General features: G+C 72.4%; 50 protein-coding genes and 2 pseudogenes (1 of these 52 running past the window's edge). 23 read left to right on the top strand and 29 right to left on the bottom strand.

Translation table 11 applies throughout. The features are described from left to right. Positions 1-193: 193 nt before the first annotated feature. The 7 genes from AB0M28_RS07180 to eccB form a co-directional block, all read right to left on the bottom strand. Positions 194-496: a WXG100 family type VII secretion target gene (locus tag AB0M28_RS07180; RefSeq protein WP_365399103.1), complete on the bottom strand. Its 303-nt coding sequence runs from the start codon at positions 494-496 to the stop codon at positions 194-196. Between the two features lie 35 nt (positions 497-531). Next, positions 532-888, bottom strand: a complete 357-nt coding sequence (locus AB0M28_RS07185; RefSeq protein ID WP_365399105.1) for a WXG100 family type VII secretion target — start codon at positions 886-888, stop codon at positions 532-534. Positions 889-967: 79 nt separating this feature from the next. Next, a complete protein-coding gene (locus tag AB0M28_RS07190; protein ID WP_365399108.1) occupies positions 968-2182 on the bottom strand; it encodes a S8 family serine peptidase in 1215 nt (404 codons plus the stop codon). A gap of 39 nt (positions 2183-2221) precedes the next feature. After that, entirely contained in the window at positions 2222-3913 is a 1692-nt protein-coding gene (locus AB0M28_RS07195; protein WP_365399111.1) for a hypothetical protein, read from the bottom strand. A gap of 17 nt (positions 3914-3930) precedes the next feature. Next, positions 3931-4347 carry a hypothetical protein gene (locus AB0M28_RS07200; protein ID WP_365399115.1) on the bottom strand — a complete coding sequence of 139 codons (417 nt, stop codon included), beginning with the start codon at positions 4345-4347 and terminating at the stop codon, positions 3931-3933. Between the two features lie 279 nt (positions 4348-4626). Further along, the gene (gene mycP / locus AB0M28_RS07205) at positions 4627-5874 is read right to left on the bottom strand and encodes a type VII secretion-associated serine protease mycosin (protein ID WP_365399118.1); all 1248 of its coding nucleotides are present in this window, start codon (positions 5872-5874) and stop codon (positions 4627-4629) included. Positions 5875-5890: 16 nt separating this feature from the next. Further along, positions 5891-7429 (bottom strand): type VII secretion protein EccB, encoded by a 1539-nt coding sequence (gene eccB, locus AB0M28_RS07210; protein WP_365399121.1) that lies wholly within the window; start codon positions 7427-7429, stop codon positions 5891-5893. A gap of 336 nt (positions 7430-7765) precedes the next feature. On the opposite strand from eccB, the gene eccE reads away from it, so the two are divergent. The 3 genes from eccE to AB0M28_RS07225 all read left to right on the top strand — a co-directional run bounded on the left by eccE (position 7766) and on the right by AB0M28_RS07225 (position 12823). Beyond that, positions 7766-9061, top strand: coding sequence for a type VII secretion protein EccE (gene eccE / locus AB0M28_RS07215; RefSeq protein WP_365399123.1), 1296 nt, complete (start codon positions 7766-7768; stop codon positions 9059-9061). Next, positions 9061-9780 (top strand): hypothetical protein, encoded by a 720-nt coding sequence (locus AB0M28_RS07220; protein WP_365399126.1) that lies wholly within the window; start codon positions 9061-9063, stop codon positions 9778-9780. Before eccE ends, AB0M28_RS07220 begins: the two co-directional genes overlap by 1 nt. Before the next feature lie 181 nt (positions 9781-9961). Beyond that, positions 9962-12823 carry an SCO5717 family growth-regulating ATPase gene (locus tag AB0M28_RS07225; RefSeq protein WP_365399129.1) on the top strand — a complete coding sequence of 954 codons (2862 nt, stop codon included), beginning with the start codon at positions 9962-9964 and terminating at the stop codon, positions 12821-12823. A gap of 48 nt (positions 12824-12871) precedes the next feature. On the opposite strand, the gene AB0M28_RS07230 is transcribed toward AB0M28_RS07225, so the two are convergent. The 7 genes and pseudogenes from AB0M28_RS07230 to AB0M28_RS07260 form a co-directional block, all read right to left on the bottom strand. Continuing rightward, positions 12872-13912 carry an ABC transporter ATP-binding protein gene (locus AB0M28_RS07230; protein WP_365399132.1) on the bottom strand — a complete coding sequence of 347 codons (1041 nt, stop codon included), beginning with the start codon at positions 13910-13912 and terminating at the stop codon, positions 12872-12874. Further along, entirely contained in the window at positions 13909-14904 is a 996-nt protein-coding gene (locus AB0M28_RS07235; protein WP_365399135.1) for an ABC transporter ATP-binding protein, read from the bottom strand. The genes AB0M28_RS07230 and AB0M28_RS07235 overlap by 4 nt, the downstream gene beginning before the upstream one ends. Positions 14905-14920: 16 nt before the next feature. Further along, on the bottom strand, positions 14921-15862 hold the full coding sequence (locus AB0M28_RS07240; RefSeq protein WP_365399368.1) for an ABC transporter permease: 942 nt from the start codon (positions 15860-15862) through the stop codon (positions 14921-14923). Beyond that, complete coding sequence (locus AB0M28_RS07245; protein WP_365399137.1) at positions 15859-16812, bottom strand: ABC transporter permease; 954 nt, start codon at positions 16810-16812, stop codon at positions 15859-15861. The genes AB0M28_RS07240 and AB0M28_RS07245 overlap by 4 nt, the downstream gene beginning before the upstream one ends. Positions 16813-16846: 34 nt before the next feature. Further along, positions 16847-17947 (bottom strand): annotated as a pseudogene (locus AB0M28_RS07250) (MFS transporter); the annotation flags it as partial. 120 nt (positions 17948-18067) lie between these two features. After that, complete coding sequence (locus AB0M28_RS07255) at positions 18068-19627, bottom strand: glycosyl hydrolase 53 family protein (RefSeq protein WP_365399140.1); 1560 nt, start codon at positions 19625-19627, stop codon at positions 18068-18070. Between the two features lie 160 nt (positions 19628-19787). Beyond that, the gene (locus AB0M28_RS07260; RefSeq protein ID WP_365399142.1) at positions 19788-21812 is read right to left on the bottom strand and encodes a beta-galactosidase; all 2025 of its coding nucleotides are present in this window, start codon (positions 21810-21812) and stop codon (positions 19788-19790) included. A 207-nt stretch (positions 21813-22019) separates the two neighbouring features. Here AB0M28_RS07260 and AB0M28_RS07265 point away from each other — a divergent pair, with 207 nt between their 5' ends. The 13 genes from AB0M28_RS07265 (at position 22020) to AB0M28_RS07325 (ending at position 36217) form a co-directional block, all read left to right on the top strand. Then, on the top strand, positions 22020-23324 hold the full coding sequence (locus tag AB0M28_RS07265) for an extracellular solute-binding protein (protein ID WP_365399145.1): 1305 nt from the start codon (positions 22020-22022) through the stop codon (positions 23322-23324). Beyond that, positions 23321-24244, top strand: coding sequence for a sugar ABC transporter permease (locus AB0M28_RS07270; RefSeq protein WP_365399148.1), 924 nt, complete (start codon positions 23321-23323; stop codon positions 24242-24244). Before AB0M28_RS07265 ends, AB0M28_RS07270 begins: the two co-directional genes overlap by 4 nt. Continuing rightward, positions 24241-25161 (top strand): carbohydrate ABC transporter permease, encoded by a 921-nt coding sequence (locus AB0M28_RS07275; RefSeq protein WP_365399151.1) that lies wholly within the window; start codon positions 24241-24243, stop codon positions 25159-25161. The genes AB0M28_RS07270 and AB0M28_RS07275 overlap by 4 nt, the downstream gene beginning before the upstream one ends. Before the next feature lie 35 nt (positions 25162-25196). Next, positions 25197-26243, top strand: coding sequence for a LacI family DNA-binding transcriptional regulator (locus AB0M28_RS07280; RefSeq protein ID WP_365399153.1), 1047 nt, complete (start codon positions 25197-25199; stop codon positions 26241-26243). Between the two features lie 163 nt (positions 26244-26406). Next, positions 26407-27075, top strand: a complete 669-nt coding sequence (locus AB0M28_RS07285; RefSeq protein WP_365399156.1) for a hypothetical protein — start codon at positions 26407-26409, stop codon at positions 27073-27075. Positions 27076-27218: 143 nt separating this feature from the next. Beyond that, complete coding sequence (locus AB0M28_RS07290) at positions 27219-27617, top strand: hypothetical protein (protein WP_365399159.1); 399 nt, start codon at positions 27219-27221, stop codon at positions 27615-27617. 195 nt (positions 27618-27812) lie between these two features. Then, a complete protein-coding gene (locus AB0M28_RS07295) occupies positions 27813-28973 on the top strand; it encodes a mandelate racemase/muconate lactonizing enzyme family protein (protein ID WP_365399161.1) in 1161 nt (386 codons plus the stop codon). Positions 28974-28993: 20 nt separating this feature from the next. Further along, positions 28994-29983 carry an alcohol dehydrogenase catalytic domain-containing protein gene (locus AB0M28_RS07300; protein ID WP_365399371.1) on the top strand — a complete coding sequence of 330 codons (990 nt, stop codon included), beginning with the start codon at positions 28994-28996 and terminating at the stop codon, positions 29981-29983. 128 nt (positions 29984-30111) lie between these two features. After that, a complete protein-coding gene (locus AB0M28_RS07305) occupies positions 30112-31071 on the top strand; it encodes a hypothetical protein (protein ID WP_365399164.1) in 960 nt (319 codons plus the stop codon). A 7-nt stretch (positions 31072-31078) separates the two neighbouring features. After that, positions 31079-32200 carry a multiple monosaccharide ABC transporter substrate-binding protein gene (chvE, locus tag AB0M28_RS07310; protein ID WP_365399167.1) on the top strand — a complete coding sequence of 374 codons (1122 nt, stop codon included), beginning with the start codon at positions 31079-31081 and terminating at the stop codon, positions 32198-32200. A 32-nt stretch (positions 32201-32232) separates the two neighbouring features. Continuing rightward, positions 32233-33753 (top strand): multiple monosaccharide ABC transporter ATP-binding protein, encoded by a 1521-nt coding sequence (gene mmsA / locus AB0M28_RS07315; protein WP_365399374.1) that lies wholly within the window; start codon positions 32233-32235, stop codon positions 33751-33753. Then, a complete protein-coding gene (gene mmsB / locus AB0M28_RS07320; RefSeq protein WP_365399170.1) occupies positions 33750-34988 on the top strand; it encodes a multiple monosaccharide ABC transporter permease in 1239 nt (412 codons plus the stop codon). Before mmsA ends, mmsB begins: the two co-directional genes overlap by 4 nt. A 74-nt stretch (positions 34989-35062) precedes the next feature. Beyond that, the gene (locus AB0M28_RS07325) at positions 35063-36217 is read left to right on the top strand and encodes an aldose epimerase family protein (protein WP_365399173.1); all 1155 of its coding nucleotides are present in this window, start codon (positions 35063-35065) and stop codon (positions 36215-36217) included. Positions 36218-36282: 65 nt separating this feature from the next. Here the strand turns inward: AB0M28_RS07325 and AB0M28_RS07330 are convergent, their stop codons facing one another. From AB0M28_RS07330 to AB0M28_RS07355, 6 genes are all read right to left on the bottom strand, one after another. Beyond that, positions 36283-37122 (bottom strand): SMP-30/gluconolactonase/LRE family protein, encoded by an 840-nt coding sequence (locus tag AB0M28_RS07330; RefSeq protein ID WP_365399176.1) that lies wholly within the window; start codon positions 37120-37122, stop codon positions 36283-36285. Then, positions 37119-37892 (bottom strand): IclR family transcriptional regulator, encoded by a 774-nt coding sequence (locus AB0M28_RS07335; RefSeq protein WP_365399179.1) that lies wholly within the window; start codon positions 37890-37892, stop codon positions 37119-37121. Before AB0M28_RS07335 ends, AB0M28_RS07330 begins: the two co-directional genes overlap by 4 nt. Before the next feature lie 119 nt (positions 37893-38011). Then, positions 38012-38416, bottom strand: coding sequence for a GNAT family N-acetyltransferase (locus AB0M28_RS07340; protein WP_365399182.1), 405 nt, complete (start codon positions 38414-38416; stop codon positions 38012-38014). Positions 38417-38446: 30 nt separating this feature from the next. Beyond that, on the bottom strand, positions 38447-39562 hold the full coding sequence (locus AB0M28_RS07345) for an acyl-CoA dehydrogenase family protein (protein ID WP_365399185.1): 1116 nt from the start codon (positions 39560-39562) through the stop codon (positions 38447-38449). Next, positions 39559-40746 (bottom strand): acyl-CoA dehydrogenase family protein, encoded by a 1188-nt coding sequence (locus AB0M28_RS07350; RefSeq protein WP_365399377.1) that lies wholly within the window; start codon positions 40744-40746, stop codon positions 39559-39561. The genes AB0M28_RS07345 and AB0M28_RS07350 overlap by 4 nt, the downstream gene beginning before the upstream one ends. Before the next feature lie 28 nt (positions 40747-40774). After that, positions 40775-41758, bottom strand: a complete 984-nt coding sequence (locus AB0M28_RS07355) for an NADPH:quinone oxidoreductase family protein (protein WP_365399188.1) — start codon at positions 41756-41758, stop codon at positions 40775-40777. Positions 41759-41948: 190 nt separating this feature from the next. Between AB0M28_RS07355 and AB0M28_RS07360 the strand changes: the two genes are divergently transcribed. From AB0M28_RS07360 to AB0M28_RS07375, 4 genes are all read left to right on the top strand, one after another. Next, complete coding sequence (locus AB0M28_RS07360; RefSeq protein ID WP_365399191.1) at positions 41949-42968, top strand: LCP family protein; 1020 nt, start codon at positions 41949-41951, stop codon at positions 42966-42968. A 203-nt stretch (positions 42969-43171) separates the two neighbouring features. Continuing rightward, positions 43172-43366, top strand: coding sequence for a hypothetical protein (locus AB0M28_RS07365; RefSeq protein WP_365399193.1), 195 nt, complete (start codon positions 43172-43174; stop codon positions 43364-43366). A 41-nt stretch (positions 43367-43407) separates the two neighbouring features. After that, positions 43408-44913 carry a hypothetical protein gene (locus tag AB0M28_RS07370; RefSeq protein ID WP_365399196.1) on the top strand — a complete coding sequence of 502 codons (1506 nt, stop codon included), beginning with the start codon at positions 43408-43410 and terminating at the stop codon, positions 44911-44913. A gap of 114 nt (positions 44914-45027) precedes the next feature. After that, positions 45028-45222, top strand: coding sequence for a hypothetical protein (locus tag AB0M28_RS07375; protein ID WP_365399198.1), 195 nt, complete (start codon positions 45028-45030; stop codon positions 45220-45222). A 72-nt stretch (positions 45223-45294) separates the two neighbouring features. On the opposite strand, the gene AB0M28_RS07380 is transcribed toward AB0M28_RS07375, so the two are convergent. The 7 genes from AB0M28_RS07380 to AB0M28_RS07410 all read right to left on the bottom strand — a co-directional run bounded on the left by AB0M28_RS07380 (position 45295) and on the right by AB0M28_RS07410 (position 51115). After that, positions 45295-45459 carry a hypothetical protein gene (locus AB0M28_RS07380; RefSeq protein ID WP_365399201.1) on the bottom strand — a complete coding sequence of 55 codons (165 nt, stop codon included), beginning with the start codon at positions 45457-45459 and terminating at the stop codon, positions 45295-45297. Between the two features lie 93 nt (positions 45460-45552). Then, positions 45553-46503 (bottom strand): cytochrome c oxidase assembly protein, encoded by a 951-nt coding sequence (locus AB0M28_RS07385; protein ID WP_365399204.1) that lies wholly within the window; start codon positions 46501-46503, stop codon positions 45553-45555. Positions 46504-46608: 105 nt separating this feature from the next. After that, on the bottom strand, positions 46609-47634 hold the full coding sequence (locus tag AB0M28_RS07390; protein WP_365399206.1) for a 6-phosphofructokinase: 1026 nt from the start codon (positions 47632-47634) through the stop codon (positions 46609-46611). 173 nt (positions 47635-47807) lie between these two features. Next, a complete protein-coding gene (locus AB0M28_RS07395) occupies positions 47808-48536 on the bottom strand; it encodes a glutamine amidotransferase (RefSeq protein ID WP_365399209.1) in 729 nt (242 codons plus the stop codon). 37 nt (positions 48537-48573) lie between these two features. Continuing rightward, positions 48574-49812 carry a MurT ligase domain-containing protein gene (locus AB0M28_RS07400; RefSeq protein WP_365399212.1) on the bottom strand — a complete coding sequence of 413 codons (1239 nt, stop codon included), beginning with the start codon at positions 49810-49812 and terminating at the stop codon, positions 48574-48576. Positions 49813-49949: 137 nt separating this feature from the next. After that, complete coding sequence (gene def / locus AB0M28_RS07405) at positions 49950-50474, bottom strand: peptide deformylase (protein WP_365399215.1); 525 nt, start codon at positions 50472-50474, stop codon at positions 49950-49952. Beyond that, a complete protein-coding gene (locus tag AB0M28_RS07410) occupies positions 50471-51115 on the bottom strand; it encodes a TetR family transcriptional regulator (RefSeq protein ID WP_365399218.1) in 645 nt (214 codons plus the stop codon). Before AB0M28_RS07410 ends, def begins: the two co-directional genes overlap by 4 nt. 144 nt (positions 51116-51259) lie before the next feature. Between AB0M28_RS07410 and AB0M28_RS07415 the strand changes: the two genes are divergently transcribed. Further along, the gene (locus tag AB0M28_RS07415) at positions 51260-52483 is read left to right on the top strand and encodes an acyl-CoA dehydrogenase family protein (protein WP_365399221.1); all 1224 of its coding nucleotides are present in this window, start codon (positions 51260-51262) and stop codon (positions 52481-52483) included. Between the two features lie 16 nt (positions 52484-52499). Here AB0M28_RS07415 and glgX read toward each other — a convergent pair whose 3' ends face one another. After that, on the bottom strand, positions 52500-54638 hold the full coding sequence (gene glgX / locus AB0M28_RS07420) for a glycogen debranching protein GlgX (protein WP_365399224.1): 2139 nt from the start codon (positions 54636-54638) through the stop codon (positions 52500-52502). 4 nt (positions 54639-54642) lie between these two features. Continuing rightward, positions 54643-55224, bottom strand: a complete 582-nt coding sequence (locus tag AB0M28_RS07425; protein WP_365399227.1) for a pep a2 — start codon at positions 55222-55224, stop codon at positions 54643-54645. Positions 55225-55522: 298 nt separating this feature from the next. On the opposite strand from AB0M28_RS07425, the pseudogene AB0M28_RS07430 reads away from it, so the two are divergent. Further along, positions 55523-55705: pseudogene (locus tag AB0M28_RS07430) on the top strand (DUF5133 domain-containing protein); the annotation flags it as partial. 114 nt (positions 55706-55819) lie between these two features. Continuing rightward, a protein-coding gene (locus tag AB0M28_RS07435) for an alpha-1,4-glucan--maltose-1-phosphate maltosyltransferase (RefSeq protein WP_365399380.1) crosses the window boundary here: on the top strand, positions 55820-57107 show its 5' portion. It continues 749 nt past the right edge of the window; 1288 of the gene's 2037 nt are visible here — the first part of the coding sequence; the start codon lies at positions 55820-55822; its stop codon lies beyond the right edge, outside the window.

Consider the following 57107-nt stretch of genomic DNA (forward strand, 5'->3'; position numbering starts at 1 on the left):
CCCCGGATTCCGGGGCGGCCCTCAGCCGTCGTGTGGGGCGGGGCCGCCGGGTGGCGGTCCTGCCTGCTCGCGCTGCTTGCGCTGCTTGCGCTGCTTGCGCTGCCCGCGCTGTTCGCGCTGCTTTCGCGCACGCCAAGGGGCGGGCACCCACCGCATGTGCCCGCCCCTTGCTCGCCGTACTGCGATCAGCTGGTCAGCCGCCGAAGAGGCCCGCGGCCCGCTTGTCGGTGGACGCGTAGTTGGAGCCCGCGGTGTCGACCGCGGCGGAGATCTGCTGCAGCGCCGACTGGACCTGCGCGGCGTTCTGGTCCCAGACCGCCTGGACGGCGTCGTAGGACTGCTTCGCCTCGCCCTCCCAGCTCGCCGCCACGGTGCGGACGGCCGCCTTGATCTCCTCGAGGTCGGACATGAGCTCCTGCGACTGACGGCGGATCTCGTTCGACGCCTGCGAGAGGCTCGCATATGTGACGACGAGCTCGCCCGGCACGTTGGACATGGTTCCTCCTGGTCAGTTGAAGTCTGTGGGGCGGATCAGAGCGCGTTGAGACCGGAACCGGCGGCGGCACCGCCGGCGGCCCCAGCGCCCATGCCCACGTCCACGCCCGTGAGGGTCGAGCTGACCTCGTCCTCGTTGTTGGCGCCGAGCACGCGGGTCTGGTGGATGGCCTCCTGGTACTGGGCGAGGATCCGGTTCAGCGTGTTCATCGCCTGGTTGATCTCGAGCTGCTTCTGGTTGAAGGCCCCGGCGCCGATACCCTTCCACTGGCCTTCGAGCGAGTCGATGACCGACTGGAGGGTCTGGACCTTCTTGTTCAGTCGCTGGGACTTCTCGTTGAGGTCCTGCTCGAGCCGAAGGATTCCTTCATCGCTTAGCCGCTGGTCGGCCATGGTTTCCCCTCTTGGTTGGTTGTCGAGCCCGCGGTTGCGGCCCAACGTGTTCGATGGTCTTCTCGCGGGGGTCAGCCGCTCACGTGGTCCGTCTGCGGGTCATGGCGTACACCCCGCCGCCGACGGCACCCAGGGCGAGGACGGCGACGCCGAGGATCGTCCACAGCGCTCCGTTGCCGTCGTCGTCGGACGCCTCGGCGCCCGCGGCCTCGGTGGCGGTCGCCTTCTCGTCGTCGGCGGCGGGCTCGTCGGCCTGCTCGCTGGGCGCGGCGCTCTGGTCGCTCGCGGGCGCGAGCGGGTTCTGGCCGGGGGCACCGGGGTCGCCCTGGCCTTCGAGCAGGTTCAGCCGGGGGCGGACGGCGCCCCAGCCGATGTACTCGCTGCGGACCTTCTTGTCGTCGGAGCGGCCCGCCGTGTCGATGAGCACGCGCAGGACCTGGTTCGCCGTCCAGTCCGGGTGCTCGGCCCAGACCAGGGCGGCGGAGGCGGAAGCGAGGGCGGTGGCACCACTGGTGCCCTGCTCGGAGCAGTAGCGGCTGAGGGACTTGTCGCAGTAGTACGGGGTCTCTGTGCCGGGCGCCGCGAGGTCGACCGACTTCCCGTAGCCCGAGAACTTCGCGTGCTCGCCGGTCTTGTCGACCGCGCCGACGCCGACGACCTCGGTGAGACCGGCCGGGTAGGCGGTCTTGTTCGCGCCGTCGCCGTCGTTGCCGGTACCGGCGAAGACCAGCTTGCCCTTGCTCACGGCGTACTTGACGGCATCCTCGGTGAAACCGTCGTACACCGTGCCGGCCACGGACATGTTGATGATCTGGGCGTCGGAGTCCGCGGCGGCGCGGATCGCCTTCGCCATCACCTGGGGATCCACCCATTCCTCGGCGGCTTCCCCGAGTTCGACCCGGACCGGCAGGATCTTCGCGCCGGGGGCCAGACCCTGGATCTTGCCGTTCTTGCCCGAACCGGCGATCAGTTCGGCCATCGTCGTGCCGTGGCCGTCGTAGTCCGTACGGGCGTCGCCCGCCAGCTTGGTGATGTCCTTGCCGGCCACGACCCGGCCCTGCAGCGCGGGCGTGTCTCCCACGCCGGTGTCGATGACGGCGACCGTGACGCCCTCGCCCGTGCTGGCCTCCCACATCTTGTCGGCCTGCATGGCGTCGAGGTACCACTGCTGCGATCGGGCGTCCTGAGCCGAGGCGACGGGTGCCAGCCCTATGAACGAGGCGCCCCAGACACCCGCGGCGGCGACCGCGGCGGCTGTCTGCCACCGCCGCGTACGCAGCCCAGTGCGCCTCATCCCCATACGTGCTGCCGTCATCGCTCGGTTTTCCGCCCTCTACTCGACTACTCCGGGGCCGTTCTCGCCCTGCCCCGCCGTCCAGGTCTCTTCGTCCTCGACCAGATAGTCCGGCCGCTCCGACTCGTTCGTCTCCGGCTCGTGGTCCTCCGGCCCGCGCCCGGCAAGCCCGGCCCCGCCGCGGGTGAAGCCGCGCTGGCCGCGGCCTACCAGGCCCCGTCCCTCGGCTGCACCGCCACGGGCCGCGCCCGAACGCGCCCCACCACGCCCACTGGAGACGCCTTCCCCACCGACAACGGTTCCACGAGGCACACGCGAACCTCCGGCACCAGGCCTGGCCCCGCCGATGGTCCCGCGACCCACGCCACTGGCCGCCCGGCCGCCGCCCGGACCACCGGACTGGCCCACGACCCCGGGACGCCCGGGAACGCCACCGCGCCCCTGCGGCAGCCCACGGCCGCCGGCCTGCGCGGTCGGTCCGACCGGACCGGGCCGGCCCACGGCGCCGGGGCGGCCGCCCGTCGGGGCGGTCGGTCCCATGCCCGGTCGGCCGCCGGGCCCCAGCGGGGAGGTGCCGGAGCGGCCCACCGTCGGCGTACGGCCGTAAGGCCCGGCGCCACTACGGGAGGTGGGACCGTAACCCGACTGCGGGCCGGTGCGCGGACCGGACCCGGGGGGCATTCCCCCGCGCGGGCCCGCGCTGGGCGCCGGCATGTATCCCGGAGGCCCACCGGTAGGAGCCGTCGGAGCAGGACCAGGACCCACCGGCCCCGGGGACACCGGGGCGGGTCCGGTCGGCGCCGGACCGGTGGGCGCGGTCGGGACGATGACGCTGTCCAGATCCGTGCCGACCGGCCGGGTGGGAGACGGGTTGGTCGGGTCGTGGCCCGGGATGAGCCCCGGGTCGGTGTCCCTGCCCGTCGGCCCCGTGGGAGAGGTCGTCACGCCGTCGTCGCTTCCCTGCCTGTCGGCGGGCGCGATGCTGGTGCGGTCGGTGGACGTGGAGTTGGAATCGCTGCTGCTGTCCCGGCCGTCACCGATCTTGTCGTAGTTCGGCTGCGGAACCGCCGCATCGATCGGCTGGAAGACCGGCGGCTCCATCGCGCCCAGCGTCGACGACGTCACCTGGTAGTACGACGCCAGCTTGTTCATCTGGACGATCGCCTCCTGCCGGCGCGCGTTCTTCTCCGCGCGGTCGGCGGCGACGACCTCCTGGTACGCCTCGGGGTCCGACTTCTTGTCGGCGGTGGACCAGGACGTCGACTGGGCCGTGTAGTTGTCCGGCATGGCGGACTTGACCTCGGTGAGGCCCTCGCCCGCCGTCTTGATCTGCGTGCCGGCCGCCGCGGCGTACTCGCCCAGGGAGAGCGTCTTGTTGGCGAAGTCGTCGCTCCAGACGCGGAAGGACTCGCCCGCCGCGCCGTCCCACTCGACATTGCCGATGTTGGACTTCAGCTCGTTGCCCGCGGTCTCGAACGCCTTGCCCGCGTTGAAGAGCTCGTCGCCGGCGGAGGTGAGCCTCGACGGGTCACCGCCCTGGGTGAAGGCGACCAGTTCCTCGAGCGAGTAGTTCTCGAAGTTGGTGCTGCCCAGCGAACCGTCGCCCGTGAAGAGCTTGTCGATCACCTGGAGGATGTCGATCAGCTGGCCCTGCGCCCCGCTGGGAGCCTGTTCGGGCAGCGGGACGTGCGGATCGTCGGGCATGGCCTTGTTGTCGGTGTTCTCTGCCATCGTGTGAAGTCCTCCCCCTAGAACGTGGCCTTGTCGTGGCCGTCCGCCGGGGGCTTGCCCGCGTCATGGGACTTCGCCTGCTCCTGGCGTTCGTAGACCTCGGTGTTGACCGAGTGGAAGCGCCGGCGCTCGTCCTCGTCCAGGTTCTGGTAGCCGTGCTCCGCGCCGCGCAGGGCGATGCCGAGGGCGTCGAGCAGCCGGTCCGCGACGTCCGCCATCTGCGTCAGGCGCAGCTGGACCGCGGTGTACTGGGCCGAGAGCGCCTCGGCCTCGGCGAACTTGGGACCCGAGTGCAGGGCGTGTGACTCGACCCGCTGGTCCGCAACGACCTGGGGCGCCGCCTTGGAGTCCCGGAGAGTGCTCAGGATGCCCTGGACTCGATTCCGGAAGGTCTCCATGGTCTCGTAGCTGACCCTGAGGTTCCTCGCGGACATCCCCTCAATTGGCGCAAGCAAGGCTGCTCCTTCCCCGTTGCATCTCGTGGAGCCTGCTCGAACGCTACCGCACGTAAAACTCTAGTCACCGACCACGACAGTTCCAACCGTAAAGCCTATGGGTGACTTGTCAGGGTTGTGTCACGGTCGGTGGCCAACTCCGTCTCGGTAGCACCCCAGTTGCGACAGCGATCTTACGTGGCGCCACCGACACACGCGATGAGTACGGGTACTCATGGGGCGATCGTGACCGACTCCACACCGGCCGGGGCGCCGCCCTCACGACGCCGGGCCGCGCCGGCGCGCCCGGTCCCGGTACACCCGCGCCGTGCCCGCCGTCAGGGCCACCAGGACGCCGGCGGCCACCAGCGCGTAGGTGCCCAGCCGTTCGTTGCGCTGCTGCTCCGTCTCCCCCACCGGCAGGGCCGCCGGCACCGGGTACTCGGAGCGGGACAGCTCGAACCGGTCCGGGGCGGGCGCTTCGATCGGGGTGACGTCCTCCGTGAGGGCGCGGACCGGGTCGACGACGCCCCAGCCGACCAGGCGGTCCTTGCCGCGGATGGTGCGCTCCGCCGTCTGCTGGAGCTGCGCGACTATCTGCCGGGCCGTCCAGTCGTCGTGCTTCGCGCGCAGCAGGGCCGCGACCCCGGCGACGTACGGGGCGGAGAAGGAGGTGCCGTTGTCGCTGCAGTGGCCGCCCTTGGGCACGGTCGAGACCATGTCGACGCCCGGGGCGGCGATGCCGACGAAGTCGCCGGACTGGGAGAAGGCGGCGCGCTCGTTGTTGCGGTCGGAGGCCGCGACGGCGAGGACCCCGGCGTACGACGCGGGGTAGGTCTTCTTGACGTTGCCGCCCAGGCCGTCGTTGCCGGCCGAGGCGACCACCACGACGTCGCTGTCCAGGGCGTGGTTCACGGCCGCCTGCAGGGTCGAGCCGGGCAGCATGGCCTTCGCCGTGTCCTGGGAGATGTTGATGACGTCGGCCTTCGCGGTGTCCACCGCGTAGGTGATGGCCTGGGCGAGGGTGTCGGAGGTGCCGGTGCCGTTCTCGTCGTTCTGGATGATCGGGATGATCGTCGCGCCGGGGGCCAGGCCGACGAACCCCGTGTTGTCGGCGGGGCGGGCGGCGATGATCCCGGCGATCTTCGTGCCGTGGCCGACGTAGTCCGTGAGCCCCTTCTCGGAGCCGCGCGGCGTGCTCTGGGCGAGCCCGTCCTTCTTGGGCTTCTTCGGGATGAAGTTGGCGCCGAGGGTGCGGTCGACGGCGTCGCGCAGCTGCGGGTGGGTGGCGTCGACGCCGGTGTCGATGACGGCGACCCGGACGCCCTGGCCCTTGGTGCCCGCCGCCTTCCACATGTCCTCGAGGTTGACCCGCTGCAGCGACCAGGGGCGGCCCTTGTAGGGCTCGGCGGGGAACGTGCACTCGCCGGACTGTGCGGCCGCCTCGGGCACGGCGGGGCCGGCCACGGGCAGCACGGCGACGGCGGCCGCGGCGAGCGCGGCGGGCAGACGGACGGAGCGGGGCATCAGCGCTGCGCCTCCCTCACTGGTTCTGCGGCTGGCAGGCGTCGGCCGTCGACAGGCGCGGCCCGGTGGGCAGGAAGTCCGACCACTCCTCGGGGACGGGCGCGGCCTCGACCCCCTCGTAGTTCAGCCGTTTCTGCGCGGAGTTCTGTTCGCCGGCCGTCTCGCCCTTCTTACGGGCGGCGTCCGCCGTACCGAGGCCGCAGGCGTCCTCCTGGCCGTCCTCGTTGGACTGCAGGGCGTAGCGCAGGCCCTTGTCGGTGACGAGGAAGAAGCTGCCCGTGTCGGTGGAGGTGCCGGAGGACTGGCGGTAGAGCTGGCCGGTGCCGGGCGTGACGTACACGGAGGCGGAGCCGATGGCGAGCTGGGCGGGGAAGCGGGTGCCGGCCCAGGTGAAGAGGACGGCCCTGTTGCCGCCCGCGACGTCGCTGAGGACGTTGCAGATGGAGTTGCGGCTGCCGGGCTGGGTGGACGCCTCGTTGACCGGGTTCGCCTCGGCGGTGGGCCACTTCAGCGTGCCGCCGAAGGGCTCGTCGGACGGGGCGATGGCGCCCGTGCTGACCTGGACCGGCTTGCCGTCCTGGCCGAGGCTCTGGGCGGCGGCGGGGTTGTTCAGCAGCAGGTCCGCCATGAAGTCCGAGACGGGCGCGATGCGGTCGCGCAGGACGACGAAGAAGTCCTCGTCCGCACCGGAGTTCGCGGAGAGCACCATGCCGACGCGGCGGCGGTCCGCCTCCAGTCCGTCGGCGTCGACGTCCGCGGGCTGGGAGAGGCCCTCCACGTCGGGGAAGTAGATCTCGTCGCCGGGGTGCAGGGTCTTCAGCCACTCGTACGACACGCGCTGCGGCTTGGTTCCGGCGCCGACGATGGGCCTCAGGAGGGACTCCAGGGTCTCGCCCGCCCCCCGGAAGGGGTACTTGGTGCCCGTCGCGTCCACCAGATAGCGCTGGTCGTCCGGCCCCTGGACGTACAGGACGTCGCCGCCGGCCAGCTTCTCCTTGCCGCCGAGGCGGCCGGCCTCCCGGTCGTCGAGGACGAACGCGGCCTTCTGGACGGCGCGGCCGCTGTCCGTGGGGCGCTGGCAGACCGCCCAGCGCTTCTTCCGGCCGACCTCGTCCGCGCTGGGGAGGCGGTCGGGGGCGTTCTGGATGCCGAGCGTCGCGCCGCGCGGGAGATCGGACTTGTCGAGGATGTCCTCGTCGACGTCGACGATGTCCGCGCCCGGGGCGAGCAGGAGGCGGGCGGAGGCGAGGTTGAGGACCTCGTGCAACTGGGGCTTGCCGTTGGTCTTCAGGACGACGTAGAAGCTGCTGGAGCCGCCGGCGCGGATGATGTTCTGCTCCGCCGCGTCCCAGTCGCCGGGGGCCTTCGGCTTGAAGATGCCGATCGCGCCGAACACGGCCAGCACCACGACCGCCACGATCATGCCCGGCACGACGCCGCGGAGGGGCTTGGGCGCGCCCTCCTCGGTGCCCGTCGGGTTGGGCTGGAGAAACTGCCCCACCAGTCGCCGCTTCGCGAAGGTGTACGCGTTGAGTTCATCCCGCCGCGATGCCATGCAGCTCTCCCCGCATCCTCTGGCTGCCGCCCCTGTCACCGGTACGGCGGCTGTCGCCGGACCGGCCCCCTACTATGCCGCGTGTCGATCTCGCCCGGGCGGCCGGGTGGGTGTTCGTCCGTTACGTCCCCGGCAGTTCGGCCGGTATCGCGGCTGACGGTAACAGGGTCGGCTCGGCGGTGGGCAGCCGTCGGGGTGCGCGGGGCGCGGGAGCAGCGGGCGGGTGTCGGTGGGAGGGCCTACGATGCCGCGTATCGATCTCGTTCGGGGGCTTGGGTAGGGTAAGGGCGCTCCCGTGCGTGGCACGGGTGGAGCAGAGCGGAAGGGCAGGGGGTCATGGGGACCGCGACGACTGCGCGACAGTCCGACCGCGGCCGGGGGGCGGCTCCCCGGGGCGCGGGGACGGCGCCGGTTTCGCTGCGTACCGAGCCGCGCGCCTCACGGTTCGGACCGGTACAGCTCTCCCAGCTGGTCTTGCTCGAGCTGGGTGCGGCCGTGGTCGTGGGCGCGGCGGCGATCGACGAGAAGTACGTGGTGCCGGCCGCCGGAGTCGCGGTCGCGCTGGTGGTGTTCGCGCTGCTGCGCAGGCGGCAGCGGACCATACCGGACTGGTGGGCGACGATGTCCGCGTTCCGGGCCCGCCGCGACTTCGTGCCGCCGTTGCCGGAGCCCGGGGCCGATCCGGCGCTGACGCCGGCCGTGGAGGTCGTGCCGGGGCTCAAGTCGTACGCGTTCCTCGACCGTGACCGGCGTACCGTCGGCATGCTCGGCGACGGGACGTTCCTGACGGCGCTGGTGCGGGTGGAGGCCGGCGCGAGCGCGCTGCGGCCCGCGTTCGGCGCCCGCGCGCTGCCGCTGACGCTGCTCGAGGACGCGCTGGACGTCGACGGGATCGCCGTGGAGTCGGTGCAGGTCGTGCAGCACGTGCAGCCGGCGCCGGCGCCGCATCTGCCCGAGCAGGCCATCGCACGGCGCAGTTACGCCCCGCTGCAGGAGGCGACGCGCGCACCGGCGCTGCGACTGACCTGGGTGGCGGTGAAGTTCGACCCCGAGCTGTGCCGGGAGGCCGTCGAGGCCCGCGGCGGCGGGCTGGAGGGCGCGCAGAAGTGCCTGGTCCGCGCGGCGGACCACATCGCCAGCCGGATCACCGGCGCGGGCTTCCGCGCCACGGTGCTCGACGAGGCCGGGCTCATCTCCGCCCTGGCCACCTCCGCGTGCGCCAACCCGCTGGCCACGGCCCGGGCCGGGCAGCCGGACGCGCCGCTGACGAAGCGTACGAAGGAGAACCTGCGCAGCTGGCAGTGCGACGACCGCTGGCACACGACCTTCGCGATCACCTCGTGGCCGTCGATGGGACGCGGTTCGGTGCCGCTGCCGCGGCTGGTGTCCGCGCTGACCTCCGGGCCGGCGCTGGCGACCACGTTCAGCCTGACCGTACGGAAGGGCCCGCGGGCCGGATCGACGCGGGTGCACGGGCATCTGCGGGTGACCGGCCGCTCCGAGACGGAACTCGGCCAGGTGCGGCGCGGCGCCGAGCGGCTGGCCCGGGCGGCGAAGGTCGGCCTGGTACGGCTCGACCGCGAACAGCTGCCCGGCATCGTGGCGTCGCTGCCGCTGGGGGGTGCGCTCTGATGGCGCAGGACACACGGCTGGGCATGCGGATGCGGGGGCTGCGCGGCCCCCGCCGGGCGGGACACGTCGTGTCCTCGACCCAACTGGGCGGTCTCGCCCTGCCGATGGGCGACGACGGCATCGTGATCGGCACCGACGCCGAGAACCGTTCGCACATCGCGTCCTTCCACCATCCGTCCCCGTACGAGGTGCTGCTCATCGGCGGTCTGTGGACCGCCCAGACGATAGCGCTGCGCGCGGCCGGTACGGGGGCGCGCGTCGCGGTGGAGACCGGCCGCGCGGACATGTGGACGAACCTGGTCCGCTCCGCGGGCGCGGGGCTCGAGGTCATCACGCTGCACGAGGTGGGCCGCGTGCCGCCGCTCGGCGCGTCCGTCGGCAGCCCGGTGCTGGTGATCCGGGACTGCGGTGTGCGTCCGCCGCGCGGCCGGACCGCGTCGGTGCCCTGGCAGTCGGTGATGACGGTGGTCCCCTATCTCGGCCCGGCCGTGCCGCGGCTCGTCGAGGGCGCCACGCTCGTCGGCATCCAGCGGGTGTCGCCGGACGAGTCGGCGCAGCTCGGCCGGATGATGCAGCTGCCGCGGACCGACGTCGACGCGCTGTCCACCCTGGGTGACGGCGTCACCCTGTGGTGCACGCGCTCGGACCGGCACTACACGTTCACCCAGCCGACGGACGCCGAGTCCCAGCTGCTCGGCATGCCGCGCCGGCTCGACTGACCCCCGGCCGCCGTACGCCGCACCCCTGGACGCGTACGGGGGTGGGGCCGCCCTGCCGCGGGACCCGTTCCGACCCTTAGGGTGGGTGCGTACGCAAGCGACCGCGGAACCGTCCGGCTGGGGAACGAGCCGTACGGGCGCGGGCTGTCGCACAGCGTCGGCGGGTATTACGGGAGGCACAGTGAGCACCGATCGGGACCAGAACGGCGTGGGCCGGACCAGCCCCGACGAGGAATCGGAATTCGAGCGGACGGGCGAGTTCACCATCGACTACGCCCCTTCCGCCTGGTACACGCAGGGTCCCGCGGGCGCGCAGTCCACGGGCGGTTCCGGCGTACCACCGCTGCCTTCCGGTTTCACGGCCGCCCCACCGGTCCCGCTGCCGGCCACCGGTCCCGGGAACGGGACGCCGCCCGCCGGCACGCCGGCTCCGGACGCCTCCGCGTCCGGTGCGGTCCGGGTGCCGGGGGAGGATTCCGCTTCCGGCGCGGACGAGGCTGCGGTGACGGCTGAGGGTGAGGTGTCCGGGGAGGGCTCTTCCGGTGAGGTCCCGTTCGGGGAGTCCGCTCAAGGTCCGTCCGTAACGCCCGCGCAGGGTGTCTCGGTTGTCCCGGATGCTTCCGGCGACCCGGGCGTGGCGGGCGAGGACCCCGCCCAGGCCGCCTCCGTCGCGGGGGATGTCCCCGGCGAAGCGGACGAGTCCGCCGTCGACTGGCCTGTCACGCCCGCCCACCCCGAGCCCGTACCGGAGACCATGACCGCGCCCGAGCCGGAGGACGAGACCGCGGTGTGGCCCGCCCCGACGCCTGTGCCCGCTCCTGAACCCACCCCCGAATCCGGCCCCGAGCCGGAGGCCATCGCCGAACCCGCGGACCCCGCCTGGTCGACAGGTCCCGCCGAGTCCCCTGACGTCGCCGAGTCGCCCGGGCTCGTCGAGTCGGAGCGCCGCGTCGAGCCCCAGGATTCCGCCCAGCCGGTGCCGCCTCCCGCCCCGGAGTCGAGCCCGGAGCCCGAACCCGAGCCGGAGCCCGTGGATTCCACGCCCGAAGGCGCCCTGGACAGCCCGTCCACGGTGCGCTTCTCGCCCCGCTCCGTACGCCGTGAGATCGAGGAGCGGACCACCGCCCTGCCCCGCGTCCGGCCCGCGGCGCCCACCGCCGACGAGCCGCAGGACGCGATCCCCGGCGTTCCCGAGCCGCAGGACGCTCCGCCGCCCGCCGCGCACGCGCCCGAGCCGCAGGACACCCCGCCGTCGTCCGGTGCGTCCGAGCCGCAGGACGCTCCCCCGCCGGCGCAGCGTTCGCCGTACAGCGCCGACCAGTCCGCGGCCCCGTGGGCCTCGACGCCGCCGAGCGGAGTGCCGCCGCTGCCCCCGCAGTTCCAGCCGGCGGGCGACCAGCCGCAGCCCCAGCCCGGCGCCCCCGCCGCGGGCGCGCCCTGGCAGGCGCCGGGCACCCCGCCCGCCGTACCCGGGCAGCGCCCCGAGCAGCCGCGGCCCGCCGGCCACGAGCCGGTCCAGCCCCCGGGCTGGACGGTCGCCGGCCACCCCGGCACGCAGCAGCCGGCGCAGGCGCAGCAGCCCGCCGTACCGCCGCAGCAGCCCGGCGGCCACGGCCACTCGGCGCCCATGCCGCAGCCCCCGCACGGCGGTTACGGCTATCCGTCCGCCCCCCAGCAGCCCCCGCACGGCGGTTACGGCTATCCGTCCGCCCCCCAGCAGCAGCCCCCGCACGGCGGCTACGGCTACCCGGCGCCGCACCAGCAGCCGCACCCGCACCCCGCCCAGCCTCCGGCCGGCCAGGCACAGGCACCGGCGCACGCCCAGCACCCGCACCCGGCGCAGCCCCCCGCGGCCCCGCCCCCCGCGACCCAGCAGCCGGCGCAGGCCCCCGGTCAGCAGCCCGCCGACCCCCGCGCCTCCGCCGAGTGGCCCGCGGTCGCCCCGGAGCAGCGTCAGCAGCCGGTGCACAGCGCCCCGCTGGGCTACACCGCGGCCGTCGAACTCTCCTCCGACCAGCTGCTGCACGACAAGCACAAGCCGGCGAAGAAGCAGAAGGGCGGCGTGTCCCGCTTCAAGCTCGGCGGCAAGGCCGCGGAGGAGGAGCGCCAGCGCCGGTACGCCCTGATCCGCACCCCGGTGCTGTCCTGCTACCGGATCGCGGTGATCAGCCTCAAGGGCGGCGTCGGCAAGACGACGACCACCACCGCGCTGGGCGCGACCCTGTCCACCGAGCGCCAGGACAAGGTCATCGCCATCGACGCGAACCCCGACGCCGGCACGCTCGGCCGCCGGGTGCGGCGCGAGACGGGGGCGACGATCCGCGACTTCGTGACGGCGATCCCGTACCTCAACAGCTATATGGACATCCGCCGGTTCACCTCCCAGGCCCCGTCCGGCCTGGAGATCCTGGCGAACGACGTGGACCCGGCGATCTCGACCACGTTCAACGACGAGGACTACCGCCGCGTCATCGACGTGCTGGGCAAGCAGTACCCGATCATCCTCACCGACTCGGGCACCGGACTGCTCTACAGCGCCATGCGCGGCGTGCTGGACCTCGCGGACCAGCTGATCATCGTCTCCACCCCGTCCGTGGACGGCGCGAGCAGCGCCAGCACCACGCTGGACTGGCTGATGGCGCACGGCTACCAGGACCTGGTCGCCCGCAGCATCACGGTGATCTCGGGGGTTCGCGACACCTCCAAGATGATCAAGGTGGACGATATCGTCGGCCATTTCCAGCAGCGTTGCCGCGGGGTGCAGGTCGTCCCGTTCGACGACCATCTGGCGGCGGGCGCCGAGGTGGACCTGACGATGATGCGGCCCAGGACCCGCGAGGCGTACTTCAACCTGGCCGCGATGGTCGCGGAGGACTTCTCCCGCGCCCAGCGCGCCCAGGGCCTGTGGACGGGCGACAACGGCCAGCACCAGCCGCCGCACATGATGCCCCCGCTCCCGGGCCAGGCCCAGCCGCAGCAGCCTCCCGGACAGCCGGGTCAGCAGGGCGGCTACGGCTGGCCCCCGGTACCGCCGCAGAGCTGACGTACGACCGGAGGGCGGGACTCCTGCTGAGCCCCGCCCCCGGAACGCCTACGTCCGCAGATGGCAGGCCACCCCCGCCTCCCCCGCGCCCAGGACGGGCAGCGGTGTCCCCCGGCACGCGCCGGCGGCTCCGGCCGAGTCCGCCGCCCCGGAGCGCAGTTCCGGGCAGCGGGGGTGGAAGCGGCAGCCGCCGGGGACGGCCGTGGCGTCCGGGGGCTCGCCGGTGAGGACCTGCGGCGCGGCCGGGCTGCCCGGCAGGATCGACACCAGCGCCCGGGTGTAGGGGTGTTGCGGGTCGGTCAGTACGGCGTCCACCTCGCCGTACTCCACGATCCGCCCGAGGTACATCACCGCGATCCGGTCCGCGATGTTCCACGCCAGCCCCAGATCGTGGGTGACGACCAGGGCCGCCAGCCCCAGTTCGTCGCGCAGGCGCATCAGCAGGGCCAGGATCTCGCCGCGTACGGAGGCGTCCAGCGAGGCCACGGGCTCGTCGGCGACGATGACGGACGGGTCGAGGACGAGGGCGCCCGCGATGACGACGCGCTGGCGCTGGCCGCCGGAGAGTTCGTGCGGGTAGGCGAGGAAGAACTTCTCCGCGGGCCGCAGTCCGGCCCGTGACAGCGCGTCGGCGACCCGCTCGCGCTCGTCCGCGTGCAGCCCGTGGATACGCAGGCCCTCGGCGACGGCCTCGTACACCGTGTGCCGGGGGTTGAGCGCGCCGCTCGGGTCCTGCAGGACGAGCTGCGCCTCGCGCCGGTACGCCTTGAGGTCGCGGGGGCGGTAACCCAGCGGCCGGCCGCGGAAGTACACCGTGCCCTCGCTGGGGCGCTCCAGCCCCAGCAGCGTCCGGGCCAGGGTCGTCTTGCCGCACCCCGACTCCCCCGCCAGCGCGAGGATCTCGCCGGGCCGCAGCCGCAGGTTCACGCCGTCGACGGCGCGGGCGACGCGTCCGCCGGGCGCGTCGTAGCGCACGGCCAGGCCCTCGCACTCCAGGACCGGCTGCGCGTCGGCGTCCTCCACGGACGGCGCGGGCGCCCCGGTCAGAGCCGTCTTCCGCGTCATCGCGCCCCCCTCCATCGCAGTCATCGCGCCCCCTCCTCCGCGGCCACAGCCGTCTCGTCCGCCGCCCGCAGGCACGCGGCGCTCCATCCGTCCCGTACGGGCAGCAGCGCGACGTCCGTGACCGCGCACGCCTCCATCGCCACCGGGCAGCGCGGATGGAACGGGCATCCGCCGGGCAGCTCCGTCGGATCGGGTGGATCGCCGGCCAGTCCGCGGGGCCGCCGCCGCCCGGCCGGGTCGCCGACGGTGGGGAAGGCACCGGCCAGCCCCCGCGCGTACGGATGGCGGCCCGCGTCGAACACCTCGCGGGCGGGCCCGGATTCGACGATCCGCCCGGCGTACATCACGGCGAGGCGGTCGCAGGTGTCGGTGAGCACCGACAGATCGTGGCTGATCATGACGAGGGCGATGTGCCGCTCCGCCACCAGGGACTTCAGCAGCCGCAGCACCTGCGCCTGGATCATCACGTCGAGCGCGGTCGTCGCCTCGTCGGCGATGATCAGCTCCGGGGAACAGGCGAGGGCCATCGCGATCATCACGCGCTGCCGCTGCCCGCCGGACAGTTCGTGCGGATACGATCGCGCCCGCCAGGCGGGCAGGCCCACCGACTCCATCAGCTGTACGGCCCGTTCCTCCGCGGCGCGCCGCTCCGCGCCCTCGTGCAGCACGATGGGCTCGGCGATCTGCCGCACGATGCGCTGGACGGGGTTGAGGGAGTGCATCGCGCCCTGGAAGACGATGGCGGCCCCGGCCCAGCGCACGGCCCGCAGCCGCCCCCAGCCCATGGTCAGCACGTCCTCTCCGCCCAGCCCGATCCGCCCGGTGACCTCCGTCCCCGGTGGCAGCAGCCGCAGTACGGCGGCGGCCACGGTGGACTTCCCGCAGCCCGACTCGCCGGCCAGCCCGAGCGTCTCGCCGGGCCGCAGGGTGAGGGAGACCCCGCGTACGGCGGGGATGGCGCCGCGGCTGCCGCGATAGGTGATGTGCAGGTCCTCGATGTCGAGCACCGGTGTCATGGTGGCCCCCTTCCGGTCAGCGGCCGCCGCGCAGGCGCGGGTTGAGGACGGATTCCATGGCGCGTCCGACGAGCGTGAAGCAGAGCACCACGGTCACGATCGCCAGCCCCGGCGGCAGGACGTACCACCAGGCACCGAAGGTGACGGCGCCCTCGGCGCGGGCCCGCTCCAGGATGGTGCCCCAGGAGAAGGCTCGGGGATCGCCCAGCCCGATGAAGGCGAGGGACGCCTCGGAGAGGATCGCGCCGGACACCCGGAGCGTGGCGCTGGCCAGCACCAGCGGCATGAGGTTGGGCAGGACGTGCCGGGTCATCTGGTGCCAGTGGCCCGCCCCCAGCGCCCGGGCGCGCTCCAGATACGGCCGGGCCTCGATGGACAGGGTCTGGGCCCGTACCAGACGGGCGGTCGTCGCCCACGAGTTGAGGGCGATGGCGAGGACGATGACCCACCTGCTCGTGCCGAGCGCCACGACCAGGGCGATCGACAGGATGAAGGCGGGCAGCACGATGAACCAGTCCGTCACCCGCATCAGCAGCCACGACAGCCAGCCGCCGTAGTGCGCGGCGGCCATGCCCACGACCGTGCCGAAGGTCACCGCGAGCACGGCCGCGGTGAGGCCGATCTGCAGCGAGACCCGCGCGCCCCACACGATCATGGTGAGGATGGGCCGGCCCGTCCGGTCCGTACCCAGCCAGAACTCCCCGCTGGGCGACTCCATCCGCCCGCCCGGGGCCGTCGCGGCGCTGAGGTCGGCGCGGTCCGAGTAGAGCGGGGCGAGCAGGGTGGCCAGGGTGATCGCCAGCAGGACGGTCAGGCCCGCCACCCCGCCGCGGTTCCGGGCGAAGGAGCGGCAGAAGGCGAGCAGCGCGGCCTTGCGCCGGGCGCGGACGATTCTCCGCGGCGACGTCAGCCGGTCCTCCCTGCCGACCGCGGCCGAGGGCGGGGACTCGGTGCTCACGCGGACCTCCGCACTCTCGGGTCGAGGAACCGGTAGAGGATGTCGGCGAGGAAGTTCGCCACGACGGTCGTCCCGGCGAAGAAGACGAACAGCAGCTGCAGCAGCGGGATGTCGGGGATCCGGATGGCCTGGTAGAAGAGCAGCCCGAGGCCCGGCCAGCTGAAGACGGTCTCCGTCAGCACGGAGCCGTTGAAGACCACACCGAACTCCACCGCGACGAGCGTGACGGTCGGCAGCAGCGCGTTCGGCAGGGCGTGGCGGCGCCGTACGTGGTCGTCGCGCAGGCCCTTGGCGCGGGCCACGGTCAGATAGTCGCTGCCGCGCTCCTCCAGGATCGAGGTGCGCATGATCAGTACGTACTGGGCGTACAGGACGGCCGCGTAGGTGAGGGCCGGCAGGACGAGATGGTGGGCCACGTCGAGGAAGTGCGGCCAGAACCCGTCGGCGACCCCGCGGGCCGAGGTCATGCCGTTCGCCGGGAACCAGCCCAGCTTCACGGAGAACACCACGATGGCGATCATGCCGAGCCAGAAGGTGGGCGTGGACCACAGGGTGAGGGACACGGCCACCTGCAGCCGCTCGCCCGGGCTGCCGTGCCGCCAGCCCGAGCGGGCACCGGCCCAGATCCCGACCGATGCCGAGATCACCAGGGCGGTGCCGGTGAGCAGCACCGTCTCCGGCAGCCGGTCCAGCATCAGGTCGGTGACCTTGTCGTTGGAGACGTACGAGGTGCCCCAGTCCATGGTGAACAGGGACCGCACGTACTCCCAGAACTGCACGGCCATCGGCTCGTCCAGGCCGAGCCGCTCGCGGATCGCGGCGACCTGTTCGGGGGTGGCCGGAGTGTCGCCGACGACCGCGTCCACGGGGTCGCCGGCCAGCACGCGGAAGAGGAAGAACGAGGTGAGGACCACCAGCACGAGCGACACCAGCGCGCCGGAGAGCTTCACGCCGACGTAGCGCCAGAACTCGCCGCGGTGGGCCCAGCCACAGCGTCGCCCCGAGGCACGCCGCCGACGCGCCGCACAGCAGCAGCGGGACCGCGCGGACGCCCGACCACTCGATCGCCCTGCCGAGCACCGGGCCCGCCGCCACGCCGCCCGCCATCGACGCCGCGATCACCAGCGCGCCCGCGCGGCGGGCCCCCGGGGCGAGCCGGTGCAGCCACGGCAGCCCCGTGGGGAAGACCGGGGCGATGAACAGCCCCACCCCGGCGTACGCGTACGGCGCCGCCGACGGCACCGTCGCCAGCAGCAGACACGCCGTCATCCCCGCGCACGACACGGTGATGACGGCGGGCGCCGAGTGGCGCAGCGCCAGCGGGGCCGCCAGGAAGCGGCCGACCGTCATCGCCAGCCAGTACGCCGAGGTGGCGGTCGCCGCGGCGCCCGCGCCGTAGCCGACGGTCTCCAGATGCGTGGGCTCCCAGCCGCCGACGCCCGCCTCGACGCCCACATGCAGCACGTACAGGGCGACGAACACCGCGAGGATGCCCCCGATGCTCCGGCCCCGGACGTCGGGCGGCGCCGCCTCCGGCGACGGCGACCGGTCGGCCACCCCGCGCAGGCACAGCAGCAGCGGCAGGGTGACGGCCGCGAAGCCCAGGAAGACCCAGGCGTACCGGTCCGCCCCCACCGCGCCGATCAGCGCCGGGCCGAGGATCGCGCCGATGCCGAAGTGCGCGTTGAGGATGTTCAGCATGGCGGCCGAGCGGCGGCCGAAGCCCACCGCGAACAGCTGGTTGAGCCCGTAGTCGATGCCGCCGAAGCCGAGCCCCGCCACCAGGGCCGCGACCAGCGCCGCGGCCCAGCCCGGCGCCGCCGCGAAGCCCGCCGTCCCCACCGCCATGAGCAGGTACGACACGCCGAGGAGCTGCCGATTGCCGAGCCGTCCGTGGAGCCGGTCGAAGAGCAGTACGCCCGCGACGCCGCCCACGAAGTGGGCGCTGAGCCCGAGACCCGCGGCGGACGGCGAGAGCCCGAACTCCTCCCGGACGGCCGGGATCACCGGTCCGTAGAACGCCTGCAGCGCCCCGATCAGGACGAATCCGGCGCACGAGGCGACCACGGCCGCCGGGCTGAACAGCGCCGACGCCGGCGCGGACGTACGGGTGGAGGCGCTCACGGGTGTCCCTCTCCAAAGCAGACGCAGGGCACGCGTCGACGCCGCCCCGCCCCCTGGCAGGGCGGCGTCGACCGGCGGGTGTCAGCGGTGCCGGAACCGGTCCATGGCCGGCAGTGCCCTGTCGTCGTAGCCGAACAGGGCCTGGTTCTCCCAGGCGTTGCCCGACGCCGGGTCGGCCGGGTCCCAGCCGCTGCCGGCGACGGCCGTCCAGGCGGGCTCCCAGTACACGACGCCGAGGCCCCGGCCGCCCGGGACGGCCTCGACGACGTTCATGACGTCGCGCAGCCACGCCGACTGGCCGGCCGGTGTGGCCGGATAGCTGGCGACCAGCTCGTCCCGGCGGTCGATGATGTTCTCCAGGGGATCGTCGCTGTCCAGCCGGAAGGCGTACGCCGTCTCGGCGACCAGCACGTCCCTGCCGTAACGGGCGGCGACGTCGTCCATGTTGGCCTGCAGGTCGGACAGCACGCCGTGCCAGTAGCCGTAGAAGGACAGCGCGATGACGTCGAACGGCACGTCGTACGCGACGGCCTGGTCGAACCACCACCGCGTGCCGCCGTTGTCCCCGCCCTCGGCGAGGTGCAGCGCGACGCGGGTACTCGCGGACACCTCCTTCGCGGCGTCGGAGCCCGCGGTCAGCAGCCCCGCCAGCTGGGGCCAGTGCTCCCAGGAGCCGTCCGGCCAGAGCAGGCCGCCGTTGATCTCGTTGCCGATCTGCACCATGTCGGCCGTCGTGCCCTGCGCCTTGAGCGCGCTGAGCACGTCGTACGTGTGGTCGTGGACGGCGGTGCGCAGCTGCTCGTAGCCGTACGAGGCCCAGGCGGCGGGTTTGTTCTGCTTGCCCGGGTCGGCCCAGGCGTCGGAGTAGTGGAAGTCGACCAGCAGCTTCATGCCCTGGGCCTTGATGCGCCTGGCCATCGCCAGGACGTGCGCCTTGTCGTTGTAGCCGTCGGCGGGATCCATCCACACCTTCAGCCGGGCGTAGTCGGCGCCGGCGCCGCGCAGGATGTCCAGGGCGTCCCCGGGCGAGCCGTCGGCGCGGCGGTAAAGGGCGCCGTGGTCCTCGTTCTTGGGGAGGGAGGAGACGTCCACGCCCCTGACCGTGAGGCCCGTCGAGCCGGGGGTGAGGGTGACGTCGTCGACGTTGATCCACTCCTTGGCGTGCGCGTCGGAGGCCAGGCTGACCGTGCACGCGCCGCCCCGGACGTCGACGGAGGCGACGAGGCGGATCCACTGCCCGTTGAACGTGGGCTGCAGGTCGGTGCCCTGGGTGGGGCTGCCGCAGTCGCGCAGCGAGAGCGTGGCCGCGTTCTGCCCGCCGCTGGAGCGGATCCAGGCGGTGAGGGTGTACGGGCCGTCCGCCAGCCCGGTGAGCCGCTGCCGGGTCTCGACCCGGTACGGCGAGCGCGCCCAGTGCGTGAGCCGGAAGCCGCCGGTGTGCCCGCCGGCCTCGGTGTAGTCGGCGGAGGCGTCGCCGGCCGTGGACCAGCCGGCCGGTGCGGCGGTGCCGGTGCCGCCGGCCTCGAAACCGCCGTTGGCGAGGGTGGCCGCCGCTCCGGCCCGCGGTGCGGGGAGGGCGGCCGTGAGCAGGAGCGCGGCGAGGCCGGATATCGCGGCCGGGCGCAGGCCCCTGCGGGTCATGGTCGTGCGTGTGGTGCGGTTCATCATCGTCGATGTCCCTTCGACCATCTCGCGGTGGGTGGCGGCGGCCCCGGTCCTGCCTGTGCGCGGCCCCGCCGCCGTGGCCGGCCCGGTGCGCTGAGGCGAACAGGATGCGCACCGGGCCGGAGTTGTCGGGGTCTCAGCTCACCGTCCGCACGACCCGGACCGCGCCGGGCGGGACCGCGAGGCGTCCGTCGACGCCGTCGCCGGTGAGCAGTTCCCGGCCGGGCGCGTCGAGGGGCACCTTGACCTCGGCGGCGGTGTGGTTGATGGCGAAGACGAACTCGCGGCCGTCCTCGCCCCGGCGCCGTACCACCTCGACGTCGCGCGGCAGGTCCGCCCGCTCGGGCAGCGAGGCGTCGGCGGCGGCCAGGCCCAGCACGGTGTCCAGCGCGGCGGTGTCCAGCCGGGTCGAGACGTACCAGGCGGTGCCCGCGCCGACGCGGTGCCGGGTGATCGCGGGGCGGCCGGCGGCGGGCCCGTCGGCGTACGACCAGACGGCCTCGGCGCCGTGCGGGACGACGAACTCCGTCCACACGTCGCCGGTCAGCTCCGCCTCGTCCGGGCCGGTCAGCGTCACGTGCCGGCCGGGCAGCAGCGGGGCGAACTCCTCGACCGTCAGGCCGAGGACGTCGCGCAGCACGCCCGGGTAGGCGCCCGGGTGGACGCCGTCGTGCTCGTCGACGATGCCGGAGAAGTACGACACGACGAGCGTGCCGCCGCCCTCCGCGTACGCGCGCAGATTGCGGCCCGCCGCCTCGGAGGCGAGGTACAGCGCGGGCACCACGACCAGCGGATACGCCGTGAGGTCCGCGGTCGGGGGCACGAAGTCGACGGTGAGGTGGCGGTCGTAGAGGGCCTCGTAGTACGAGTCGAGGCGCTCGCGGGCGTCGTGGTCCTCGGTCGGGCGCCACTCCAGGCGCTGCGCCCACCACGACTCCCAGTCCCACACCACGGCCGCGTCGGCGACGGTCCGGGTGCCGCGGATCTCGCCGAGCGCGGCGAGGTCCGCGCCGAGCGCGCGCACCTCCCGCCACACCCGGGTGTCCGTGCCGCCGTGCGGCAGCATCGCCGAGTGGAACTTCTCCGCGCCGCGCCGCGAGGCCCGCCACTGGAAGAACATCGCGCCCTCGGAGCCGCGGGCGACGTGGCCGAGGGAGTTGCGGGCCATCTCGCCGGGCGCCTTGGCGGGGTTGCGGGGCTGCCAGCTGACCCCGCTGGTCGAGTGCTCCAGCAGCAGCCACGGCGCGCCCCCGGCGACGCCGCGGGTGAGGTCGGCGGCCAGGGCGAGGTTGACGTGGGTGCGGCGGCCGTCGGTGATCAGGTAGTGGTCGTTGGTGACGAGGTCGACCTCGGAGCCGAAGGCCCAGTAGTCCATGGACTCGCACTGCGAGGGGGCGGTCATGAAGTTGGTGGTGACGGGCACACCCGGGCTCAGCTCGTGCAGCAGATCGCGCTCGGCGGTGAAGTTCGCCCGGATCTGCGCGCCCGCGAAGCGCTGGTAGTCCAGCTCCTGGGCGGGGTTGACCACGGTGGGCGTGGCGCGGGGCGGGTTGATCTGGGCGAAGTCGCCGTAGCGCTGGCTCCAGAAGGCGGTTCCCCAGGCGTCGTTGAGCGCCTCGACGCCGCCGTAGCGGCCGGCGAGCCACTCGCGGAACGCGGCGGCGCAGGTGTCGCAGTAGCAGGCCGAGACCGGGACGCCGTACTCGTTGTTGACGTGCCACATCGCCACCGCCGGGTGCGCGCCGTAGCGGCGGGCGAGCTGTCCGGTGACGGCGCGGGCGGCCGTGCGGTACGCCGGTGAGCTGTGGCAGATCGCGCCGCGCGAGCCGAACTCGTAGCGCATGCCCTCCCGGGTCACCGGCAGCGCCTCGGGGTGGGCGCGGTAGAACCAGGCGGGCGGGGAGGCGGTGGGGGTGCCGAGGTCGACGCGGATGCCCGCCTCGTGGAGCAGCGCGACGATCCGGTCCAGCCAGCCGAAGTCGTAGCGGCCGGGCTCGGGTTCCAGGACGGCCCAAGAGAAGATCCCGACGCTGACCATGGTCACACCGGCCTCGCGCATCAGCGCCACGTCCTCGGCCCAGACCTCCTCGGGCCACTGCTCGGGGTTGTAGTCCCCGCCGAAGGCGAGCCGGTCGAGGCCCTTCGGGGCGTGGTGCGGCATGGGTCTCTCCTACTGGCTCGGGCTGCGCTGTGAACGTGCACACTCCATCTGGGCTGTGCACGTTCACACAACGAGATCATCGCTGCGACAGCAAGATAACCGCATGAGAACAACCATTGACAAGTGTCGGTTCTGTTTCTCTACTGTGAACGTTCACAAGACCACCCAGGGATTGATCACGACCTCGTCAGGGAGAGGGACACCCTCATGAAGATCCGTGTTACGGCTGCCTGCACCGCGGTGGCGCTGGCCGCCGGAGTCCTGCTGACCGGCTGCGGCTCGTCCGGTGACGGCGACACCGACGCCGCCGACTCCGGGCCCGTCAGCCTCACCTACTGGGCCTGGGCGCCGGGCCTGGACAAGGCCGCCGCGGTGTGGAACGAGAAGCACCCGGAGATCAAGGTCACCGTGCAGAAGCAGGCGTCCGGCGACGACCTCGTCACGAAGATCATCACGGCTGCCAAAGCGCACAAGGCGCCGGACCTGATCCAGGCCGAGTACCAGGCCCTGCCGACCATGATCAGCAACGACATCCTGGCCGACATATCCGACGAGGTGGGCGGGTCGAAGAAGGACTTCCCCGACGGACTGTGGCAGCAGGTGACCCTCGGCTCGGACGCCGTGTACGCGCTGCCCCAGGACTCCGGTCCGCTGATGTTCTACTACCGCCAGGACCTCTTCGAGCAGTACGGCCTCAAGGTCCCCACCACCTGGGACGAGTTCGCCGAGACCGCGCGCGCCGTGAAGAAGGCGGACCCGAGCCGGTCGCTGACCACATTCTCGGCCACCGACCCGGGCCTGTTCGCCGGCCTCGCCCAGCAGGCGGGCGCCCGGTGGTGGACCACCGAGGGCGAGACGTGGAAGGTGGCGCTCTCCGACGACGCCACCACGAAGGTCGCGGACTTCTGGGGCGGTCTGGTGAAGGAGGGCGCCGTCGACAACCAGCCGATGTACACCCCCGCCTGGAACAAGGCCCTGAACACCGGCAAGCAGATCGCCTGGGTGAGCGCGGTGTGGGCGCCGGGCGTGCTGTCGTCGGTCGCCCCCGACACCAAGGGCAAGTGGGCGATGGCCCCGCTGCCGCAGTGGACCGCGGGCGAGCAGACCACCGGCAGCTGGGGCGGCTCGACGACGGCCGTCTCCACGGACTCCAAGCACAAGGAGGCCGCGGCGAAGTTCGCCACCTGGCTCAACACCGACCCCGAGGCGCTGTCCGTGCTCGTGAAGGAGGGCGGCATCTACCCGGCCGCCACCGCCGCCCAGTCCGGTGACGTCCTCACCACGCCCGAGTTCTTCGCCAACCAGCCCGACTTCTACGCCACCGCCGCGCAGATCTCGCAGACCACGTCGCCCGCCGCCTGGGGTCCGAACGTCAACGTCGCGTACCAGTCCTTCAAGGACGCCTTCGGCAAGGCGGCCAAGGACAAGGCGGACTTCGGCTCAGCGCTGACGGCCATGCAGGACGCGACGGTCGCGGACCTGAAGAAGCAGGGCTTCGAGGTCGGCGAGTGACGACGGCACGCCGGAAGGCGTACGGCCCGCGCCGGGCGCCGTACGCCTTCCTCCTCCCGGCCGGCGCGCTGTTCGTGCTGTTCTTCGCCCTGCCCATCGGCTACGCGATCTATCTGAGCCTGCGCAAGGTCGAGGTCAAGGGCCTAGGTCTGGGCAAGGGTTCGCGCTCGGAGACCTGGGCGGGTCTGTCGAACTACTCCGCCGCGTTCCACGACTCCGAGCTGCTGCACGGGGCGCTGCGGGTGCTGGGCTACGGGCTGATCGTGATCCCGGTGATGCTGGGGCTGGCGCTGGTGTTCGCCCTGATGCTGGACGCCGAGCGAGTACGCGGGGCGTCCTTCAGCCGGCTGGTGATCTTCCTGCCGTACGCCATCCCCGGCGTGGTGGCGGCGACCCTGTGGGGCTTCCTCTATCTGCCGGACGTCAGCCCGCTGCACTGGGCGCTGCGGGAGCTGGGGCTGCCCGAGCCGGACCTGCTGGACGGCGGACCGCTCTACCTCGCGCTGTCGAACATCGCGGTGTGGGGCGGCACCGGCTTCAACATGATCGTCATCTACACCGCGCTGCGCGCCATCCCGGCCGAGGTGTACGAGGCGGCGCGGCTCGACGGCTGCTCGCAGCTGCAGACCGCGCTCCGCATCAAGATCCCGATGGTCGCGCCGTCGCTCGTCCTCACCTTCTTCTTCTCGGTGATCGCGACGCTGCAGGTGTTCAACGAGCCGATGACCATCAAACCCCTCACCAACGCCATGTCCACCACCTGGAGCCCGCTGATGAAGGTCTACTCGGACGCCTTCGTGAACGGCGACATCTACTCCGCGGCCGCCTCCGCGGTGCTGATCGCGCTCGTCACGCTGGTGCTGTCCTTCACCTTCCTGAAGACGGTGGGCTCCCGTACGAACCGGGAGGACGCCCGATGAGCGACCTCGCCCTCTCCCCCGGCCGTTCCGGGCGCCGTTCGGCGCCCGCGGCCGGGACCACGCCCGGCACCGCGCAGGGTCCGCCGCGCCGCCGGATCGCGCTGGTCCCGTCGGTGGCACTGCTGCTCGGGGCGCTGTACTGCCTGATCCCGGTGGCCTGGGTGGTGATCGCGGCCACCAAGTCGGAGAGCGAGCTGTTCTCGACCTTCACATTCGCGCCCGGCACCGGCCTGTTCGACAACATCGCGGAGCTGTCGGCGTACCGCGACGGCCTGTACTGGCGCTGGCTGGCCAACACCGCCCTGTACGCGGGCGCGGGCGCGCTGCTGTCCACCGCCGTCTCGGCGCTGGCCGGCTACGCGCTCGCGGTCTACCGCTTCCGCGGCCGCGAGCCGGTCTTCAACGTGCTGCTCGCCGGCGTGCTGATGCCGCCGGTGATCCTCGCCGTCCCGCAGTACCTGCTGCTGGCCAAGGCGAACCTGACGGACAGCTACCTCTCGGTGCTGCTCCCGGTCATCCTCTCCCCGTACGGCATCTATCTGGCCCGCATCTACGCCGCGGCGGCGGTCCCGGCGGAGGTCGTCGAGGCGGGTCGGATGGACGGCGCGAGCGAGTGGCGGATCTTCTACCGGATCGCGCTGCCCATGCTGCAGCCGGGGCTGGTGACGGTGTTCCTGTTCCAGTTCATCGCCGTCTGGAACAACTTCCTGCTGCCGTTCATCATGCTCGGCGACGACAAGCGGTTCCCCCTCACGCTGGGTCTGTTCACGATGCTGCGCCAGGGCGCGCAGACGCCGGCCATGTACTCGCTGGTGATCACCGGGGCGCTGCTGGCCGTCGTACCGCTGATCGCGCTGTTCCTGGTCATTCAGCGTTTCTGGAGCCTGGACCTGCTGTCCGGGGCCGTAAAGTCCTGAGCAGTGGCCGGGCCGATGAGGAAAGATCTGAAAGCATGACACGTACGGACGGCCACACGGGCCGCGCGGGGGACCGGCGCCGGGCCCCCACCATCCACGACGTGGCGCGGGTCGCCGGCGTGTCGCGCGGCACCGTCTCCCGGGTGCTCAACGGCGGGCAGAACGTCAGCCCCGCCGCGCTGGAGGCGGTGAACGCCGCGATACGCAAGACGGGTTACGTCGTCAACCGCGCCGCACGGCAGATGGTGACCGGCCGCTCGGGTTCGGTGGCGTTCCTGCTGACCGAACCGCAGGAGCGGCTCTTCGACGACCCGAACTTCAGCAATCTGCTGCGGCTGTGCACGGCCGAGCTGGCCCTGCACGACATCCCGCTGCTGCTGATGATCGCGGGTACGGAGGACGAGCGCCGGCGCAATATGCGGTACATCACCGCCGGTCACGTCGACGGCGTCCTGCTCATCTCCAGCCACTTCGGCGACCCGGTGACGGCGGAGCTGAAGAAGGCCGGGGTGCCGCTGGTGATGTGCGGCAAGCCGATGGACCACAGCGCCAAGGTCGCGCACGTCGCGGCCGACGACCGGGACGGCGCGCGGGACATGGTGCGCTATCTCGTCGAGTCGGGGCGGCGCCGGATCGCCACGGTGACCGGTCCGCTGGACACCCCCGGCGGGGTGGACCGGCTGGCGGGTTACCGTGACTCGCTCACCGCGGCGGGGCTGCCGGCGGACGAGGCGCTGATCGCGACCGGCGACTACAGCCGCCGGAGCGGCGAACTGGCCGCGGAGCAGCTGCTGGAACGCGCCCCGGACCTGGACGCGGTGTTCGTGGCCTCGGACCTGATGGCGCAGGGCGTGCTGGCGGCGCTGGAGCGCGCGGGCCGCCGCGTGCCGCAGGACGTGGCGGTGGGCGGTTTCGACGACTCCCCCGCGGCCACGGCGGCACGCCCGGCGCTGACGACGATCAGGCAGCCGTACGACCGGATCAGCGCGGAGATGGTCCGGGTGCTGCTGGCGCAGATCGACGGCGACGACCCGGCGGCGGTGATCCTGCCGACGGAGCTGGTACGGCGGGACTCGGCGTAGAACGGCGGGACTCGGCGTAGGACGGCGGGGCGGGGCACGCGGTCGTGCCCCGCCCGGCGGTCGTGTCCGCCAGGATCCCCGGGCGCCCTACTCAGCGCACCAGCAGCCCTTCTGAGTAGCCGTACTCATGTCCGTCCCACGCCCCCCGAGCAGACTTCGGGGCATGAGACGAACCTCTGGCAGACGCCAACACGCCCTGCGCACCGCCGCCGTTGCGTCCCTGTGCGCCCTCGTGCTCGCCGGCTGCGGCACCAAGGGCGCGGACGACGGGAAGGCCGGCGGACGCGGGCAGGTGGCGGCCGAGCCCGCCGCCGATCCCGGAGAGGGCGGCGGGGACGCGGAGTTCATCGACTTCATGCAGATGCTGGTCGACGTCGCCGGTCCGTGCGTCGCAGACCCACCCACCCCCGACGACGAGGAGGAGACCGGCGCGCCGCACGCCCCCACCGCCTCGCCGCCCGAACTGGAGCCGGCGGACGAGGCACCGCCCAGCACCGACGCCCTGGCGCCCCGTGATCCCGCCGTGGAGCTGAGCGACGCGGAGAAGTGCGCGGCGGCCCGCCACACCGCACGCGTCGACAAGGCCCTCGCGGGCACCCCGGACCCCTCCCGCACCCAGGTCGCCGACGCGCTGCGGCGCCTCGGCTACATCGACGAGCGCGTCGAGGTCCCCCAGCTCCCGGCGGGCGGCGGCGTGGACTTCACCCTCGATCTGCGGGTCATGGGCGGCGCGCTCTGCCTCGACGGCCACGTCGCCGCCGGGCGGACCACCGGCACGCCGTACGGGGCGGTCGCCGAGGTCCCGTGCGCGGGGTCGCGCGCAGTGCACTGAGACCACACCGACAGAAGCAGGCAGCATGTGATCACAAACCGATCACATAACTCCCTTCAATGATCGAACACTTACACCCGCTGGCAAGATCAATGCCGTTCGATCATCTGAATGCAAGCTACACGCATCAAAGGGAGCATCCCATGCGCAAGTTCGGGCGCACCGGCGTCGTGCTGATGGCGATGGCCGGCATGTTCGTACTCAACCAGGGCACCGCCCAGGCGTTGGAGACGTACTGCTGGGCCGAGGACGGCGACGCCGGCGGTGTGTCGTGCCAGATCTGGCACGAGGCGGACGGCCAGCACGTCGACTCCGTGAAGTTCGACGCGTACGGCGAGCATCTGACGATCTACGACCTCGTCGAGGACGGCAAGGGCGTGATGGCCGAGGTCAACGGCCAGCCGTACTGGGGCGCGCCGTCCGCCTACGGCCCGATCGAGTTCAACCTGAGCATCGCCGAGGGGACGAAGGTGACGCTGACCTCCTGCCAGACCAACAACGGCAGCGTCTACGACTGCGCCTCGAGGACCGCCACGGCCTGAAGCCCCCGGCACCACCGGAACCACCCGGCGGACCGCCCCGCAGCCCACCCGGCAGCGGCGCGGTCCGCCGGTCGCGTTCCACGGCCCAAGACACGACGACACGACCATTGACACCCCCCGGAAGACGTCCGCTACTGTCACGCCAGCATTTCGAACGCATGACGAAATATCGAACGTGACGGAGGGCCAACTGCCGTGCGTATCACCGGCATCAGCATCCATGTCGTGGGCACCCCCTGGCGGAACCTCACCTATGTGCGGGTGCACACCGACGAAGGACTGACCGGCGTCGGCGAGACCCGGATGCTGGGCCGCACCGACGCCCTGACCGGCTATCTGCGCGAGGCCGAGCGCAACCACATCGCCGGCTCCGACCCGTTCGCGGTCGAGGACCTGGTGCGCCGGATGAAGTACGGCGACTACGGGCGGGCCGGCGAGATCGTCATGTCCGGCATCGCGGTCGTGGAGATGGCCTGCTGGGACATCAAGGGCCAGGCGCTGGGCGTACCGGTGTGGCAGCTGCTGGGCGGCAAGGTGACCGACAGGGTCAAGGCGTACGCCAACGGCTGGTACACCGTCGAGCGCACCCCCGAGGCGTTCCACGCCGCCGCCCGCAGGGTCGTCGAGCGCGGCTACCGGGCGCTGAAGCTGGACCCGTTCGGCACCGGGCACTTCGAGCTCGACCACGCCGAGTCCCTGCGGTCCGTCGCCCTGGTGGAGGCGGTCCGCGACGCCATCGGCCCGGAGGCGGAGCTGATGGTGGAGATGCACGGCCGGTTCAGCCCCGCCACCGCGGTGCGCCTCGCCCGCGAGCTGGAGCCGTTCCGGCCCGCGTGGCTGGAGGAGCCGGTGCCGCCGGAGAACCTCAAGGCGCTGGCCAAGGTCGCCGGGAAGACCGACCTGCCGATCGCGACCGGGGAGCGGATCCACGACCGGATCGAGTTCCGCGAGCTGTTCGAGTCGCAGGCGGCCGACATCATCCAGCCCGACCTCGGGCACATCGGCGGCATCCTGGAGACCCGCAAGCTGGCCGCCACCGCCGAGACGCACTACATGCTGATCGCCCCGCACAACGTGGGCGGCCCGGTGCTGACCGCCGCCTCGCTCCAGCTCGCGGGCTGCACGCCGAACTTCAAGATCCTGGAGCACTTCAACGACTTCGCCGACGCGGAGATCAAGAAGGTGGTCAAGGGCGCCCCCGAGGTCGTCGACGGCTACTTCCAGCTGCCGCAGGCCCCGGGCCTCGGCGTCGAGCTGGACGTAGACGCCGCCGCGGAGTTCCCGCAGCAGCAGGCCCGCTTCGACCTGTGGGCCGAGGGCTGGGAGAAGCGCGACCCGGCCGGGGAGCAGCGGTGACGCCCACGGCGTACGACGCGATCGTCCTGCGACGCCCCGGCGACTGGAGCCTGGAGCGCGTCGAGGCGCTCCCGCCCGGCCCGGGCGAGGTCCGGGTCCGGGTGCACGCCGCCGGCATCTGCGGCAGCGACCGCGAGGTCTACGACGGCACCCGCCCCCTGGACTACGTCCGCTACCCCGGCACCCCGGGGCACGAGTGGGCCGGCACGGTCGAGGCCGTCGGCGACGGCGTCGACCGCGCGCTCACCGGCCGCAAGACCGTCGCCGAGGGCTTCCGCAACTGCCAGACCTGCGAGCGCTGCCGTACCGGTGAGACCAGCCTGTGCGCCGCCCCGTACGACGAGACGGGGTTCACCCGGCCCGGCGCGTTCGCCGCGTACGTCACCGTCCCCTCCCGGCTGCTGCACCTCCTGCCCGACGACGCCGACCTGCGGGCCGCGGCCCTGCTGGAGCCCGCCGCGGTCGTCTCCTCCGCGCTGCTCACGGCCCGCCCGCAGCCCGGCGAGCGGATCGCCGTCGTCGGCGGCGGCACCCTGGGCCTGATCGCCGTACAGCTGCTGGCCGCCTACTCCCCCGCCGAGCTGCTGCTCGTCGAGCCGCGCGCCGAACGCGCCTGGCAGGCGCCGCTGTTCGGCGCGAGCGCCACGGCCCACCCGGACCGGGCCGCGGGAAGCTTCGACCTGGTCGTCGAGACCGCCGGCGCCCCCCGTTCCGCCGCCCTGTCCGTCGCGCTCGCCCGTCGCGGCGGCCGGGTGGTGCTCACCGGCATCCCCGAGCCGGGCGCCGAGGGCATCGACCCGATCGACCTGGCGATGCGCCAGGTCGCCGTCCACGCCGTCTTCGGCGCCCCGTCCCGGGCCTGGTCGTACGCCGTACGCGCCTTCGGCACCGGAGCGCTGTCGCCGGCCGCCCTCATCACGCACGAGCTGCCGCTCGCGGAGTACGGCAAGGCGGTCCAGCTCGTCGGCAGCGGCGATCCGGAGGTCGGCAAGGTTCTGCTCCACCCCTGAACAGCGCCCGTCCGGGTACCGCACCTCCGTACGTCGCAGACTTCGAATGGCGTCCGAAATACCGAACAAGCAAGACCCGCCCGGAAAGACCGCACAGGAACCACCGCTCCCGCCCCGAAAGGACCCCCGTGTCCCACTCCCCCGGCGAACCGGCCCTCGGCCGTCTGGGCTTCGGCCCCGGCGATCCGAACCCGGCCGACGCCTCCCCGCACACCTTCCCCGACGGAGGCCGCTGGCGCACCGAGATACCCTCCGTCGAAGGCCCCGAAGCCCTCGCCGTCGTACTCAAGGAAAGCGAGCAGCTCGCGGTCCCCGTGCACCGCATCAGCCAGGGCAGCGGCGTGTGGATGCTCACCGACGCCGAGATCACCGAGATGGTCGCCGCCTGCGGCGAACGCGGCGTCGAGCTGAGCCTGTTCACCGGCCCCCGCGGCACCTGGGACACCGGCGCCGCCACCCGCACCCCGTCCGGCGGCGCCGGACTGCGCGCCCGCGGCCACGACCAGCTCGCCGGCTGCGTCGAGGACGCCGTCCGCGCCGCCGGACTCGGCGTCAAGTGCCTCCTGGTCGCCGACGAGGGCGTGCTGTGGCTGCTGCACCGGATGCGCGAGGCCGGCGAGCTGCCAGCCGACACCACGATCAAGGTCTCCGCGCTCGTCGGACCGGTCAACCCGGCGGCGTACAGCGTCTGGGAGCGGCTCGGCGCCGACTCCCTCAATGTGCCCTCCGACCTGACCCTGCAGCACCTCACCGAGATCCGCCGGGTCAGCCGCGCCCCCGTCGACCTGTACGTCGAGGCGCCCGACGACCTCGGCGGCTACGTCCGGATGTACGACGCGGCCGAACTCATCCGCCGGGCCGCCCCGGTGTACCTGAAGTTCGGCCTGTCCAAGGCCCCCGGCATCTACCCGTACGGCGCGCACATGCGCGACACCGTGCTGGCCACCGCACGCGAGCGGGTCCGCCGCGGCCGTCTCGTCCTCGATCTGCTGGCCCGGCTCGGCGCCGACGCCGGCATGTCCCCCCTGGGCTCCCGGCTCCCCGGCGAGCTCAACCGTTTCCCCCTCCCCGCCCATGAAGGGAACTGACCACTCCATGCGAAACAACCGAGCCGCGCGCCTGCGCACCGCCGCCACCGCCCTGACCGCCGTGCTGGCACTCGGCGCACTCACCGCCTGCGGGCAGGACAGCGAAGGAGGGAGCAAGAACCAGGACACCGGCGACGCCAAGGGCGGCACCATCGGCATCGCGATGCCCACCAAGTCGTCCGAGCGCTGGATAGCCGACGGCGACAACATGGTCAAGGAACTCAAGGCCATGGGCTACAAGACGGACCTGCAGTTCGGCGACGACAAGGTCGAGAACCAGGTCGCCCAGATCGAGAACATGATCTCCAAGGGCCACAAGGCCCTGGTGATCGCCGCGATCGACGGCTCGTCCCTCACCGACGTGCTCGCCAAGGCCAAGGAGGCGGGGGTCGCGGTCATCGCCTACGACCGTCTCATCCGCGGCACGGAGAACGTCGACTACTACGCCACCTTCGACAACCACAAGGTGGGCGAGCTGCAGGCGCAGTACATCGTCGACTCGCTGAAGCTGGACGAGAAGACCGGCGAGAAGTTCAACGTCGAGCTGTTCGCCGGCTCCCCCGACGACAACAACACGCACTTCTTCTTCGAGGGCGCGATGGAGACCCTCAAGCCCTACCTGGACAAGGGCCAGCTGACCGTCAAGTCCGGGCAGACCGAGCTCAACCAGGTCTCCACGCTGCGCTGGGACGGCGGCACGGCGCAGAAGCGCATGGACGACCTGCTCAGCAAGAACTACACCTCCGACGACGTCGACGCGGTCCTCTCGCCGTACGACGGCATCTCCATCGGCATCCTCTCCGCGCTGAAGAGCGCCGGCTACGGCAGCGGCGGCAAGGCGCTGCCCGTGGTCACCGGCCAGGACGCCGAGCTGGCGTCGGTGAAGTCCATCATCGCGGGCGAGCAGACGCAGACGGTCTACAAGGACACCCGCAAACTCGCCAAGCAGGCCGCGCAGATGACCGACGCGGTGCTGACCGGCGGCAAGCCGGAGGTCAACGACACCGAGTCGTACGAGAACGGCGTGAAGACGGTCCCGGCGTACCTGCTGGACCCGGTGAGCATCGACAAGACCAACTACCAGACGCTCGTCGACGAGGGCTACTACACCGCGGGGCAGCTCAAGTGACACACCCCCACCCGACACGGCCCGTCCTGGAGATGCGGAACATCTCCAAGACGTTCCCGGGCGTGCGGGCGCTCGCCGGGGTCGACCTCGTGGTCGCCCCCGGCGAGATCCACGCCGTCTGCGGGGAGAACGGCGCCGGCAAGTCGACGCTGATGAAGGTCCTGAGCGGCGTGCACCCGGTCGGCTCCTACGAGGGGGACATCCTCTTCGAGGGCGAGGGCTGCGCCTTCCGGGACATCCGGGCCAGCGAGCAGCGCGGCATCGTGATCATCCACCAGGAGCTCGCCCTGGTGCCGTACCTGTCCATCGCGGAGAACATCTTCCTCGGCAACGAGCACGCGAGCCGCGGCATCATCTCCTGGAGCGAGACACTGCGGCACGCCTCGGCCCTGCTGAAGCGCGTCGGGCTGGGGGCGGAGAAGCCGCAGACCCGGGTCGCGGACATCGGCGTCGGCAAACAGCAGCTGGTGGAGATCGCCAAGGCGCTCTCCAAGCAGGTCAAGCTGCTGATCCTGGACGAGCCGACGGCCGCGCTGAACGACGAGGACAGCCGCAAGCTGCTGGACCTGATCCTGGAGTTCAAGTCCCACGGCATCGCCTGCATCCTCATCTCGCACAAGCTGAACGAGGTCCGCCGGGTCGCCGACCGGGTCACCATCCTGCGCGACGGCCGCACCATCGAGACCCTGGACGCCGCCGAGGCCACCGAGGACCGCATCATCCGCGGCATGGTCGGCCGCGACCTCGACCACCGCTTCCCGGACCGCACCGCGTACGAGGGCAGGCACGGCGTGGCCCTGCGGGTCGAGAACTGGACGGTCCGCCACCCCATCGACCGCGAGCGCAAGGTGGTCGACGACGTGACGGTGGAGGTGCGGCGCGGCGAGATCGTCGGGATCGCCGGGCTGATGGGCGCGGGCCGTACGGAGCTCGCGATGAGCGTCTTCGGCCGCTCGTACGGCGTGTACGACGGCGGAACGGTGAAGGTCGACGGCCGGGAGGTCACCACCCGCTCCGTCCCGGAGGCCGTCGGCCACGGCATCGCGTACGTCACCGAGGACCGCAAGACGTACGGGCTGAACCTCATCGACGACATCAACCGCAACATCTCCCTGGCCTCCCTGCGGGGACTCACCCGGCGGGGCGTCGTCGACGAGCACGAGGAGCGGCGGGTCGCCGAGTCCTACCGCACCTCCATGAACATCAAGGCCCCGACCGTGCACGAGACGGTGGGCCGGCTCAGCGGCGGCAACCAGCAGAAGGTCGTGCTCAGCAAGTGGATCCACGCGGATCCCGAGGTGCTGATCCTCGACGAGCCGACCCGCGGCATCGACGTCGGCGCCAAGTACGAGATCTACACGGTCATCGACCGGCTCGCCGCGCGCGGCAAGGCGGTCGTGTTCATCTCCTCCGAGCTGCCGGAGCTGCTGGGGATGTGCGACCGCATCTACACCATGGCCGCCGGCCGCCTCACCGGTGAGGTGCCGCGCGCCGAGGCAACCCAGGAAGTCCTCATGCGCCACATGACCAAGAACGTAAGGGACGACTCATGAGCCCGGTCACCACCGACAAGCCGCCGGCCCCCGCCGCCGCGGCGACCCAGGGGGCGGGCGGTCAGCTCACCGGCGCCCTGCTCGCCGCGATGCGCGCGAACATGCGCCAGTACGGGATGCTGATCGCCCTCGGTCTGATCGTCGTGCTGTTCCAGATCTGGACCGACGGCACGCTGCTGATGCCGCGCAACGTCTCCAACATCGTCCAGCAGAACGGCTACATCCTGATCCTCGCGATCGGCATGATGATCGTCATCATCGCCGGCCACATCGATCTGTCGGTGGGCTCGCTGGCGGCGTTCGTCGGGGCGATCGCCGCGGTGATGATGGTCGAGCAGAACTTCCCGTGGCCGGTGGCGCTGGCCGCCTCGCTGGTCATCGGGGCGATCGCCGGGGCCTGGCAGGGCTTCTGGATCGCGTACGTCGGCATACCGTCGTTCATCGTCACCCTGGCCGGCATGCTCCTCTTCCGGGGCGCCACCCAGATCGTCCTGGAGGGGCAGTCGATCGCCCCGTTCCCGCGCGGCTTCCAGAACATCAGCCAGGGCTTCCTCCCCGAGGTCGGCCCGGACACGAACTACCACAACCTCACCCTGCTGATCGGCTTCGCGGTCGCGGCCGTCGTGCTGTGGCAGGAGTGGCGGGACCGGCGCCGGCAGCTGGCGTACGAACTGGACGTGCTGCCGCTGCAGCTGTGGGCGCTCAAGTGCGTGGCCGTGGTGGCGGCGATCGTCACCTTCACGATGCTGCTGGCCAGCTACCGGGGCGTCCCGGTGGTGCTGCTCATCATGTGCGGGCTGCTGATCGCGCTCGGCTTCGTGATGCGCAACGCCGTCGTCGGCCGGCACGTGTACGCCCTCGGCGGCAACAAGGCGGCGGCAAAGCTGTCGGGCGTCAAGGACAAGCGGGTCACCTTCCTCGTCTTCGTCAACATGGGCGTGCTCGCGGCGCTGGCCGGCTGCGTCTACGCGGCCCGGCTGAACGCGGGCACCCCGCAGGCCGGCATCAACTTCGAACTCGAGGCCATCGCGGCGTCCTTCATCGGCGGCGCGTCGATGAGCGGCGGCGTCGGCACGGTGCTGGGCGCCATCATCGGCGGCCTGGTGCTGGGCGTACTCAACAACGGCATGTCGCTGGTCGGCATCGGCACGGACTACCAGCAGGTCATCAAGGGCCTCGTCCTGCTGGCGGCGGTCGGCTTCGACGTGTGGAACAAGCGCAGGGCCGGGTCGTGACCCGGAGCTGAGTCACCGGGTCCGGGGCGCCGCCCCGGACCGTTCCTTCCCGGAAGTGACAAGGAGCCACGGAAATGACTACGAGCAGACGCACGTTACTCGCCGCGACGGCGACCACGGCCGGCACGCTGGCGGCCGGCCTGTCCGCCGCTCCCGCGGCGCACGCGGCCCCGGGCCGCCGTCCGGCGCGGGAGTTCTTCGGCCGGCTGGCCGACGGCACCCGGGTGGACCGCTGGACGCTGGCCAACGGCGGCACCCGGATGGCGGTGCTGTCGTACGGCGGCATCGTCCAGTCGCTCGAACTGCCGGACCTGCGCGGCCGGTACGCGAACGTCTCGCTGGGCTTCGACAACCTCGAGGACTACGTGGCGTTGAGCCCGTACTTCGGCGCGCTCATCGGCCGGTACGGCAACCGCATCGCGGGCGGGACGTTCACGCTGGACGGCACGGCGTACCAACTGCCGCTGAACAACGGCCCGAACAGCCTGCACGGCGGTACGCAGGGCTTCGACAAGCGGGTGTGGGACGTGGAGCCGTTCGTGTCGGGCCCGGACGTCGGCCTGACACTCCGGTACGTCAGCGGCGACGGGGAGATGGGCTACCCGGGGGCGCTGTCCGTTCGCGTGGACTACACGCTCACGGGCGGCGGCGACTGGCGCATCGACTACCGGGCCACGACGACCAGGCCCACGGTGGTGAACCTCACCAGCCACGTGTACTTCAACCTGGCCGGCGAGGGCAGCGGCGACGTCTACGACCACGAACTGCGCATCGCCGCCGCCCGCTACACCCCGGTCGACGCGACCCTGATCCCGACGGGCGAACTCGCGCCGGTCGCGGGCACGCCCTTCGACTTCCGGCGGTCCAAGCCGATCGGCGCCGACATCCGGGTCAGCCACCCGCAGGTGCTGTTCGGCCAGGGCATCGACCACAACTTCGTGCTGGACAAGGGCATCACCCGCACGCCCGATAACATCGTCACGGTCCATGAGCCGCGCTCGGGCCGTACGATGAGGATCGCCACCACGGAGCCCGGACTGCAGTTCTACAGCGGCAACTTCCTGGACGGCTCGTTCGCCGGAACCTCCGGCCGGGTCTACCGCCAGGGAGACGGCTTCTGCCTCGAAACGCAGCACTACCCGGACTCCCCGAACCACCCGTCGTTCCCCACGACGGTCCTGCGCCCGGGCGAGACCTACCGCTCCACGACGGTCCACTCGTTCGCCTGAGCCCCACAGACCACTCCGTCCCGCGGGACCTGACCCCCGCGGGGCGGAGTGCCGCACGCGCGCGTTCAGCCGGCGAACGGCGGCTGCGGGAGACCCCGGCCCGCGTCTCGTACGACGAGCAGGGAGCCGGACAGCGGAGCGCGGTCGCCGATCGCGGCCGTGGTGATGTACAGGTCGGTGAGGTCGCGGCCCCCGAACGCGCAGGCCGTGGGGCGGGCCACGGGGACCCGGACCGTGCGGTCCAGGGCGCCGTCAGGCGTGTAGCGGCGGACCGCTCCGCCGTCCCACAGCGCCACCCAGACGCCGCCCCCGGCGTCGACGCACAGACCGTCGGGGAAGCCCGCGCCCTGCTCGATCCGGGCGAACGGGCGCCGGTTGACGGCCTTGGGGCCGTCCGTGTCGAAGACGTCGATCCGGCCCGTGGGTGAGTCGGCGTAGTACATCAGGGAGCCGTCCGGGCTCCACCCCGTGCCGTTGCTCACCGCCACGTCGTCCAGCACCGTGACCGCCGTGCCGTCCGCGCCGAGACGGATCAGCGTGCCGCCGCCGGGAGCCTCGTCGTACCGCATCGTCCCGGCCCACAGCGCGCCGTCCGGCGCGACCGCCGCGTCGTTGCCCCGCCGCCCCGGCACGGGGTCGTGGTGCAGCCAGGAGAAGGCCCCGGCCTCGTCGTACGCGCCCACGCCGTCACGGAGGTTGACCACGATCCCGCCGCCGGCGCGCGGCTTCGCGGCGCCCACGTGCTGCTCGGTGGCCAGCACCGTGCGGCGGCCGGAGACCGGGTCGTAGGTGTGGACCCGGAAGCCCAGGATGTCGACCCACAGCAGCCGCTGCCTGTCCGGGTCCCAGGTCGGGCCCTCGCCCAGCTCGGCACGGGCGTGCACCGCGCACTCGACGCCGCTCACAGCCGCCCCCGGTAGCCCAGCCGCGCGGACAGCTCCTGCGCGCCCTTGGTCGCCAGCTCCGCCAGCTCCCGCCGGCGCTCCGCGCTCCACCGGATCATCGGCACCGAGATGCTCATCGCGGCCACCACCCGGCCCGCGGAGTCCCGCACGGGCGCCGCCACGCAGGAGACGTCCGGGTTGGACTCGCGCTCCTCGACGGCGACTCCGTGCTCGCGGATCCCCGCGAGATGGCGGCGCAGTTCGTCGGGCGAGGTGTAGCTCTGGTCGGTCATCGCGACCAGCGGGCGCCCCGCCGGCAGCCGGGCGTCGAGCGTCGCCTCGGGCAGGGAGGCGAGCAGCATCTTGCCGACGGCCGTGCAGTGCGCCGGCAGCCGGCGCCCGGCCGCGGAGACCATCCGTACCGCGTGGGTGCTGTCGATCTTCGCGACGTAGATGACGTCGGCGTCCTCCAGGATCGCCACATGCACGGTCTCGTCGCAGGTCTCGGCCACCTTGCGGGCCACCTCGCGCCCCTCGGCGGCGAGGTCCAGCCGCTCCCCGAAGGCGCTGCCGAGCTGGTACGTGCGCACGCCCAGCCGGTAGCGTCCGGGCTGACCCGGCACCCCGCTGAGGTAGTTGCGCGCGGCCAGCGTGGTGACCAGCTCGTGGACCGTGGTCCGGGGCAGGCCCAGCCGCCGGGTGATCTCGGGGGCGGAGAGACTGTCGTCCGGGCCCAGGAACAGCTCGAGTATGTCCATCGCCCGGGTCACGGCGGGCACGAGACGGCCCATGGCACCTGCACCTCTCATTCGAAATCCCGATCACTGACCGAAACTGCGAACACACCCTATCGGCACGCAGTTCGGCCAGGGAAGACTTCGACCCAGCCTTCCGGACGGGGGTCCCGGCGTCATCCCCCGGACAGACGCAGCAGGCCCGCGTCCGTCCGGCGGAAGCCGCAGGCGTCGAAGTAGAACGGGCCCAACTCGTCCTCGAAGTCGACGTGCAGCCAGTCGCATCCGGCGGCCCGGGCGCCCTCCGCGGCGGCGGCGACGAGCGCGGTGCCGACTCCCCGGCCCTGGGCCGACCCGGCCACCACCGTGTCCAGCAGGAAGGCGTGCACGCCCCCGTCCCAGACGACGTTGACGAAGCCGACGAGCCGTCCGTCCTCCCGCGCGCACACCCAGCCCAGACTGTGCCGGGCCAGCCGCTCCGTCCACGGCGTGTCCCCCGGCGGATGACCGAACCCCTCGGCGTGCAGCGCGTTCAGGGTCCGGTCGTCCGCATCGCCCCGCCATTCGTACGTGATCGCCATGGCGGCGATCCTAGAAGGCGGGGCCGGGCGTCACGCCGGGAGGTCCACCAGCGAGGCCAGCGCCGCGCGGTGGGCTCCCGGTGTGCCGAGGGCCAGTTGGGAGGACTTGGCGCGCTTGAGGTAGAGGTGCACGGGGTGCTCCCAGGTCATGCCGATGCCGCCGTGCAGCTGCACCGCCTCCTCCGCCGCCCGTACGGCCGTCTCCGACGCGTACGACGCCGCCACCGCCACGGACACCGCCGCGTCCGGCGCGCCCGCCGCGAGGGCGTCCGCCGCGCCGCGGGCCGCCGCGCGGGCGGCCACGAGCTGCAGCCACAGCTGCGCCAGGCGGTGCTTGAGCGCCTGGAAGCCGCCCACCTGGCGGGCGAACTGGCGGCGCTGCTTGAGGTAGTCGACCGTCTCGGTGAGGCACCACTCCGCCAGGCCCAGCTGCTCCGAGGCCAGCAGCCCCGCACCCGCGAGCAGCCCGCGCGCCACGGCGGCGTCCGCGGTCGCCGCGTCGGCCAGCCGCAAGCCCGCGGCGTCCACCAGCGTCAGCCGGGCCAGCGGCCGGGTCAGGTCCAGCGGCGTCATCGCCTCCGCGGACGCGCCGTCCGTGCCGCGCTCCACGGTGTACAACCCGTCCGCGGCCGGCACCAGCCAGACGTCCGCGCCCGCCCCGTCGGCCACCGACGTGACCGTGCCGGTGAGCCGGTCCCCGGCCACGGACACGCGCGGCACCGGCCCGTGCGGCGACGCCGACCACGGCACCGCGAGCGCCACCGTACGCGCGCCCCCGGCCAGCGGGCCCAGCAGCCCCGCCACCGCGTCCGCGCCCGTGTCGCACGCCAGCAGCACCTCCGCGGCCACCACCGACGAGGTCAGGAACGGCAGCGGCGCGACCCGGCGGCCCAGCTCCTCCAGGACCACGGCGGCCTCCCGGTGCGAGGCGCCCGCGCCGCCCAGCTTCTCCGGGACCAGCAGCCCGGCCAGGCCCATCTCGGCCCCGAGCAGCCGCCACAGCCGCGGGTCGTAGGGACCGTCCGGCCCCTCCGTGGCCCTGATCAGGGCGGCGGGGTCCAGGGCGTCCGCGAGGAGGGACCGTACCGCCGTGCGCAGGTCCTCCTCCGGCTCGCTGTACAGCAGTTCGGGCGTGCGCTCGCTCATCGCGGCAGGTCCTTCCAGGCGACACCGACATCGGTCCGGGGCTCGGCCGGCAGGCCCAGCACCCGCTCGGCGACGATGTTCAGCAGGATCTCCGAGGTGCCGCCCTCGATGGAGTTGCCCTTGGCGCGCAGATAGCGGTAACCCGCCTCGCGGGCCAGGAAGTCCACCCGCTCCGGGCGCACCATGGTCCAGTCGTCGTACGCCAGGCCCTCCTCCCCCATCAGCTCGACGCCGTACGCCGAGATCTCCTGGGCGAGGCGGGCGAAGCCGAGCTTCATGCCCGCGCCCTCCGGGCCGGGGTGGCCGGCCACCAGCTGCTGGCGCAGCCGCTCGCCGGCCAGCCGCAGCGCCTCGGCCTCCACCCACAGCGACAGCAGCCGCTGGTGCAGCTCGGGGGTGCGCAGCTCGGGGCGCTCCCGCCAGACGTCGGCGACGAGCCCGATGTGGCCGCCCTCGCGGGGCAGGCGTGAACCGCCGATCGCGACGCGCTCGTTGTTCAGGGTGGTCTGGGCGACGCGCCAGCCCTCCCCGACCTCGCCGAGGCGGTGGGAGTCGGGGATGCGGACCTCGCTCAGGAAGACCTCGTTGAACTCGGCCTCACCGGTGATCTGGCGCAGCGGCCTGACCTCGACGCCCTCGACGCGCATATCGCACAGGAAGTACGTGATGCCCTGGTGCTTGGCGACGTCGGGGTCGGTACGGGCGATGAGGATCGCGAAGTCGGCGTTGTGCGCGCCGGAGGTCCACACCTTCTGCCCGGTGACCACCCACGAGTCGCCCTCGCGCACCGCTCGGGTCGCCAGGCTCGCCAGGTCCGAGCCGGCGCCGGGCTCGGAGAACAGCTGGCACCACAGCTCCTCGCCGCACCACAGGGGCCGCAGGAACCGCTCCTTCTGCCAGTCGGTGCCGTAGCGCAGGATGGTCGGCGCGGCCATGCCCAGGCCGATGCCGTTGATCTCGGGCCCGTTGCCGCCGGGCGCCCCGGCGGCCGTCATCTCGGCCTCCACCACCTGCTGCAGGGCACGCGGCGCGTCGAGCCCGCCGAGCCCCACCGGGTAGTGCACCCAGGCCAGCCCCGCGTCGTAACGGGCGCGCAGGAACGCGAGCCGCTCCGTCGTCTCCGGCGGATGCGCGGCCAGGAACCCGCGCGCCCGGCGCCGTACCTCGTCGGCGTCCACACTCATCTCGGTCATCGAACGATCCTCCACCCGCTCAGTCCGCCATCACCACGACGCGGCCGGTGGTCACACCGTCCGCCACCCGCTGCACCGCCTCGTTCGCGCCGGCCAGCGCGAACCGCTCGGACACGAGCGGGCTGACCCGGCCGTCCGCCGCCAGCCGGGTCAGCTCGGCGTGGCACTCGGCGACGGCCTCCGGGTCGCGGGTGTTGTACAGGCCCCAGTGCAGGCCCACGATCGAGTAGTTCTTCACCAGCGCGTGGTTGAGCGCCGGGGAGGGGATCTGGCCGCTGGCGAAGCCGACGACCAGGATGCGGCCCTCGAACGCCACGAGCTTCGCCGACTGCTGGTACGCGGCGCCGCCCACCGGGTCGTAGACCACGTCCGCGCCGCGCCCGCCGGTGGCCTCCTTCACGGCGGCGATCACGTCCTCGGCGGTGCGGTCCACGACCACGTCGCAGCCGAGGTCGGCGGCGGCCTTCGCCTTCTGTGCCCCGCCGACCACGCCGATCACCCGCGCGCCCGCCGCCTTGCCCAACTGCACGGCGGCGCTGCCCACTCCGCCCGCGGCGGCGTGCACCAGCAGCGTCTCGCCGGAGCGCAGACCCGCCCGGCGGTGCAGGCCGAACCAGCCCGTCTGGTAGCCGATGTGCAGTGCGGCGGCCTGCGCGTCGTCCAGGGCCTCGGGCGCGGGCCGTACGGCGGCGGCGTGCACCACCGTCAGCTCGGCGAACGCCCCGCCGGGCAGCTCGGGCGTCGCGATCACCCGCGCGCCGATCTCGCCCGCGGCGCCCTCGCCCAGCGCCACGATCTCGCCGCAGAGCTCCACGCCGGGCGTGAACGGCAGCGGGGGCCGTACCTGGTACTGGCCGCGGCAGAGCAGGGCGTCGGGGAAGTTGACGTTCGCGGCCCGCGTGCGCAGCAGGACCTGGCCGGGTCCGGGGGCCGGATCCGCGACCTCGCCGAGGCGCATGACCTCCCGCGGCTCGCCGTTCTCGTGGACCTGCCATGCCTTCATCCGGGCCAGCTCCTCAGCGTCGTCGACTGGTGGGCGCGGCCACATACTAAGCGGTCGCTTGTCACCATGGAATAGTCCGCGGCGATTACGTCAGCCGAGTGGGACCGGCGCCCGAGCGGCGCGGCGTTGACGGCAAAAGGTGCAAAACGTATCTAATCCATGGCGATTCCCTCTCCCTCTGGAGGTCTCCATGCGGCTGCGCACCACGCTGCGTCTACTCTGCGGCACCCTCGCCCTCTCCTGCTTCGCCGGCGGCGGCTACACCTGGGCCGCCGCCGAGGAGGCGCTGCCGAAAGGCGGCGTCAACATCCTCGTCGCCGGACTCGACTCGCGCGCCGGCCTCAACGGCTGGCAGCGGGCGCAGTACAACGTGGGCGGCGTGGCCTGCGGGTGCACCGACACGCTGATGGTCGTCCACCTCTCCGCCGACGGGAAGCGGGCGAGCGTCGTCAGCCTCCCCCGCGACTCGTACGTGAAGTTCGCGCCGCACGTCGACGCGTGGAGCGGATCGAAGCCCGTGACGCACTACGGGAAGATCAACGCGGCCCGCCAGCACGGCGGTCGCCAGACCGCCATCAGGACCGTCGAACAGGCGACCGGGCTGGACATCCACCACTATCTGGAGACGGACATCCGCGGATTCATCCGCACGGTGGACCGGCTCAACGGCACCAAGGTCTGCACCAAGTTCCCGCTCCACGACGCCAACGCCGGCCTGAACATGTCGACCGGCACGCACTACATCAAGGGCAAGCAGGCCATCCGCTTCGTCCGGGCCCGCCACATCGAGGGCATCGGCGACATCGGCCGGGTCCGCCGCCAGCAGGGCTTCATGGCGAACCTCACCGGCCACAAGATCGAGTCGGGTGCCCTGACCAACAAGCCGCGCTTCGCCAAGATCCTCTCGCTGATGCTGAAGGACGTCCACAAGGACACCGGCACGACCTTCGCGGAGCTGGCGCAGCTGGGCTGGCAGATGCGCCACCTGAAGATGGAGAACGTCGAGTTCGCCACCGTGCCCGTCTCCAGCATCGGCTACAACGCGCCGGGCTGGGGCTCGTCGGTGAAGTGGAGCGACGAGCGGGCCGCCCGCCTGTTCGGGGCGCTGCGCGCGGACAAGCCGATGAAGAACTCCGACGTCCGCCGCCCCGGCAGCTTCGCGGACAACTTCGGCAAGACCATCGCGGGCAGCAAGCTGATGTGCCGATAGGCGTCCCGGAGCGGCGAGTGCCGCGGCCGTCCGCCGTTCGGCGGAACGCGGCCGCGGCACTCATCGGCGTACGGGGCCTCCCGGACGATCCGCCGACCAGGTGAATCATCAGTTCATCGTCGTTTTGTTCCCATCGGGAACCCGCCGGTGGTGCGAATCTGGATTTCCCTTTCGGTGAGCCTTGTTGAAATCGGGAGTGTCCAGTGGTCCTTTCTGTCTCCGGCGTACTTATCTTGGGCATCATCATGTTCCTGTTCTTCCGCAAGGACGGACTCAAACCGATGCACGCCATCGTGTGCGCCCTGTTCGGCTTCTATCTGGCCGGCTCCGCGGTGGCGCCGAGTATCCGGGCGGGCGGGAACGGGCTCGCGAATCTGCTCGGTGGCATCAACCTGTAGGACGGGGTCGTACGACAAACCCGTACGGGAAAGAGGTGCGGATGGCCCGGCGCGAACTCCCCCGCCTGCTGTCGGCGGGAACGACTGCGATCAGCCGCGGGCGCGACGCCGCGCAGAACGCGGCGGGGGCGGCGAGCGAGGCGCTGCGGCCGGTCCGCGCCGTCAGCCGCGGGCTCTCCCGGATGGCCGCGGGAGCGCGGACCCGCTGGTCCGCGACCCCGCAGGAGAAGCGCGGCCCGTTCGCGTTCATGGCCGCTGGTGGCGGGCTGCTGGTCTGGCTCATGCCGTACGGCGTGGCGCTCGCGGCCGCCACGATGCTCGTCGCGGCGTGGTGGCTGGGGCGCGAGCCCGCACCCGTACCCGAGGAGGAGGCCGCCGAGGAGGAGGAGCCGCCCGACGACCGGCTGGCCCTGCTGTACACGGCACTCGTCCCGCATTTCACCGTTCCGGATGATCCGGAACCCCTGTACGCGCACGGCGGGGACCACGAGGCCGTCTTCAGCGGATACGAGCGGGACGAGGAAGGCCGCCTGGACGAGCTGACGATCCGCTATCCGGCCTATTTCCCGGACGGGGAGCCGGAGGCGCGCGCCCGGGTGGAAAGGCTGCTCCAGGTGAAGGCGGGGCGCGGCCGGGAATTCCTGTTCAGCTGGGACGAGGAGGGTAACCAGGTGACGGTGCAGGCCATGCCGCCGCTTCCCACGGACGTGGTGGCGCAGCGCATGGTGACCGCCCCCGGCGAACGGGTGCTGGGCCTCACCGACTCGCTGAACGTCACCCGCACCATCCCCGTGGACATCGGCGGCGAGCGGCACGACGTACCCCCGCTGCTGTGGCGTACGGGCCCGAACACCACGCTGCCGCATCTGCTGGCCGTGGGGCATCCGGGCAGCGGGACGAGCTCGCTGCTGCGGTCGCTGGCACTGCAGTCCGCCTCCCAGGCCCAGATCGCCATCGTGGACGCGGCCGGGACGGGCGAGTACGCGTTCCTGAAGGGCCGGACCGGGATCCTGGCCGTGGAGAGCCGGATCACCGGGGCGTCGGCGGTGCTGGAGTGGGTCGTACGGGAGACCCAGCGCCGGCTGGCGACCGGCGGGCAGGCCCATCCGCCGCTGTGGCTGATCGTGGACCGGCCGACGGTGCTGAGCCAGATCGCCTCGATGGACGGCCGGCCGGATCCCCAGCTGCTGCTGCGCCTGCCGCTGCAGCACGGACGGGCGGCCGTGGTCACCGTGGTGGTGGCCGAGCACTTCGACACGGCGGCGGCGCTGGACGACGCGGTCACCGGGCACACCCGGGCCCGGGTGATGCTGGGCGCGGCCAGCCCGGAGCAGATCCGGGCCGTGCTGGGCGCACCGCCGAACACCACACCGCCGCAGGACGTGCCGGCGGGCCGGGGCTACGCCCGGCTGGGCACCGGGCCCGTGCACCGGATCCAGGTGCCCCACACCCCGAACCCCGACCGCGACGACACCAGCGCGCAGGCCCGGGAGGCCGTGCTGGGACTGCTCCCGCCGCCCGCGGAGCCCGCGGCCCCGGCCGTGTGACGGTCACGCAGAGCGACCATACGTTCACCCGTTTGCCGTAATCGGCATGCGGGCGGCGTAACCGGGCTTGACGATGGTTCGAGGGCGATCGGACCGAGTCACCGGGAGAGTCCTGTGGTCCTGTCAGTCTCCGGGGTTCTGCTCCTCGGAATCATCGTGTTTCTGTTCTTCCGCAAGGACGGGCTGAAGTTCAGCCACGCACTCATCTGCGGGCTGTTCGGCTTCTACCTCGCGGGCACCGCCATGGCGCCCGGCATCAGGGCGGGCGGCGAGTCACTGGCTCAGCTGCTGGGAGGGATCGCGTTGTAGACCCTCAGCGCTTCGTGCGGCTTCGGCGTCAGGTGCTGTCGTTGGACGTCAGGTGCTGTCGTTGTTCAGACGTCAGGTGCTGTTGTTCGACGTCAGCATCACGCCGACGGCCGCGAGCGTGAGCACGACCCAGCCGAACCAGAGCCAGCCGTTGCTGCCCAGTGCCACCGTGTAGGCCGTCACCACCACGAGTCCGCCCAAGGCGGCCGCGGAAATGGCCCTTGCCGATCCTGGCATCGCCGGCCTCCTGACTCCGTCCCGGCAGCGCGCGGCCCCGGGGACACAGCTGTGTCCCCATCATCGCTCGCCACCGGGCCGGGCGCCAGAGCGCTACTGGCCGCGTGCCTGCAGGGACGCCAGATAGGCGTTGTAGGCCGCGAGCTCCTCGTCGCCGTTGCGGTCGGCCGCGCGGTCGGCGCGCCGGGCCTGGCGCTGCTCGGACGTGTACCACTGGAAGAGCAGGGCCACCAGCACCAGCACCGTGGGGATCTCGCTGAAGGCCCACGCGATGCCGCCGGCCGCCTGCTGATCGCCCAGCGCGTCGATGCCCAGCGAGGCCGGCGGGTGGGCGTAGGTCTCCACCATGGGCTCGCTCGCCATCATCAGCGCGATGCCGAAGAACGCGTGGAACGGCATACCGGCGAAGAGCAGCAGCATGCGCATCACATGGCTGGGGCGGTGCGGCCCCGGGTCGACGCCCATGATCGGCCAGAAGAACACCAGCCCCACGGCCAGGAAGTGGCACATCATGAACAGATGGCCCGCCTGGGTCTCCATCAGGGTGTCGAAGAGCGGCGTGAAGTACAGGGCGTACAGGCTCGCGATGAACAGCGGGAGCGTGAAGCCCACGTGCGTGATCACGCTCAGATAGCGGCTGTGCAGCAGCCGCACCAGCAGCGCGCGGGGGCTCGACTTGCTGCCGCGGGCGCCGGTGGGCAGGGCGCGCAGCAGCAGCGTGACGGGGCCGCCGAGGAGCAGCAGGATCGGCGCGAGCATGCTGATGACCATGTGCTGCACCATGTGCACGCTGAACATGACCATCCCGTAGTCGTTCAGCCCGGTGCACATCATCAGCACGATCGTCGCGATGCCCGCGGCGAAGGCGACGGTGCGGCCCACCGGCCAGCTGTCGCCGCGCCGGCGCAGCCGGACCACGCCCCACCCGTACAGCGCCAGGGCCAGGAGTGAGCCGATCAGGAAGAAGGGCTCGGCGCTGAACTCGAGGCCGCGCGGAAGCGTGAACGGCGGCAGCTCGTGCGTGCCGTGTCCGCCGTGGTCCATGGTGCTGTCTCCTGTCGCGTGGTGCTCCGACAAGCCTAGAGCCGCCCCCTGACAGCGGATGCGCTGGGGGCGGCTCCGGTGTGCGGCCGTGTCACGGGCGCGCGGTCACAGCACGCACTCGGCCTCGGTGTAGCGGTCCTGCGGAACGGTCTTGAGGTTCTCGACGGCGTCCGCGAGCGGGACGAGCGTGATGTCCGTGCCGCGCAGCGCGGTCATCATGCCGAAGTGCCCGGCGTGCGCGGCCTCCACCGCGTGCCAGCCGAAGCGGGTGGCCAGCACCCGGTCGTACGCCGTGGGCGTGCCGCCGCGCTGGACGTGGCCGAGGATCACCGGGCGGGCCTCCTTGCCCAGGCGCTGCTCGAGCTCCACCGCCAGCTGGCGGGCGATGCCCGCGAAGCGCTCGTGGCCGTAGATGTCGGTGCCGCCGGTGTCGAAGGCCATGGAGCCCTCGCGCGGCTTGGCGCCCTCGGCGGCCACCACGATCGCGAACTTCTTGCCGGCCGAGAAGCGGTTGCCGACCAGTGTGGTCAGCTCGTCGATGTCGAAGGGGCGCTCCGGGACGACGATCGCGTGGGCGCCGGCGGCCATGCCGGAGTGCAGGGCGATCCATCCGGTGTGCCGGCCCATGACCTCGACGATCAGCACCCGCTGGTGCGATTCGGCGGTGGTCTTCAGCCGGTCCAGGGCATCGGTGGCCACGCCCACGGCGGTGTCGAAGCCGAAGGTGACGTCGGTCCCGGCGATGTCGTTGTCGATGGTCTTGGGCACGCCGACGATGGGCAGGCCCGCGTCGAAGAGCATCCGGGCGGCCTTCAGGGTGCCCTCGCCGCCGATCGGGATGACGGCGTCGAGGCCCAGGTCGGCGACGTGGCTGCGGGCGCGCTCGACGCCGTCACGCAGGTGCGCGGGCTGGACGCGGGAGGAGCCGAGGATGGTGCCGCCGCGGGCCAGGATGCCGCCGACGGCGTCCAGGTCCAGCTTGCGGTAGTCGCACTCCAGCAGGCCCTTCCAGCCGTCGTGGAAACCGATCACCTCGTCACCGTGGTCGGCGGTCGCACGGTGGACGACCGAGCGGATGACGGCATTCAGACCGGGGCAGTCGCCGCCGGAGGTGAGGACACCTATGCGCATGGCAGTGCAGACCTTTACAACAGGGTCGGGAAACGACCGGACCCCGTTGTCCGGTGAGGGGGCTGAGGGCAGCTTATCGGCTCCGGCGGCCCGGCTTGATGGGCGCGGGCCGCCGTTCATCTGTCCGTCGGCCGGACGTGGTTCGCCGTACCGACAGGTGAGCGGGGGTGGGCTCAGGCGGGCTGCGTGGTGGCCGCGATCCGCTCGGCGCGCAGCGCCTCGTACCAGCGGTCGTCGACCGCGGGCAGCGCGGGCGCGTCCATGGCCAGGCGGATGAGCAGGTCCGCGATGTGCGGGTTGCGGGCCATGACCGGGCCGTGCATGTACGTGCCGAAGACGTTGTCCGCCCAGGCGCCCTCGGTGCCGTCGCCGGTGCCGTTGCCGTTGCCCGCGCGGACCGTGGCGAACGGGCGGGCGCCGGGGCCGAGATGGGTGATGCCCTGGTGGTTCTCGAAGCCGGTCAGCTGCGGCAGGCCGAGCGCCGGGTCGATGTCCGCCAGCACGTCGCCGACGCAGCGGGCGCCCTCGCCGCGGGTGCTGATCACGTCGAGCAGGCCGAGGCCGGCCTCGCGGTCGCCGAGGTCGTTGATGAACTCGTGGCCCAGGATCTGGTAGCCGGCGCAGACGGAGAACAGGATCGCCCCGTTGCCGACCGCGCGGTTCAGTCCGCCGTCGCGGCGCAGCCGCTCGGCCGCCAGCCGCTGCGGCCGGTCCTCGCCGCCGCCGATCAGATAGATGTCGCCGGAGGTGGGCACGGGCTGGTCGGAGCGTACGTCGTAGCGCTCCACGTTGATGCCGCGCTGGCGGGCGCGGCGCTCGACGACGAGCGCGTTGCCCTGGTCGCCGTAGGTGCTCAGCAGGTCCGGGTAGACCCAGATGAGGCGCAGGCTGTTGTCGTTCATGCTTCGCTGCTCTCGCTCTCGAACGCTGGGTCGTGGGTCAGTTGCCGACGCGGCGGCGCAGGTCCTGGAACGCCGTGTAGTTGGCGATGACCTCGATCCGGCCGCCGGGTGCGGCGGCGACGGCCTCGTCGAGGTTCTCGCAGACCCGGAAGTGCTGGCCGGCGACCTCCAGCCGGACGGCGAGGTCGAGCTTGCGGTCGCCGATCACGAACAGCGGGTGCCCGGTGAGGCGGGTGTAGTCGACGTCCCACAGCCAGGAGGTGTCGGTTCCGTCGGCGCCGCGGGCGTTGACGGACAGCACGACCGGGGTGGGCGGGCCGTCGATCAGGGAGAACGTCTCCAGCCAGCCGGCCGGGTTCTTCGCCAGCAGCAGGCGCAGCTCGCGGTCGTTGAACGTGATCACGTCGTAGCGGCCGGCCACGGCGGTGACCTGCCACATCCGCTCCAGGGCGACCTGCGGCGGGACGCCGAACGCGGCGGCCACGGCGGCGGAGGTGGTTGCGTTGGCCTTGTTGGCCCGGCCCGGCAGCTGCAGCTTGATCGGCCAGGCGGCGCCGTGCGGGTCCAGGACGTGCTCGCCGTGCAGGGCCCACTGCGGCATCGGGCGGCGGAAGCCGCAGTCGCCGCAGCCCCAGTCGTCGCCCGGGCGCTGCAGGACACCGCCGCAGGACGGGCAGGACCAGGCGTCGTCCTTCCACTCCTGGCCGGCCGCGACCCAGACGACGTTGGTGACGGAGCTGGCCGCCCAGGCGATCAGGGGGTCGTCGCAGTTGGCGATGACCAGGGCCTTCGTACCGGACAGGCCCTCGCGCCACTTCTCGGCGAGCATCCGGGTCTCCGCGGCGCGGTCGAGCTGGTCGCGGGAGAGGTTGAGCAGGGCGATCGCCTTGGGGTCGACGTCGCGGGCGACACCGGCGAGGTACTTCTCGTCGACCTCGATGACGCCGAAGCGGGCGTCGGAGCCGCCGGCGAGGGCGGAGGTGATGCCGGCGGGCATGTTGGCGCCCAGGGCGTTGGAGACGACCGGTCCGGCGGCGCGCAGGGCCTCCGCGATCAGCCGGGTGGTGGTGGTCTTGCCGTTGGTCGCCGAGACCAGCACGACGTCCAGGTGGGCGGCGAGGCGCGCGAGGAGGTCCGGGTCGAGCTTCAGGGCGACCCGTCCGCCGATCACCGAGCCGCTGCCCTTTCCGGCGGCGCGGGAGACGGCCGCGGCGGCCTTGCCCGCGGTCACGGCCAGCTTGGCCCGCGGAGACAGCGGTTCTGCGTTGCCTGCCATCGTGGTGGTTCCTCCTTGGGTCGTACGCCGCGGCCAGCCTATCCACTCGGCGGGGCTGTGCTCGAATCCGGCGGCGGGGGGTGGGCGATTTGCCTCGGGTGGGCCCATTCGCCGCCGGTCGCGGGGACCGGCGGGGGCTACGTCCCGCGCAGTACGCGCCATCGTCGGACCGGCCCGAGGCGGTCGGTGTACACGGTCCCGTCGAGGTGGTCGCACTCGTGCTGCAGGCAGCGTGCGAAGAACCCGGTGCCCGCCACCCGGACCGGCTCGCCCGCGGCGTCCACGCCCTCCACCACGGCCTCGTCCCACCGCTCGGTGACCGCCTCGCGGCCGGGCAGCGACAGACAGCCCTCCGGGCCGCGGACCGGGACCCCGCCGGTGTGCACGAGGCGCGGGTTCACGACGTATCCCAGATGCCGTACGTCCTCGTCGTCCGGGCAGTCGTAGACGAACACCCGCAGCCCGACGCCCACCTGGCAGGCGGCGAGGCCGACGCCGCGCGCGGCGTACATGGTGGCGAACAGGTCCTCCACCAGCCGCCGCACCGGCTCGCCGAACTCCGTGACCTCCTCGGCCGGGCGGTGCATGGCCGGCGCGCCGAAGCCGCGTACGTCGCGCGCGGCGCCGGTGGCGCCGCGGATCCGCCTGCTCCCGCTTCTCACAGGCCCGGCCCCCCGGCGCGGTCCGGGGCGACGGCCAGCCGGCCCCACAGCAGGTCCGCGAGGCAGCGGACGACCTCCGCCCGGGAGCACGGCTGCTCGCTGAGCCACCAGTCGCCCGCCGCGTGCATCATGCCGACGATGCCGTGGCCCCAGGCGCGGGCCTGCAGGGCGCTGCCCGGGCCCAGGTCGACCCGCTCCAGGATGACCTCGGCCAGCTCCTCGCCGAGGCGCCGCAGCAGCGGCGCGGCGTGCCGGGCGGTCTCGAAGCCGCCCTCCGCGGGCTGCGCGGGCTCGGCCGGGTGCATCAGGAAGCGGTAGACCTGCGGCCGGAGCTCGATCGCCGCGAGGTAGGTGTCCAGCGTGGCCTCGACGCGCTCGCGGCGGCCGGCCGGGGCGTCGAGCGCGGCGCGCAGGGAGGCCAGCAGCCCGTCGGTGTGCCGCTCGGCGAGGGCGCGGTAGAGGCCGCCCTTGTCGCCGAAGTGCCGGTAGAGGATCGGTTTGGTGATGCCCGCCTCCGCGGCGATGGCGTTCATCGAGGCGCCCGGCCCGTCCCGCAGGACGACCCTGTCGGCGGCCTCCAGCAGCTCCCGTCTGCGGCGCTCGGTCGCCTGCTGCTGGTCGCCCTGCCGGCTGGTGTCCATGTGCTCCTCTTCCCGGGGTGACGGCCTCCCGCAACGTAACACCACTGGCCAGGCGGGATTCCCTGGCCCGGGCCCGGGTGTTGACATTGCCTACCGACGGGTAACACACTGACGTTACCGCCAGTAACAGCCCGCGGAGGGGTCATGGGAGAAGTCACGTTCGAGCTCAACGACGACCAGAAGCAGGTCCGGGACTGGATCCACGGCTTCGCCGTGGACGTCATGCGCCCTGCGGCCGCCGAGTGGGACGAGCGCGAGGAGACCCCCTGGCCGGTGATCCAGGAGGCCGCGAAGATCGGGCTCTACTCGCTCGACTTCTACGCCCAGCAGTATTTCGACCCGACCGGCCTCGGCATCGCGATGACCATGGAGGAGCTCTTCTGGGGCGACGCCGGCATCGGCCTGTCCATCGTGGGCACCGGCCTCGCGGCCGTCGGCGTGCTGGCCAACGGCACCGAGGAGCAGATCGGCACCTGGATCCCGCAGATGTACGGCGACGCCTCCGACGTACAGGTCGCGGCCTTCTGCTCCTCCGAGCCGGACGCCGGCTCGGACGTCTCCGCGATGCGCACCCGCGCGGTGTACGACGGGGCCAGGGACGAGTGGGTGCTGAACGGCACCAAGACCTGGGCCACCAACGGCGGCATCGCGAACGTCCATGTGGTCGTCGCGGTCGTCGACCCGGACCTGGGCTCGAAGGGCCACGCCTCGTTCATCATCCCGCCGGCCACCCCGGGGCTGTCGCAGGGGCAGAAGTTCAAGAAGCACGGCATCCGCGCCTCGCACACCGCCGAGGTCGTGCTGGAGGACGTGCGCGTGCCCGGCCACTGCCTGCTCGGCGGCAAGGAGAAGCTGGACGAGCGGCTGGCGCGGGCCCGCGAGCGGGCGAGGAGCGGCGAGCGCGTGAAGAACGCGGCGATGGCGACCTTCGAGGCGTCGCGCCCGGCGGTGGGCGCGCAGGCGGTGGGCATCGCCCGGGCCGCGTACGAGGTGGCGCTGGACTACGCCAAGACCCGCGTGCAGTTCGGCCGCCCGATCATCGACAACCAGGGCGTGGCCTTCCAGCTCGCCGACATGCGCACCCGGATCGACGCGGCCCGGCTGCTGGTGTGGCGGGCCTCGTGGATGGCGGTGGCGGGGAAGCCGTTCGCGTCCGCCGAGGGGTCGATGTCCAAGCTGTTCGCGGGCGAGACGGCCAAGGACGTCACCGCGCGGGCGATGCAGATCCTCGGCGGCAACGGCTTCACCCGGGAGTACCCGGTGGAGCGGATGCACCGGGACGCCGCGATCTACACGATCTTCGAGGGCACCAGCGAGATCCAGCGGCTGGTGATCGCGCGGACGCTGTCGGGGATGCCCATCCGCTGAGGGCGCGCCGGGCCGGTCACTTCCTTCCGCCGGGCGCCGCGCGCTGGTCGTCGGGGTCGTGCGAGAGCAGCAGCAGGCTGTGCGCCCCCACGGCGATCTCCGCGCCCGCCTTGTGCTCGGTCTCGTCCGGCACGCCGTGCGGGTCCGAGGTGTCGATCCGGGTGGTCCAGCGTTCCGCGTACCCGGGGTCCGGCAGGTGGAAGACGATCGGCTCCCGGTAGCTGTTCAGCAGGAGCAGGAACGAGGCGTCCACCACGGGTCTGCCGCTCGCGTCGGGTTCCGTGATCGCGTCGCCGTTGAAGAAGACGGCGACGGCGTGGGCGTCGGGCCGCTGCCAGTCCTGTTCCGTCATCTCGTGTGCGTCGGGCCGCAGCCATACGAGGTCCGGCAGCGGCCGGCCCTCCTGCGGCGCCGCGGCGCCGCGGAAGAACCGGCGCCGGCGCAGCACCGGGTGCGCGGTGCGCAGCGCGATCGCCCGCCGGGTGAAGGCGAGCAGGTCGCGCTGCTCCTCGTCGAGGTCCCAGTCGACCCAGGAGACCTCGTTGTCCTGGCAGTAGGCGTTGTTGTTGCCCCGTTGCGTGCGGCCCAGCTCGTCGCCGTGGGCGACCATCGGGATGCCCTGCGACAGCAGGAGCGTGGCGAGGAAGTTGCGCTGCTGGCGGGCGCGGAGTTCCAGGACGCCCTCGTCGCGTGTGGGCCCCTCCGCACCGCAGTTCCAGGACCTGTTCGCGTTCTCGCCGTCCCGGTTGTCCTCGCCGTTGTCCTCGTTGTGCTTGTCGTTGTACGAGACCAGGTCGCGCAGCGTGAAGCCGTCGTGCGCGGTGACGAAGTTGACGCTCGCGAACGGCCGGCGGCGGTCGTGCTGGTAGAGGTCGGAGGATCCGGTCAGCCGGGAGGCGAACTCGGCCAGCGACCGGTCCTCACCGCGCCAGAAGTCCCGTACCGCGTCGCGGTACTTGCCGTTCCACTCCGACCACAGGGGCGGGAAGTTGCCGACCTGGTAGCCCCCCTCGCCGACGTCCCACGGTTCGGCGATCAGCTTCACGCGGCCGACCACCGGGTCCTGCTGGACCAGGTCGAAGAACGCGGACAGCCGGTCGACGTCGTAGAACTGCCGGGCGAGCGTGGCGGCCAGGTCGAAGCGGAAGCCGTCCACGTGCATCTCGGTGACCCAGTAGCGCAGCGAGTCCATGATCAGTTGCAGCACGTTGGGGTGCCGCATCAGCAGGCTGTTGCCCGTGCCGGTGGTGTCGAAGTAGTGCGCCGGATCGCCCTCCGCCAGTCGGTAGTACGAGGCGTTGTCGATACCGCGGAAGGCGAGCGTGGGGCCCATCTCGTTGCCCTCCGCGGTGTGGTTGTAGACGACGTCGAGGATGACCTCGAGCCCCGCGGCGTGCAGCTTCTTGACCATCGACTTGAACTCGGTGACCTGCTGCCCGCGGGCGCTGCGGGCCGCGTAGGCGTTGTGGGGGGCGAAGAACCCGATGGAGGTGTACCCCCAGTAGTTCGACAGGCCGCGGTCGCGCAGGAAGCCGTCCTGGACGTACTGGTGGACCGGCATCAGCTCGACGGCCGTCACCCCGAGCGAGACGAGGTGGTCGATGACGGCCTCGGTCGCCAGTCCCTCGTACGTGCCGCGCAGCTCCGGGGGGACCTCCGGGTGCAGCCGGGTCAGGCCCCGCACATGGGCCTCGTAGATCACGGTCTGGGCGTAGGGGCGCCTCGGCTGTACGTCGCCCTCCCAGGGGAAGGAGGGGTCGGTCACCACGGAGAGCATGGTGTGCGGGGCGCTGTCCGCCGGTTCGGGCCCCTGCGCGGCGTGCTCGTACAGCGCCGGGTCGTTGCCCACCTGCCCCTCGAACGCCCTGGCGTAGGGGTCGAGGAGCAGCTTGGCGGGGTTGCACCGGTGGCCCGCCGCCGGGTCCCAGGGGCCGTGCACCCGGTATCCGTAGCGCTGGCCCGGGCCGACGCCCGGCAGGTAGCAGTGCCAGACGAAGCCGTCGACCTCGGTGACGGGCACGCTGTCGTGCGTGCCGTCCTCGTGGACGAGGACGAGATCGACCCGCTCGGCGACCTCGCTGAACAGCGCGAAGTTGGTTCCCACGCCGTCGTAGGCGGCGCCGAGCGGGAAGGGGTGTCCGATCCAGGTGCGCACGCCGCTACCTCCGCACGGCCGCGCGGGCCGCCATGCCGGCGCCGGGCTGCCCGGCGTACGCGGCCGCGGCGGCGGGCACGGGCTCCGCGCCGGTCGGGGCCGCGGGCACCGCCGGGGCCACGGGGGCGGCGACGGGCAGCTCGCGCGGCAGCCGGCGCGCCGCACGCAGGGTGGGCGCGGGCGGGGCGGGGGCCAGCGGGGCGCTGTCGGTGATCCGGGCCCGGTGCGAGAACCAGATGGTCTTGCCGTTCGTCGCGGGGCAGTTGCCCCAGCCGTCGCTCAGCGCGGCGATCTGCGCCAGGTAGCCGTCCGGCCCGTAGTGCGGGTGGGGAAGGTCGGGTTCGGTGTCGGACACGGCGGTGACGACATGCCGCCCGTTCCACCACATCTCGACGACGGCGTTCTTGTTCGTGGCGTGCGTCTCGATCGCCCGCAGCAGCAGACCCGCACAGCGGGTGACGGGTTCGACGAGAACCCCGAGATCCCAGTGACGCAGATGTGCGGCCAGAATTCGTCCGACCTGCTCGACCCGGCGCGGGCCGATCTCCACCTCCAGGTGGTAATAGCAGGGGTTCGCGGTGTTCATCGCTCTTGATTCCTCTCCGCGGGGCTAGACGTCGGCGGACTTTGCGGGCCGCCGCCCCGGTCACGAAGCGTGAGAGCTGGACTCTGATGAGTCAGATTCAGGGTGAGAGCACTACTCCATTTGTGCAACACGAGCAGGTCGGACCGGCCCGTCAAGATCCAACAGGACGCTGCGCACGCCTGCGTGCACCATGAGTCAGAAGCCGCGTCCGGCAGCTCCCACCGGTCCGGCGACCCGCCCCTGAGCGCCACTCAGGTGTGCTGCGGGCCTTGCGGGAGCACAAGAGGTGACCAGCGTGATGCTGCTGCCTGCCGAATCCGAGGTTGCGCGGCACCTGAACCGATACCGGGCCTGGGAACGGATGTTGCTGGCCCGTCCCGCCGACCACGGTGTGCGAGAGCACTTCGAGAACACCGCCTACACGCTGTGCGTCCTGATGGGACAGCGCACGGCACGGCTCGCCGCCGAGGCGGCCGAGCACTATCTGGCCCGCCGGCCGTCGCACCGGCGGCCGGCGCCCACGAGCCCACGGCCGACGGCTGTCCGCGGCCACGGCCCCCACGCCCCGCTCCGGGGCACGGCGAAGGAGACAACGATGACGCGATCCCCGCGCACCAGTCCTGCTCCGCCGCCCGCCGTCCGGTCGGCCGACCCCGCTCCGGAGGTCGCGCTGACCGTGCCCGTACTGGATGTCGGACCGGTCGTCGACGGCGGCCGCCGTCCCGCGAAGGCGGTGACGGGAGAGACGTTCCAGGTGACGGCCACGGTGTTCCGTGAGGGCGACGAGCCGGTCGGCGCCGAGGCCGTGCTGACCGGCCCCGACGGCCGGACCCGGCCCGGAACGCCCATGCGGGAACTTGCCGCGGGCACCGACCGCTGGGGCGCCGAGGTGACACCGGACGCCGAGGGACGCTGGACGTACGCCGTGGAAGCCTGGGCGGATCCGGTGGCGGGATGGCGCCGTACGGCGGAGATCAAGATCCCGGCCGGCCTCGACACGGAGCTCACCCTCGAAGAGGGCGCCCTGCTGTACGAGCGGGCCGCGGCCGCGGCGCCGGACGGCGATGACCGCCAGGCGCTCCTCGACACCGCGGAGACCCTGCGGGACGAGCTGCGGCCGCCCGGGGAACGCCTCCAGGCCGCGCTCGGTCCCCGGGTGGACGAGGTGCTGGCGCGGCACCCCCTGCGCGAGCGCGTCACACGCTCGCACGCCCTGCCCCTGCTGGTGGAGCGGCGCCGGGCCCTGTTCGGCTCCTGGTACGAGTTCTTCCCCCGGTCGGAGGGAGCGGTCGTCCGGGAGGGTGCTCCGCCGGTCTCCGGAACCTTCCGCACCGCCGCCGAGCGTCTGCCCGCGATCGCCGCGATGGGCTTCGACGTCGTCTATCTGCCGCCTGTCCATCCCATCGGCAGCACCTTCCGCAAGGGCCCGGACAACTCCCTGTCCTCCGGCCCGCAGGACGTCGGCGTGCCCTGGGCGATCGGCTCCCCCGAGGGCGGCCACGACGCGGTCCACCCCGATCTGGGCACCCTCGACGACTTCGACGCCTTCGTGCGGCGCGCCACCGATCTGCACCTGGAGGTCGCCCTGGACTTCGCGCTCCAGTGCTCCCCGGACCACCCCTGGGTGGAGAAGCATCCCGAGTGGTTCCACCAGCGCGCCGACGGCACCATCGCCTACGCGGAGAACCCGCCGAAGAAGTACCAGGACGTCTATCCGCTCGCCTTCGACCGCGATCTGCCGGGTCTGATCGCCGAGACCGTGAGCCTGCTGCGGTTCTGGATGGACCACGGCGTGCGCATCTTCCGCGTCGACAACCCGCACACCAAGCCCCTGGTGTTCTGGGAGGAGGTGATCTCCCGGATCAACGCCACCGACCCGGACG

It is taken from the genome of Streptomyces sp. NPDC051940 (genome assembly GCF_040680895.1).
GTDB lineage: Bacteria > Actinomycetota > Actinomycetes > Streptomycetales > Streptomycetaceae > Streptomyces.

Coding starts and splice junctions, on each gene's coding strand:
- chvE (WP_365399167.1), top strand. CDS start 31,079: ATGCGAAACAACCGAGCCGCGCGCCTGCGCACCGCCGCCACCGCCCTG.
- AB0M28_RS07195 (WP_365399111.1), bottom strand. CDS start 3,913: ATGGCAGAGAACACCGACAACAAGGCCATGCCCGACGATCCGCACGTC.
- AB0M28_RS07290 (WP_365399159.1), top strand. CDS start 27,219: ATGCGCAAGTTCGGGCGCACCGGCGTCGTGCTGATGGCGATGGCCGGC.
- AB0M28_RS07325 (WP_365399173.1), top strand. CDS start 35,063: ATGACTACGAGCAGACGCACGTTACTCGCCGCGACGGCGACCACGGCC.
- AB0M28_RS07335 (WP_365399179.1), bottom strand. CDS start 37,892: ATGGGCCGTCTCGTGCCCGCCGTGACCCGGGCGATGGACATACTCGAG.
- AB0M28_RS07425 (WP_365399227.1), bottom strand. CDS start 55,224: ATGAACACCGCGAACCCCTGCTATTACCACCTGGAGGTGGAGATCGGC.
- AB0M28_RS07385 (WP_365399204.1), bottom strand. CDS start 46,503: ATGGACCACGGCGGACACGGCACGCACGAGCTGCCGCCGTTCACGCTT.
- AB0M28_RS07370 (WP_365399196.1), top strand. CDS start 43,408: ATGGCCCGGCGCGAACTCCCCCGCCTGCTGTCGGCGGGAACGACTGCG.
- AB0M28_RS07180 (WP_365399103.1), bottom strand. CDS start 496: ATGTCCAACGTGCCGGGCGAGCTCGTCGTCACATATGCGAGCCTCTCG.
- AB0M28_RS07390 (WP_365399206.1), bottom strand. CDS start 47,634: ATGCGCATAGGTGTCCTCACCTCCGGCGGCGACTGCCCCGGTCTGAAT.
- eccB (WP_365399121.1), bottom strand. CDS start 7,429: ATGGCATCGCGGCGGGATGAACTCAACGCGTACACCTTCGCGAAGCGG.
- AB0M28_RS07230 (WP_365399132.1), bottom strand. CDS start 13,912: ATGACTGCGATGGAGGGGGGCGCGATGACGCGGAAGACGGCTCTGACC.
- AB0M28_RS07220 (WP_365399126.1), top strand. CDS start 9,061: ATGGCGCAGGACACACGGCTGGGCATGCGGATGCGGGGGCTGCGCGGC.
- AB0M28_RS07265 (WP_365399145.1), top strand. CDS start 22,020: ATGAAGATCCGTGTTACGGCTGCCTGCACCGCGGTGGCGCTGGCCGCC.
- AB0M28_RS07275 (WP_365399151.1), top strand. CDS start 24,241: ATGAGCGACCTCGCCCTCTCCCCCGGCCGTTCCGGGCGCCGTTCGGCG.
- AB0M28_RS07280 (WP_365399153.1), top strand. CDS start 25,197: ATGACACGTACGGACGGCCACACGGGCCGCGCGGGGGACCGGCGCCGG.
- mmsA (WP_365399374.1), top strand. CDS start 32,233: ATGCGGAACATCTCCAAGACGTTCCCGGGCGTGCGGGCGCTCGCCGGG.
- AB0M28_RS07355 (WP_365399188.1), bottom strand. CDS start 41,758: ATGAAGGCATGGCAGGTCCACGAGAACGGCGAGCCGCGGGAGGTCATG.
- AB0M28_RS07350 (WP_365399377.1), bottom strand. CDS start 40,746: ATGAGTGTGGACGCCGACGAGGTACGGCGCCGGGCGCGCGGGTTCCTG.
- AB0M28_RS07345 (WP_365399185.1), bottom strand. CDS start 39,562: ATGAGCGAGCGCACGCCCGAACTGCTGTACAGCGAGCCGGAGGAGGAC.
- mmsB (WP_365399170.1), top strand. CDS start 33,750: ATGAGCCCGGTCACCACCGACAAGCCGCCGGCCCCCGCCGCCGCGGCG.
- eccE (WP_365399123.1), top strand. CDS start 7,766: ATGGGGACCGCGACGACTGCGCGACAGTCCGACCGCGGCCGGGGGGCG.
- AB0M28_RS07340 (WP_365399182.1), bottom strand. CDS start 38,416: ATGGCGATCACGTACGAATGGCGGGGCGATGCGGACGACCGGACCCTG.
- AB0M28_RS07400 (WP_365399212.1), bottom strand. CDS start 49,812: ATGGCAGGCAACGCAGAACCGCTGTCTCCGCGGGCCAAGCTGGCCGTG.
- AB0M28_RS07285 (WP_365399156.1), top strand. CDS start 26,407: ATGAGACGAACCTCTGGCAGACGCCAACACGCCCTGCGCACCGCCGCC.
- AB0M28_RS07410 (WP_365399218.1), bottom strand. CDS start 51,115: ATGGACACCAGCCGGCAGGGCGACCAGCAGCAGGCGACCGAGCGCCGC.
- AB0M28_RS07360 (WP_365399191.1), top strand. CDS start 41,949: ATGCGGCTGCGCACCACGCTGCGTCTACTCTGCGGCACCCTCGCCCTC.
- AB0M28_RS07255 (WP_365399140.1), bottom strand. CDS start 19,627: ATGACCCGCAGGGGCCTGCGCCCGGCCGCGATATCCGGCCTCGCCGCG.
- AB0M28_RS07415 (WP_365399221.1), top strand. CDS start 51,260: ATGGGAGAAGTCACGTTCGAGCTCAACGACGACCAGAAGCAGGTCCGG.
- AB0M28_RS07185 (WP_365399105.1), bottom strand. CDS start 888: ATGGCCGACCAGCGGCTAAGCGATGAAGGAATCCTTCGGCTCGAGCAG.
- mycP (WP_365399118.1), bottom strand. CDS start 5,874: ATGCCCCGCTCCGTCCGTCTGCCCGCCGCGCTCGCCGCGGCCGCCGTC.
- AB0M28_RS07235 (WP_365399135.1), bottom strand. CDS start 14,904: ATGACACCGGTGCTCGACATCGAGGACCTGCACATCACCTATCGCGGC.
- AB0M28_RS07395 (WP_365399209.1), bottom strand. CDS start 48,536: ATGAACGACAACAGCCTGCGCCTCATCTGGGTCTACCCGGACCTGCTG.
- AB0M28_RS07380 (WP_365399201.1), bottom strand. CDS start 45,459: ATGCCAGGATCGGCAAGGGCCATTTCCGCGGCCGCCTTGGGCGGACTC.
- AB0M28_RS07200 (WP_365399115.1), bottom strand. CDS start 4,347: ATGTCCGCGAGGAACCTCAGGGTCAGCTACGAGACCATGGAGACCTTC.
- AB0M28_RS07190 (WP_365399108.1), bottom strand. CDS start 2,182: ATGAGGCGCACTGGGCTGCGTACGCGGCGGTGGCAGACAGCCGCCGCG.
- AB0M28_RS07260 (WP_365399142.1), bottom strand. CDS start 21,812: ATGCCGCACCACGCCCCGAAGGGCCTCGACCGGCTCGCCTTCGGCGGG.